We start from the raw sequence: 57,671 nt of genomic DNA on the forward strand, positions 1-57,671 counted from the left end.
ATGGCGAAAAAGAAGAAAGATAGTAGCCAACCCTCATTCATTAAGTCTCTTTTCGTAGGGACGGTTATGGCAGGAGCAATTGGCTACTTGGGAGTATCGGTATTCCATACGTTTACCAACGGTATTGAATTGCTCGACTCCTTGATTGATTATCAAGCAAAGTACGAATGGCTGCTATCGCAAGATTCGCCTATTCGATATGGGATTTACGCTTCCCCGTTACTCTTTGCAATGCTGTTTAAGGCTTTCAATCGAAAAACGAATGAAACTTACTCTGACGCTTCAAATCATGGCGTGTTCGGAGATGCGGTATTCTCCGATTTGGAAGAGTTGAAAGAAAATAAATTCGTTCCCGTAGATCAAAAGCCGAATCTCATTCAAAAAGAAAAATCTGTAACACGATGGTCTGAGAATTTTAGGGAGACATTAAAGATTCCTGAGGGAATCATACTTGGACGTGAAGAGAACGAACTGGTCGTGTTGCATCCACAATCGAAATTGGATAATCGAAACGTATTGGTTGTCGGTTCATCAGGTTCATCTAAAGGGCAAGCGTTCGTCATCCCGAACCTAATCAACAACTACACGAGTTCGATGATTGTTACTGACCCGAAAGGTGAGTTGTACAAGTTATTAGGAGAAATCAAAAGAGATCAGGGTTATGTCGTGCATCAGGTTGACTTTTTCAATCTAGTGGGGAGTAAATATAACCCTTTGGATTACGTGAAAACAGACATGGATGCTAAGAAAGTGGCAGACAGTATCTCTCGTAACTCTAGTAAAGATGGCAAAGAAGACTTCTTCTTCAACACAGCGCGAGACTTGCTAGTGGGTCTAATTTTGTATGCAAAGGCAATAAACGAGAAAGCGAGTATGCAGGACGTTAAAAGGATTTTCAATCATATTTCAGATGCCGAAGACGGACCGGATCGGTTGTTCGAAATCATTGAACGGATCGGTGAAAACCATGTCGCTTATCAGTTCCTTGCAGATGCGAGTTCACTTGGAGGAAATACGAGGGCTTCGGTCATGTCTTCGTTTGCTCAACAAACGGGTGTGTTCTCTATGCAAGCCGTTTCGGAATTCACGAAGACGAGTGATTTTCATTTTGAGGATATGCAAGAACAGAAAACGATTATATTTGTAAAAATTCCTGTCAAAGACAATCCAGTTGCTTCTTTAACGGCGACATTCTTTGACCAACTGTTCTCGGTTCTTTATAAGATAGGCGACGAAAATGATTCGATCTTGCCAATACCGACGATCTGTCTCCTTGATGAATTCGCCAACTTAGGAAAGCTAAACGATTACGACAACATTCTCTCAACTTGCCGTGGGTATCGCTTGAGTTTGATGACAATCGTTCAGGATTTCGCACAGTTGGAAGAGAAGTATTCAGAGAAGCTTGCACGTACCATCGTCAACAACCACGACACATCATTGTTCCTCCGAACAAAAGACCAAAAGACAGCCGAATACTATGAAGCGTCAGCAGGTGACACGACGGTAAAATACGAGACAAAATCCAAACAGGGTGGCTCGAATCTTCTTTACTACCTTGGTATGGATAGCCAACCGAAGCAGGGATCGGCTTCACGAAGTGAAAACTATCAGAAGAAGCCGTTAGTCTCGAAATCAACGTTATTAAACATGCAAGGTGATACTTGTTATGTCTTTATGGCAGGAAGGGTCTTGGAACTAAACAAAGCATTCCAAAGCACCATCTACAAAGATTTCATCACGTCAAGCGAACCAGTTGATGGTAAGTATCCGTATGTATATCCGAGCCACCGTGATGACTATATTGAGATGTTGGGATTAGAACCAAACACGACGCAGCCAATATCAGAAGCACCACGTATGATTGAGCCAGTCGAATATAAGGAGGATGGGGGAGTTAGCGAAGACGAGGAGGATGTTGACGCCATTTCGGTTGTCAAGACTACCGATGTAACCACCGTCAGTACAGCCACAAACTCAAGTGGTGGTATGTCTAATTATGCTAAAACACTCCTGAAACAGCGACAAACCGTTCAAACGACTTCCTCAACTCATGAAGAAACAGATGGTTCGAAAAGCACTTCAAACGAGCCTGAGGATGCCTTAAATGAATCGGACAGTGAAAAGACGATTAATGAGTCATCAACGCTCCCGTTGAGTGTAGAGAGCGTTCTAAAGGACGATAAGAGCGTCATCCTTCAACAAGCCCTTGCATTCAGTGTTTTGGAAACAGTAGATGAAATCGACGAAGAGGAATCGAGCAAAACAGCCTTCGAAATGATGCAGATTTTGAAACAAAGCGTTAAGACGGTTCGGCAATCTCACGAAGCCTTTGAAATGGCGAACGAATCTGATGAACTTGACGAAATGACAGGAATGTTAGATGGGTTCGGCAGCGTCATGCAGTCTGAGGAAGTTCATCCAAACGAACAACATGAACAACAATCAAGCCTAAGTATTGAGGAAGAAGAAGACTTACCAATGTGAGAAGGAGTGAAAACATGAAACCGTTAATCATTGCCGAAAAACCGAAGCAGGCACAGGCATACGCAGAAGCATTAGGAAGTTTCGAACGGAAGAAAGGATATATGGAGATCGGGAAGTCATCCATTTTTCCCAACGGGGCATTACTTTCGTGGGGGATCGGTCACCTCGTGACGCTTGCCGAGCCGAACGAATACAAAACCGAGTGGGGAGGATGGGGTGAGGAGACTTTAAAGAGTCTCCCAATCGCCCCATCCAATTACAAGTTCGTGGTGAGTGAGACGAAGCGAGAGCAATTCGAGGTCATTACATCCCTATTGGAGCAAGTGGAAGAAGTCATTGTGGCTACGGACGTTGACCGTGAGGGAGAAAACATTGCCTGGTCGATCCTCAAACAAGCCAACGCTGAAAACAAGCGAATCAAACGGTTGTGGTTCAACTCGCTTGAAAAAGACGTACTACTCCACAGTTTCAAGAATCTGAAAGATGGTAGGGAGTTTTACAACAGCTACAAGGAAGCACAGACACGTCAAATTTCCGATTGGTTGATTGGTATGAACCTTTCGAAACTTTATACGATCCGACTCCGAGAAAATGGATTTCAAGAAACTTTCTCCGTCGGCAGAGTCCAAACACCGACCCTGTTCATGATTTATGAACGAGAAAAGGCAATGAAAGAGTTTGTGCAGCAGCCCTTCTATGAAATCGCAGGGGAAGCCGAACACAACGGAACTTCATTCATCATGAAATCAGGACTTCGATATGATACGTCAAATGAAGCGTCTGAGACGCTACAACGAAACATGATGCTCAACCCTACCCTTGTCGTAATCGACGACATCACGACGAAAGAAGCGAAGGAAGAGTCACCCCGACTGTACACTATGTCGGGCATTCAAACGAAAGCCAATAAGAAGTGGAAGTACAGCCCTCAAAAGACACTCGATCTAGTCCAGTCACTCTATGAGAAGAAGTTACTGACCTATCCACGAACCGATACCCCGTTCATCACGGAAAACGAGTTCGCTTACCTGAAAGAACGACTCGACGACATGCAACGTGTTCTCGGGGTTGAAGCCCCTATACGGCACATCGAACCGAGGAAACGATACGTTGACTCAAGCAAAGTGCAAGAACACTATGCGATCATCCCGACAAAACAAATAGCATCCTCTCAAACGCTCGATTCGCTTTCAAAGGACGAGCGAAACATTTATATAGAGGTAGTCAAGACTACCTTAGCAATGTTTTGTGAGACTGCCGTCTATGCCAAAACGACGGTCAGTGTCCGACAGAAAGACATTCTGTTTACTGCAAATGGAAAAGTCGAACTTGAGGAAGGGTGGAAAGTCCTGTTCCGAGATGACGAGAAAAAATCGGAGAAGGAAGAACGGCTGCCACGATTGAAACGTGGGGACGAACTATCATTGAAAGGAGTGATTAAAGACGGAAAAACGACCCCTCCGAAGCGTTTGACCGAGGGTGACCTTATCCCTTTGATGAAAAACGCAGGAAACCAACTCGAAGAAGATGACCAAAACATCTTAAAAGAAACAGAAGGAATCGGTACGGAAGCGACTCGATCTAACATCATCGAGACGCTTAAAAACAAGGAGTATATCAACGTTGAGAAAAACCTTGTGTACTGCACCCCGAAAGGCGAGGTTCTTTGTAGGGTTGTCGAAGGGACTCTCTTATCAAGTCCATCCATGACCGCCAAGTGGGAAGAATTTCTCCGCAAGATCGGCAAGGGCGAAGGGACACAAGAGAACTTCATTCGAAACATTCACAAATTTGTGCTCAAGATGCTAGATGAAGCCCCTGAAATCATCGCCAAGAGTAACGTGAAAGCATTCGCTCAGAAACAGGCGGAAAGTGAGTCCGTCGGGAAATGTCCGTCGTGTGAAGACGGGTTGATCGTCGATAAAGGCTCTTTCTATGGATGTACCAATTACTCCAACCAGTGCAAGCAATCCATTAACAAAGAAATGAACGGCAAAAAAATCAGCAAGAAACAAATCGAAAAGCTTCTCGCAAAAGGGCAGACCGATCTGATTAAAGGATTCAGCAACAAAGATAAAACGAAAACGTTCGATGCTCGATTGAGCCTAGAACTACATGCGAATGGCAAGACCAAACGAATGGCATTCAAATTTGATAAGAAAAAGGAGAAAACAACATGAAACAGCCTGTACTAGAACCATTATTGGAATACTTCGGAGATGGTGAAGTCTTCACAGAAAAACCAACGGACACATTGACTTACGAAGAAATCGTCTATCACTACGCAAACCTTGATGACTATGAGTACGTCGGCTTTTATCTCAATAAAAACCAAAAAATCGAACGGCTCTATAAAGCCAAATAAGAGGGGGAGACAAGATGACTACCAATTTATCGACGAAAATCACGGTTGAAGATGCGTCCAAAATTTTAAACGAAAACATCGAAGAATTGATGGATTCAGAGAAGTACAAAGAAATCTTGAAGGTCATGAGCCGTGTCCGAAATTATTCAGCCAACAACATGGTGTTGATTGGGATGCAACGTCCCGACGCCACCATCGTCATGGGTTACAACGAATGGCAGAAGCTAGGACGGAACGTTCGAAAAGGGGAGACGGCAATCAAAATCCTCGCCCCGATCGTCAAGAAGTTCGAAGAAGAAAAGAAAGACGTCACAGGCAAGCCTGTCCTCAAGGACGGCCAGCCTGTTAAAGAAGAGAAAAAAGGCATTGCAGGATTCCGAACGGTCAATGTGTTCGACATTAGTCAAACCGATGGGAAAGAAATCGTATCACCACAGTTCATCGTCTCGAACGCCATGCAAGAGGATGAATACATGGCGAAGTTGTATGAGGACTATAAAGAGTTCTTGAACGAGAACAAGTTGCCCGTCACCGAGGAAAAGTCAGATCGAAACGCATACGGGTACTATGTTCCGTCTGAACATAAAATCGTCATCAACAGCTTGAGTGGAGAAGTAACGAACACTCATAAGTTCACGACGTTGATTCATGAATATGCCCATGCAAGACTCCATAACCTCGAATCTGAATTTAAAGATGTTGATAAGGGACATAAAGAGGTTCAGGCAGAATCGGTAGCTTTTGTGGTCAGTCACTACTATGGACTCGATACAGGGGATGCTTCGAACGGTTACATCGCTCAGTTCGGGGGGCAACCCGACAAAATTCGTGCTGCCATCAAAGAAATCCAAGACGTCTCGAATGAAATCATTGAAGAAATCAATGCCCTTCAACAAGACAAGATTCAGGAATTTACAGTCGATCAAGATAAAACGTATGAAAACACCAAGGCATACCTCGTTGAAGAAGTGGGGCTAAAAAAGGAAGTGTTCGAGCAAGAGAACGCAGGAAAAACGACCCTTCAACTCATTCATAAGGAACACGGCATCATCGCCAGTGGGACGTTGCAGTATAGCGAGAAGAATGACAGTTGGTATGTCCGAACGAATCGAAACATGAACGAACCATTGAACGAGATCGGAAAGGAAGGGAAGTTTGCTGTCCTCAATGTCGAGAAGGAGATTGATGAAGTAAAGAGTTACACGAACTATGCTCGAATCGACACTCACTACTCTGTACAGCAAGTCCGAGAAGGGGTCTATGTCGTCCAATTGAACGCAGGACAAGACCTCTATAAAGCCAGTACCGAAGTCGAGAAGAAGACGCTTCAACCGAAACGGAGTGATTCGCCGGTCATCTCCAAAGAATTTACGACTAAGAATGATGCGAAAGAGTTTCAGATGAAAGCAAGCATGGCACAAGCCCTGCAAGAAGAAATGGTCACTACAAAAGGAATGAAAGATAACTCTCGTCAACGTGAACTAGAGTTCACGTTAGTCGAGATTCGAAAGAACGTCGCGAGTCAGGTGTCAGCTTATGTCGGGCATCATTCGAATCGTGCCGTATCGTTCTCGACAGAAGGAAGTACGAAAGTCGGATGGGCAGTCCTCAGAAACCCGAACGTGAAGAGTATCGACGATCTTGAGAACTTCGCCAAAGAGAAATCGGGTCTCGTGTCTGGTCGCCAAATCCGAAAAGCCTTGCAAGAATCCAAGATGATGGAACAAGAAAAAATCGCTCAGAAATCGAAAGCCAAATCGAATACTGAAATCGAACGTGAAATTGTCCGTTAACTCTTAAATTGCTCGGTTATGAAGTCGAGTGGGGGAAGGGAAACCTTATTTAAATGAATTTATTACATTTTTTAATGTATTATTATCATTTATTTGTGTACATTTTATATCTTTTATGGTACAATTACATTGTAAGGTAGTTCGGGAAACGGTTTCGAACTTACTCGTTGTATCGGAAATGATTTGTACATACCCACTTCAAATTCAAAGGAGAGATTCACATGATTGAAATTTCAAACAATGGTTGGTCAGTAAAGCAACTCGGTAAGATGACAGAAAACGGAAAGCTTCGTTATGACTATCCGATTCAACGGGCAGGGGGTCAATGGAATCGAGAACAACAATCGTACTTGGTTCATTCCGTAGCTTCAAACTTCCCAATCCCCCCGATTTACACGGTCGTTTATAACGAACGTCACGAAGATACTGACGAGATTACTCCTGTACGTTATGTGCTCGATGGGAAACAACGTCTTACCACTTTACTTGACTATATCAATGGTGATTATGCGACTATCGAATCGCTCGACGAAGTTTACATCGAAGGTACTAAGTTTGAAATCGCAGGTAAATTCTTTGAAGACTTGGATGAAGAAGTCCAAGATGCAATCGTTTCGAAAACATTGACGCTCTACACAATCAAAGGTGAGTTTGTTACTGACGAAGAGATCGAGGACTTGTTCTTCCGAATGAACAACGGGACACAACTCACTAAGCAACAACAAGCAAAAGCTAAGATGGGCGTTGAATGGGCTAAACGATTGCAAGAAATGAGTGAACATCGTGTCATCACAGAGTTCGCCGCATTCTCCAAAGCACAAATCAACGGCGAAAAACATATCAGTGCCATTCTGCAAGCGATGATGATGCTTGACGATTATGACTATAAAAATGTCAGTGAACGAGTCATCGCTGATTACTCACTCATTTTCAAAGAAGATGAAGAGAACAAGATGGCACTCTTCCAAAAAATCGAAGAAGCAATCCAATACCTTGACCGAGTGTTCGACGAGAAGGAGAAAGTCTTGATGAAGAAAGTCCACTTCCCGATGATGCTCACAACGGCTTGTTTGGCAATCGAAAATCAAATCTCTGTCCCTGACTTCAAAAACTGGTTGCCGATTTTCAAAGAAGAGTTTAAGAAGAAAGAAGAAGAGACACCTACTGAAGTGTCGCTCTCGACAAACTACTTCGTCTACACAGGGAAAGGAAGCACAGACCGAGAAAAGGCGGACGGTCGTATGAACGAGATGGCTCGTCATCTCAAAGCATACTGCCGAAGCGTCACTTTCAATGAACAAGCCGATGCGTTGGCTCAAGAATCATATGAGAACACGTTCGGTAATGATAAAGACGTACCATTCTGACAGTAGGTTCTCCTACTGTCAGAATTTTAAAAAAAGAATGGATGTGAAACTGTATGAAAAGCCCGATTGAAGACAAAGCGATTCAAGAGATAACAGAACACCTACATCAAGTTTCGTTAAAAGCGTCTTATGCTAATCACCACCTTGATAAAGTTCATAAAACGTTAGAAACTGACCCAAGAATTGCCTATCAATATATGTCGATGCGAACGAACTTCTTAAATACGCTTGAGTTCGGTATTAAAGAAAAAACAAATACGCTTGCTTCTGAGATTGAACACGACTTGACGATATATAGTGCCGGAAATATGGATGTAGTAAATGAGTATATGAAAAACAAAGAGTTTCAATCTCAAGCTTTATCAGCATTTAAACTACGATCCGAAATCAACCAAGACCTTGTGAAGCTTGAAGAAACATTTGAAAAACATCGTTTCCCAGTTGAACAGCATGGGGTTCAAATAATGATTCATAGAGCCGAAAACGACACATACAATGTCTTTGAGGAATCTGATAAATTCTTTGCTCAAGTTCGAAATGAATTGACAGGATTGATTCGACACGAGCCGTTTCAAAAGAGTCAGGAAGAAATAGAGCAAGATCGTCAGGCACTTGAAGAACAAAAACGAAAACAAGTAGAGATACGAAAACGTAATGAAATTGAACGAAAACAACGAGAATACGACGAGAAAAATGGACGCAATAATGAAAATGTTGACCTATCAAAATTAGATAATCGAACGAAACTCCAAAAAGAGATGGAAGGTGTATCTACACCTGAGAATCCAGTGAGGAATTTGGAGTTCGCTCTAACTGATTACCATGAAGAGTTAAGAGATGGGAATTCAGAATATCGCAAGGCTCATGTGGACGAAATTGAATTCAATCTTAAAGCTCTCGGTCATGATTTGGAATCGAATTCTTATAAAGGAATGAAGTCCAAGTTACTTTCGGGAGACTATTCGAATGATGAACAAGTGTTTCGTTCACAATTTTATAATGATGCAAGCAGAACTGATTTGACTCAAAATCAAGACAAAAATGAAAAAACAAATCGGTCATTAATGAGCATGGAACGATAAAAAAGGTGGGGATGATGATGGATTTTAAGACGGCAATTCGATATATGAAATATGGCGAGCGAGTCCAATCGTGTGTGAGTGGGACGAACTTCGCCATCATAGATGGAGAATTACGAGCCGAGAACGTCGTCGTCCCTTCTTCTTTCATGGAAGCCGAAGAAATGAAGGGTGAATGGAAAGTGGTGAGAGTGGCAGCACTCTCTCACAAAAAGACAATTCACCTCACTATGAAGATCGGGGGCGATTATTGTAATGGAGCAAGGCTATAAGAGTGAAAGCATTCTGCATAAACTCGCAAAAAAAGACAATCGTTTTATTAATGATTCGAAACGGAAAGAAATCGTCAACATTCTTTATTCGCAGAACAGGAGACAAAAAGCAAATGCCGGAAAACAAGACACCGAACAAACTTGAAGGGTTGATCGAGACCACAATCAAAATGAACGCTGAGACGGCTCACATCGTCGCAGGTGATTTTGAGCAATATCCCAAGGTGACCACTGTCACATCTGTCTATAACGGTGTGAAGCCTTCTCATGTGGTGCTCGAAGAGTTATACGAATGGGCAAAAGAATTTGATCCGATCATCGTCAAAAAAATCGACGAGTTGATGGCAGCCACCTAGAAAGGGGGTGAAAAGGATGGCTAGAGATACAGACCATTTTGTACAGTGTGAGAACTGTACGAATAGCGTTTCAACGTACAATCACAATCCTCAAACGATAAATGGCAACTACTTATGTAAGTCATGTGTCAGAGATTACGAGGTATGTACACGTTGTGGGCATTATTACAAGTTCGGTGAAACGAATGGTGCATTCTGCATGGAATGTGACGATTAAACACAAATCAAAAGGTGATCCTTCATTGGATCACCTTTTTGTTTTGGACGGATCAATCAATTGATCCTCTCAAAACGTGAAAGACCGTCCCGATTTCCTCAACTGTAACTCGCTATTCCTTCCGACAAGAGCCAGTAAAAAAAGACGTTCCTCGGTTGGTGTGAGTTGGTTGGGTGGCACACGACGTTGTGCCATTCCCTCTCAACCCACACCTTCCTTCGTCACTCTATCGCTTTTTTTACGTTTTCACTTCGTTCACTCTTGTCGTCCGTCATCACGCTCGTTTTGGTTGAGTCAATCGGGACGGTCGATGAAGGGCTTTCCGAAAATCATCTACATAGGAGTGATTCAACATGAGTCAACCAATTTTATTCGAAGAAGAGTTCACATTCACCCTGCATTATCTTGATACCAACGAAACCGAGACGTTCGACAATGAGTACGATTTGAAAGAGATTATCGAACAAATCTCATGGAAGAAGCATGAATGGACTCCAATCATGCAAGAATATGTCGAAGACGAGGAGTTCACCATGTTCGTCCATTCATGCACATACGATGACGACGTTTACAGCGAGAAAGGCGAAAAGGCTTGGCAGGAACGGGGATATGACTTCAATGACGATGGTGACTTTTGGGAAAGGTTTCAGGAAGAGTTCAAAATCAAAGTCGTCACGACAACGAGAGGGGGCGCATCTGAATGAAGGTATCTGAACAGCATTATCAGGTTGTGTGGCAGGAATTTAGAGTGGATGTATATCGCTCGTTCAAAGAACAACTGACATGGGATGAAATCGTGACAGAAGCCTTTGAAGCATTGCAGGGATTGGCACAGGACTTCTCCACAGTAGAAGAGTTCAAAGACACCGTTTCTGTCTCCATCGTTGTACATTCACGTAAAGCCATTGATTGTGAGATTGATTTCTTCGACCTTCATAGAGACGAGTGAAAGAGTGGGCTTCCACTCTTTTTCTTGTTCACGCATGGTAGGCGAGTGATCGACACTCGCCCTGATTGACCCCCGATTCATCGAGAATCGGGTTAAAGAGGAATTTTTTCGTTGTCCTATGAGGAAACGAAAAAAGAGAACGGCATCGCTTTGCGATACCGATAGAACACGGTTCTTTGTCGCCGTAGTCGGTCCGGTTACTTTTTTACTTGCAAATGTATCATAAACGGCTTAATGACAACGTTTTGTTTAAAGTAGTCTCAATAATTCGAAACAAATTGGTGTCGAAAGCACAAGAATCGTCGAAAGTTGGTCCGTCTATTTTTGAATGATGTTCTATATTCCTGTCAGAGCATTTAAAGCGTGTTTATGGCTCATGGGGCGGGGGCTAAGGCGTTCGGAAGGGCATCGACCACCCAAGCCCCCACAACCCACCGCAACGCCCCTAAATCGAGCGATAACGACACCCCGTCGCCAATAGCGAGATCATCGGAGATGAACCGGCCATTGGCTGCACGTCCGAGGGACGTGTCGGGCTGTACGTTCCTGCACGATTTGACGGGACGCTCGGAGCGTCAGGTCAAGATCAAGGACGTGGGCTTGCCAAGGCAAGCAGGGAACGTTCCGAACGAGTCGGAACGGAAGACCACGAATGTTTACCGTTTTTCCCCTCGGACGATACATCCTATCGAACGTGACGGACTCTGACAGGGCAAGGAACGGCTTCGCTTCTTCCCCTGTCACTCGTACACGTCACGGCGGTCAACATCAAGGGGCAGTCGATTTTTTTCGTCCATAAAACCCTCCTGAACGAAAAAAAGTAGACTGGCTGAGACCCTTGACGTTTCCCTTGCGATGGCTGTTCGTCGAACGTGTCAAAACGGCAAAAATTCACCCTCAGGGGGCGATTTCGCCCGAGGGAAAAACAGGAGGAACTACATAATGAACAAGACCATTCAAACACCACTCAACATTCAACTCATTGCAGGGCAACAGGCGATGGTGAATGTAACCCTGATTGATGACGGGACAAAGCATTTCATCACGGCTGATGAAAACAGTTTCGTCGCATTCAAGAAACATGATAACGGGCTAGTGTCTTATGAAAGGTTCGAGACGTTCCCGTGTTGCGTCGCTTACCTACACGGGGGGTTGAGTCCGAAATACCTCAACGAGTTTGACCCACAAAACGAACAAGACACCGAGGACAAGTTGAAATCGTATCGTCAAGCGTCATATGCCGTCGTCATTTCCGAAGACGGCAAAGCCCAAGTTGTCTCTTACAAGTCGGACGAATCCTATGAATTAATCACGGGGAACATCAAAAACGCCTTTTCATGCTACTGCCCGAAAGACATGAAGCACATCGACATTTACCATGATGACGAGTTTCTATTCCGTCCCGACCTTGCTGAAATGCTTCCTACCTTAATTGATATGAGAGAGCGACGTTCACGCATTGATTATCGACAGGACGTGATTCTATACGGGGTTCTCGTCATCGTCTCACACGACAGGCAAGGGGAAACAGTAGGATTACATGACCATGCCATGCGTGAACTGATTGACCGTCTGAACAGCCCGATTCTTACCAACGAACATACGAGAGAATCGCGCAACGTGTTCATCATCACCCCGACTAACTGACCATAAAATCTTATCCGACCCGTCCCTCAACGGACGGGTACGGATAACTAAGGAGACGAGATAGCCATGAACCTAGACGAAAAAAGAAAGTTACGCCTGTTACGAAAAATCAAAGCGTACCGTGAAATCCTTTTTAAAGAGACTGTCCTCCAAATCGAGACCGAGGAAGAAGTCGAGAAAATGGAACGGAAACGTGTTCGGCTCGAACGAGAAATCACGAACACCGTCAATCGAATGTTCCCGACTATCTATCCAATCATCATTCAGGACGTCTTGAAACACCGTGTCGATTTTTATCTTTACGATGTTCCCAAGATGTTGATGAACGAACGATTCGACGGAATCCTCATGACGAGGAAATCGGGCGTCCAGTTCTATTGTTTAGGGACGGACGACGAGAAATCCCATTTCGAGTATTACATGAAGACGGCGAATTTCGTTCGACTCTATGAGGTGAGTGACGGTGAAATCGTCGGAAGCATCCGAGCGTCACGGGCTTTAGAAATCTATGAGGGTATCGAAGCAAGTCATAGAAAGAGCGAAGTGAATTGAAAGAAAGGCACACAACCGTGTGCCTTTTCTTGTATAGATCGTGACCCTGACCCTACGCATGGAGGAATGTGTTCATTGCATGACCACATTCTAATGATTCTATTTGACCGATTCATCGAGAATCGGTTGAAAGAAGGAAGTTTTTTTCTTGCTTTGACGCAATAAAAAAACAGACAGAACATTGTAGTAAACAAACGTCAATGCTATAATTGAATACAAGATTTCCTCTTGGAATTCCTCTGATTATTGCCGTTTTGACGAATAGCATAATCAGTAGGGTGAATTTACCACCAATCAATTCATCCGAACCGATTTTTTTCATGTAAGCCATCGACGTCCTCTTTCTAAGAGGGCGTCTTTTTTTGTTCCATTACGACTATTAGTTGCCACATCTTCCATAACCAATTAAATAAACCTATTTATGGCTCATGGGGCGGGGGCTAAGGCGTTCGGAAGGGCATCGACCACCCAAGCCCCCACAACCCACCGCAACGCCCCTAAATCGAGCGATAACGACACCCCGTCGCCACTAGCGAGATCATCGGAGATGACTGGCCAGTGGCTGCACGTCCGAGGGACGTGTCGGGCTGTACGTTCCTGCACGATTTGACGGGACGCTCGGAGCGTCAGGTCAAGATCAAGACCGTGGGCTTGCCAAGGCAAGCAGGGAACGTTCCGAACGAGTCGGAACGAAGTTCCTTTTTTCCGTTTTTCCCCTCGGACGATACACCCTATCGAACGTGACGGACTCTGACAGGGCAAGGAACGGCTTCGCTTCTTCCCCTGTCACTCGCACACGTCACGGCGGTCAACATCAAGGGGCAGTCGATTTTTTTCGTGGATAGAACGTTCCGAAAAAAAGTAGACTGGCTGAGACCCTTGACGTCTTCCTTGCGATGGCTGTTCGTCGAACGTGTCAAAACGGCAAAAATTCACCCTCAGGGGGCGATTTCGCCCGAGGGAAAAACAGGAGGAACTACATATGACAAAAGCAAAAACAACAAACAAAATCGAAAGACAAGAATATCGGGTCTGTACGGACTCGTGGTACTGTACGGTATATGATGAAAACCAACCACAACGAGGGAAAAAATCTATCTTACTTGAAGCATATGACGATTACGACTCGTATCTAGGCGGTATCACATTTGAAGAATTTGAAGGCATGGCATGGATTGAGGTCATCGAGCATACGGGCATCGGCTATAAAGAGAATAGCCCATTAGGATTTGATGAACTGAAAGAACAAAAGAAAACCCCGACACGAGGACGGAAGATGATTCGAGAGATTCAAACCATCAAACAAGTGATTGTGCAGACTGAAAACGAGAGTGAACTCGATTACATCCGTTCACCACATGACATCGCAAAATTCGCACAACCGATAATCGGTGACCTTGATAGAGAGGTGTTACTCGCTGTCTTATTAAACACCAAAAATCGAATCATAGGAATCCAAAGAGTCAGTGTCGGTGCGTTAAACTCAACCATCGTACACCCAAGAGAAGTTATGAAGGGGGCAATACTCAACAATTGTGCAACCTTTGCTTTGGTTCATCAACATCCGAGCAACGAATGCCAACCGTCAAACGATGATATTGAAGTCACTAAAAGAATGAAAGAAGTAGGAGAGATAATCGGCATCCCGTTGCTCGACCATGTGATTGTCGGATATGAGGAAGGGAATTACGTCAGCTTAAAACAGCATGGATATTGTTAAGCAAAAAAGAGAGTGGGCGACCACTCTTTTTCTTCTGCCCTCGATCCGTCCGAAAAAGTCGAATCGCTCACGAATGGAAGGCGAGTGATGAACACTCGCCCTGATTGACCCCCGATTCATCGAGAATCGGGTTAAAGAGGAACTTTTTCGTTGTCCTATGAGGAAACGAAAAAGAAGAGAACCGGTATCGCTTTGCGATTCCGAATGAAAGAAAAGAGAACAAACCGACCACTGTCCGTTCTCTCTGCTCATTTGATTAAACGAAAAGACCGATGATGTTCACCATCAAGTCTGCCAAGACGATACCAAGCATCCATTTTTCCAAAAGACAACAACTCCTTTCAAATCTGAATTCGAAACGTTTCTGTCTTTATTATAAAAACTGCATCTGAAAAAATTAATCAAATTTGGTTCGAGTTCGTTCGAGCCATTTCAAATTCGAAATACCAGGCTATCATTCTGAAAACCCGATACATTTTTCTGCCCACTTCACTTTCGAGAAAACGACATAATAAAAGCGTGTTTTGGCTCATAGGGACATTCGCTAAGGCAGCCGATGGACGGCTGCCAAGCGACTGGAGACCCTACCGCCTCGTCCTTAAAACGGTCGATAACGACACCCCGTCGCCACTGGCTCGATCATCGGAGATGAACAGGCCAATGGCTGCACGTCCGAAGGACGTGTCGGGCTGTACGTTCCTGTCCGTTTTGACAGTCCTCACGGAGCGTAAGAGCAAGACCGATGACCAAGACCGTGGGCTTGCATGAAGCAAGCAGGGAACGTTCCGAACGAGTCGGAACGGAAGACCACGAATGTTTACCGTTTTTCCCCTCGGACGATACATCCTATCGAACGTGACGGACTCTGACAGGGCAAGGAACGGCTTCGCTTCTTCCCCTGTCACTCGTACACGTCACGGCGGTCAACATCAAGGGGCAGTCGATTTTTTTCGTCCATAAAACCCTCCTGAACGAAAAAAAGTAGACTGACTGAGACCCTTGACGTTTCCCTTGCGATGGCTGTTCGTCGAACGTGTCAAAACGGCAAAAATTCACCCTCAGGGGGCGATTTCGCCCGAGGGAAAAACAGGAGGAACTACATATGTTGCTATTCACAGATTTACAAGTCATTTCAATGAAAGAAGTAAAAGAAATCGAAAAGACGGGATTGCCATTCGGCAAGTTCCTAAGTTATGACGAGACGAATGAGAAATTTGTGGCTGTCGAAAGTCAGTTCGGCAAAGGAGAAGTTCGAGCATTTGAGGAATGGACGGCTTGTGTCGCCTATTTAGAAGGGATTCCACATTATGTAGCCGAAGCTTATGCACTTGAAATCAAGAAGGATAACCCGAAAGCAGACGACCCGAACGACAAATTCATGTTCGATTGGTTCGTCGAAAGAATCGAACGTTACAAGAACTACAAACTGTCCCTCTTGTTCCATTCTTCGAAGGAGCATCCCGAGATCGTGACGCTTGAAAAAGCCGAACAGGGAATGCAGTTGATTTTCAAAGAAAATGAAAAAGCGTGTGAAGAAGTTCAGATAGAAGATTACGTCATCATTCCATACGGAAAAGGTCTCGAATCATCGGTTGATTATGTGCCGAACCAGATCCGTATCTTCAGCGAAAGAAGCGAAAGGGTTTCGCACAATGACTTCGAAGAATTACCGACCATGCTCTTCAAATCACAGGATGGCGATGTTCGTGTCGGGTATGGCGACCGTGTGCTGTACGGGAACGTATTGGTGGTCAGTGAACAAAAGGACTTCGGAGACAGCATCAAATTCTTGACACCGTTCCTTGAAAAAACACGAGTCACGACGTGTCGGGCAGAACGGCTCCACGAAATCCATTGCTTCACGTTCGGCAAACACGTTCGGGAAGAAATCGAACGAATCAAAGGGACGCCACCAGTGACCGAAATCACGGCAGAAGATATTTTTTAACAGAACCGAAGCAGGGACGACCGAACAAACGGTCATCCCTGCTTCCTCAATTCGAAAACGCATGGATGGTGAGGTTTCTAAACAGAACCCTCACCTCATGAATGAATGACCGATTCATCGAGAATCGGTTGGAAAAGGAAATCTTTCGTCCGACTTGAGCCGTCCGAAAGATAAAATCATTGAACAAACAGTCACTCATATTAAACACGGACAAGGATATTCAAATCGGAGCATCTTGACCGATAGAGTGGACGACAGAACCCGATACATTTTTCTACCTACTTCACTTTCAAGAATACGGCATAATAAAAGCGTATTTTGGCTCATAGGGACATTCGCTAAGGCAGCCGATGGATGGCTGCCAAGCGACTGGAGACCCTACCGCCTCGTCCTTAAAACGGTCGATAACGACACCCCGTCGCCACTGGCTCGATCATCGGAGATGAACAGGCCATTGGCTGCACGTCCGAGGGACGTGTCGGGCTGTACGTTCCTGTCCGTTTTGACAGTCCTCACGGAGCGTAAGATCAAGACCAATAGACAAGACCGTGGGCTTGCCAAGGCAAGCAGGGAACGTTCCGAACGAGTCGGAACGAAAGACCACGAATGTTTACCGTTTTTCCCCTCGGACGATACATCCTATCGAACGTGACGGACTCTGACAGGGCAAGGAACGGCTTCGCTTCTTCCCCTGTCACTCGCACACGTCACGGCGGTCAACATCAAGGGGCAGTCGATTTTTTTCGTGGATAGAACGTTCCGAAAAAAAGTAGACTGCTGAGACCCTTGACGTCTCCCTTGCGATGGCTGTTCGTCGAACGTGTCAAAACGGCAAAAATTCACCCTCAGGGGGCGTATTTCGCCCGAGGGAAAACAAAAGGAGACAAACCAAGATGAAACACACAAACGAACAAACCAAATTCTCACAAATCACTAAGCTGTTGGACGGCGATGTTTATGCGATGGTGAGCACACGTTCAGGAGTCGTGCATTTTGCGGTGAAGGACGACAAGTACCGAGCATTCGTCCCTGCAAACCGAACGGTCATCCTGATTCGCCCGTTTGACGGGAAGCAACCGAGCCATGAATGGCTCGTCGATAACGCAATCAAGGCACTCGAACAATTTCAATCAAACTAATCGGCGGTGAGGGTGGGAAACCACTCTCACACCATAAAAAATCAGGAGGTACATATTATGAAAACTTGCATGTATTGTGGAACAGAAGTAACGGTAAAGGAGACGGTCGCACATTGTGATTTTTGTCAGATGGAGTTGGCAGCGTCGGAAGTCATGGAGAACGGTGGACGTAAAAAGAACGTGGTCAAACCACTCGTTGATTTGAGTAACATGATGAAATCGACAAAGGAACTGATGATGATGAGCACCTACGAACTACTCGCCTTGTTACAACTGGTGAGAAAGGATCGATCATCGTCATACGATACCATGATCCAAGTGAAGACCCTTCTTCAAAAGGCGAAGGACGATAAGGACGAGGTTACGGCGAAATCATTAGAAGAAACGCTTGAAGGGGTCGTCGAGGACTATGCGTTCGTGACACGGAAGATGTGGGTCATCGAAAACATCTTGGCTGAACGCATGGACACGGTTCCTGCACGAATCACTGACCAATACCTCGAACGCTTCTTCGAAAAAATCCAATCACGGAAATCGACTCCGATGCTGTTTGCTTCGGCAAAGAAGACTGTAAATCATTGATGTGATTATTAACAATAAACTATTTTAATTTTAAAATATGTAGTATAATGAAAGTAAGGAAAAAACAGTATTCATTTTATGTAAGGAGTGAAGATATGGCAACGATCGACTATCAAGAATTGGTCGCAGGGAAGACCGAAAAGGTCTTTGAAAAATTGGTTTTCAATCGAATCCAAGATGAAATGAAAGTCGTGCAGCAGCATCTTTTGAGTGTCGCTGAATCGAATGCGGAATTGACAGGTGGTGATGTTGGAGAAATGCAAAAGATTCTAGTCGATTCATTTTTGAACACGAAAGAACAGGTCGTCGTAAAGGGCGACGGGGATGCACCGATCCACTTCTCAGATTTGGAAATGTTCATGAACTCAATCTCGAAGGAAAAGAAAGACGCACTGTTCATGGAAGTGTTCAACCTCTTCCTAGAAGATGAATCTGAGAAACGGAAGGGAGGAGTATAAAGGTGAAGATCACGGCAGTAGTCAAGAGTGATGCGTTGTTCAGTCTCTTGAATCGTAAAATGACCACCATCAAGAATCTTCCCGAATTCGAAATGACAATCTGTTCTTCGATGAAAGCTTTGGAAGACAGCCTTGAGTTCACGAATCCCGACCTCTACATCTTGCACGAGACGATGGAGGGAAGCGAAACCTACATTCAAATGTTACGTGAGAAAGGCGTCCGTTTCTTCTTGTTCGAACAAAACTTGCAGGCGTTAGAGTCCTATCTGATCGAGCACTTCGGGGTCGATGAAGAAATCATCGAAGACGAGTTGCAAGATGAACTGGACGAAAACATGAGGAAAGAACGTATCGTCTACCAAGAAAAAATCATTGAACGAGAAAAAATCGAACGGATTTATGAGAGCATCCCATTTAAAATCATCGTCGTCGGTTCGTTGAATCGTTCGGCAGGCTCGACAATCTTAGCGACAAATCTCGCTAGAATGGTCGGAGAACGAGGGTTATCCGTCTCATATGTAGAGCATCCATTGATTAAGCCATACATGTACGACTATCTCCAAATCCATGAGGAAACCGATTCGTACTTCGACTTGAGTCGATTCGTTCGGGAAGAACAAATGGGAAATCTCAAAGAACGTCCGTTCACTAAGTTCGGTGTAAATTGGCACGTCATTGATTCGCTCAAGCCGAGCCTGACTGAATTTGAATACCATCAACTTCTCATGTTGACTCATGCGACAGAGAGTAACATCGTCATCCTAGACATTTCCGACAGGTGGCGTGATCCCGAAGTCCAAAAACTTATGCGACTCGCAAGCCTTGTCTTGGTGGCGGTCGAACCTGATCCAATCAAGTTTGACTATGCCAATCTGAACTATGAAGAATACGGCATCGACGTACCGACACCTGAGTACACGGCGATGAAGCATCTGAGGGAGCAAGTCGGGAACAATTACGAACTTGTTCTGATGAAAGACTTTAAAGAGAAAGACGTTCGCACACTCAATCAGATTTATGAACAGTTGAAACGTCCCATTGCTACGCTGCCATACATCGAATATCCGATGGTGATCCAAGCGTTACAGGAGACAAAACTTCTATATGATATAAACAGTACGTTGAAAAATCAATTTGAGACTAATTTACTATCAATAATCAGTAGATTTTTACCAAAAGATTTAGTAGAATTACCGAGTAAGCGAAAAACATTTCTTGGTAGGATTATGAAATAGAGCGCTCAACTTACCAAATACGGTAAGTTAATTTTTAGCGAAAGGAGTAGTCATGACTACCGAACATATATTCTCAATTGTTTTTCTTCTATATATGATGGTGAACGTCGTGTACGACCTGAAATACCACATCACCAAGAATTTCCTGCATTACCCGATGGCGGTTCTTCTGTTGGCGATTGCATTCGGCACAGGGCAGTTCATCAGCACATTACTTATTGGTATCTGTACGCTCGCTTTCTTCATCCTGTTTAGTAAGTTGCCGATACTTTCCTTTGGGGCAGGGGATGTGAAGATGCTCGTGAACGTGTTCATGTTCTTGAACATCGTTTCATATTGGGACACCATGTTTTTGTTCCTCACGGCAGTCGTCGTCTACATCTTTGTCAGCTTGATCGGAGAGATCGGGATAAGAACGGTCAAAGGAAACTGGAAAGGTACGCAAGTTCATGCGGAAGCACCGTTCATCTTCACGGCACTTCTCATTCTCCAATCCTTAATCTAGTAAGAACAAAAAAACGAAAAAGGGGTTTTAGAACATGATTAAAAAAATTACAACGAGCCTTGGGGTCTTGGCTCTCTCAGTCGGGTTGCTTACATCACCACTAACTGCAAAGGCAGACGGCGACCGTACAACTTGTACGATGACGATTTACGCAAGCAAACACCAAGGCGGCACTCGTGCTCAAGCAACTGGTGAATGTAAAGGGCTTGTCACTGGTGGTTACAACAAGGCAGACAAGTATTTCGTGGCAGAAGGAATGTACACAGGAAAAGTCGTGAACGGACAAACTGTTGAATTGGTACTCGCAAGTGGAAAATATCTCTTTGCGGATCTCACATTCTACACTGTGAACGATTACCAAGAGCCTGCACCTGCACCGACGCCTGCACCAAAACCTGAGCCGAAGCCGACTCCACCGCCTGCACCGAAACCTGCACCAACGCCTGCACCGAAACCTGCACCTGCACCAACGCCTGCACCAAAACCTGCACCTGCACCAACGCAACCTGCACCAAAACCTGCACCAACTCAACCAAGCAAGCCTAGTGACTCTCCCAAAAGTGACGAAAAAGTTTCCTCACAAACAAAACCGAGTACACAAACCAATCAAACGGGGCAAAAAAGTGAAGAAAAGCAAACAAGTAGTGTCGCAACCAAAAACGACAGCCAAAAAGACGACGCAAAATCAGACGAAAAAGTAACTGCCGAGACGAAAGAAAAAGCATCGGATGACAAAAAAGAAGCAGACAAAAAAGAAGAGAATGAGACTGCTGAAAAGAAAGACGACAAGAAAAAGGACATTGAGAAATCGGAATCGGACAAGAATACAGAATCAGACGAGAAATCGGATGACGTCAAAGAAAACGTCGTGACTGAGATCAAGACACCGAATCTAACGGCAGGAGAAACGAAAAGCAATAACGGGTTCTTGTTCGGCGGACTGGCCGTCGGTAGTGCTGCCGTTGCAGGCGTCCTCTACTTTGTGTTCAGAAAGAAGTTTTAAGACATGAAAAAACTTGTCGCAACAACGATGTTGCTTCTCGTTTTGATAAGTAGTAACTCCGTCAATGCCAATCCATATGACGTTCCTTCATCAGTAAGAAGTGGATGGAACAAAAACTACGGTTCGAACGATCACGACATGGAAAAAGGGTTACGGCTCTCCTATGACGTCTACAACGAAAAGTATATCAACGACGGTTATCGCATCACTTCAAGGGACTTTGGAAAAGGGAACTTACAGTATTTCAACTTCACGGGATATGCGGTCTTATTCGGTCACAAACGCCATACCTCAACCAATAACAAGACGTATATTGTCGCCCGTAAAGTAGCAGGAAAAAACAACATCGGATCGACTAAAGTCTTTAGTGCAGATCAATTCGGAAATCTATCTGCAACGGAAGACCTTGAATATAACAACCAAGGGGCGGGCGTGTGGAACGAATGTGCTGCTACGGCGACCAACAGAAACAACCTGACCTGTAACATGCGATATGACAACGTTGGATTCTCCGCCTATCTACCGTTAAGAGAGCTATTCCCTGACGACTACGAGAACGCAGAGTGGGCATTGTTCATCGTCAAAAAGGTTGATAACTGGATCGTCTACACGCAATTGAAGACACCGTTTGAATTTGGTAACCGAGCATGGGGCAAAGGGAATCTGAGCATGAGGTCGGGCGGACAAGCCAACATGGTCAAAACGCTAGACTATCCTGTTACCCGAAGAACTTACCCACGGCAACTGCCGAGTCAAGTCGGTCAAAGGTATTTCGCAGTTGACCGTCTCTATCGGATGGTTGACCAAGAAGAAACTCAGACGACGATTTGGTTAGGAATGAGAACACCCGAGGACAACAATGCGACTCGATGGGCGAACAGTGTCTACTTTGGAACGGCAGGAACGCAAGCAAGGTTGAAGTACACGCCGACGCAAGCACCACCGCCACCACCGACGAAGCCATCCAAGCCCGACGGGATGTGTAAGCCACCTGTCACGCCACCACCTCGCTATAATTATGAGTTTGACTTTGAAGCACGAGAGATCGACGGGAAGACGGTTCAAGCAAACACGACGACCCGAACGACCGTCAAGTTCTATCGCAAATCCTTTGCGACGAAACGCAATGCTGTTAAAGAAGATATTCGAGACGACATTCTCTATCGTCAGTCCTTGAGATCGACCCAACAAGCACAATACATTTCAGAACGAAACACGTACAACGATTTAAATGCGAAATACGACGCTGCCGTTAAGGCAGGCGACAATACCAAGGCACAACAGTACGCCGACCAAATGAAGCCCGTCCTACAACGGATGGCAAACCTCGAATGTAGCATCAACTCGCTACACGTCGAGATCGCTCATTATCAACAAGAATACAATGACCTAGTTGAAAAAGAGACGAACCTCCAACGGGTTGTCACAAGCTACACGGTCAAATTCGATGGGCAAAACGTGGCGTTCAAAACCATCGGGCTTATCGAAGACGAATTCAGTGTCGCAGAGATTGACTGGATTCTACCGAGAGACGGCTTTGTGGAAGGGAACATCAACTCGAACCGTTACTCCTATCACGGTGTCACTGAAGAGACATATGAGAACAACATGATTGATACGTCGATCTATGTCGCTTCGAATGAATCTGTTCTGATGTGCTCTCCTCTAGGAGAAGCATCGGAAATGTCAGGTGTTGTCCGTACTGTCAACAACAGTGAAGAAGGAGAGACGATGTACGGTGAACGTGTCATCACGTCACTCTCGATCCCGAGCAATCATATGACCCGTAAGGCAGGGTACGGATTCGATTACACAGTTTCTTCTATCTATCAGAACGACGACCCTCTATCGAACGGAACAGGAACGAAGCAAGTGAAATCGTACTTCCCGACATTATCGAACCACCTTCCATATCCCTATCGGACTGGAATCGGCTTTGGTGATTTTACGGTCGGTGGGTATGAAGCAAATCTCAACCGAATGAACACAACGACATTCAAACTGCCGAACGTCTATCTTGAGAAATTCAGTGGGAATGTATTCGATTCGAACACATCGTCGCATCCAAGACGAAATCTATCTGACGTACTAATTAACGGAGGGACGAAGTTCTATATCCCGTTCGATTATCCGAACGGATCACTCGAATTCGATACAGTTGCGACGGGTGCAGGAATCAACAACATGACAACTTGTGTATCGGGTGGCGTCAACGTCGAAGGTTCGCCAATCAATGATTTGAACGGCAACGACGACTTCTACCAACGTCCTTTGTCTCCTGACGAACCGTTCCCAACGGGGATCGGTTGGAACATGAAAAACAACGTGACAACAATCAACTCATTGAAAACTTGGTACAACAACTGGTCGAACGACCCATTCAATCCAAGTTCAAGCTACAACTCAACTTATTACCTTACAAGAGATAAGATTGCTGAAATTCAAAAATATGCTGAAATGAACCCACTTCAAAAAGGCAAGTCCATGTTCAATCAAATCAGTATTCCGAGAAAGAAGTGATGCTACATGAGTAAAGTGATATGGGGTGGCTTCGTAACATTCTTCGCAATGTTCGTGATTGTATTTTATGTCGCCTACAATGAGACGGCTTTCGTTGCCACGGACAATCAAAACGCACTCGATAACGGCACACGAAACGCTCTGAATCAATCCGTGAATATGGGGCATCTCAGGGTCAGTGAGGAAGTGACCATTGACCCCGAGGTAGCCAAAGAAGCACTCGTCCGAAACTATGCTCAGTCGGTGAACTACCGAGACGGTGACCGTTTCCTGAACATTTACTACCTGACTGACCAACCGATCATCGCAACCGATGCGTACACAAGCCTTGAGGGAAGTACGAACTTCACGAAAAAAGAAGAGACCATTTCTCGTAGCCGTAACGTGTACATCATCGAAGCTAAAAAACTAAACCGATAAGGAGAAACACAATGAAGAAGAAGAAAAGGCTTCAAAAACAACTGGTGGCTGCCTTTCTCGTCATCTCGCTTGTATGTGGAATCGTCTTCTATACGAGATTTCAAATCAGTGCCGAGATTGACGCCGTGAATGTCGTCTATACAAAGGCGGAAATCCCACCAAGAACAGAAATCACGGAAGACATGATTACGATGAAGGAAGTCCCGAGCCGAGCCGTCCCACCAAACGCCATCACAGACCCGAACAAGGTCATCGGCAAATGGACGGTCAGTGGATTCGGAATTCCGAAGAACTCAATGCTTTACGATGAAAAAATTCTAGCCAAAGATCAACTTCCTGATAGTGCGATTCTGAATCTTAAAGATAACGAAGTGGCATTCCCGTTACTCGTTGACCTCGAAACCTCATTAGGGAACAGTATCATCCCGAATGCAAATGTAGACCTCTATTTCCGTTCTAAAAAGGACAACAGTGAGGGCAAGGTCATGTACGGTCGCTTAGGAGCGAATGTCCGTGTCGTAGCTGTAAAGGATGCTCAAGCATCGAACGTCTTCCAAAACGAAGGGAAGCAAGAACAGAACGAGGAGCAAAACACGGCAAGCACAGAACCGTCACTCGCATCCATCTATATCTTTGCCGTCCCAAGTGAACTGAACGGGGCATTAAACAAAGCAAAATTGGTCGGGGATGTAGTCCCTGTCGCCACAAGCCAGTCTTATAACCCGTCGGCTGAGGGCGAGGAATTGTCAGACGAAGAAATCATGCGTTACATCAACGGTGAGTATGAAGAAACAGAAGAGGGAGGAGAAGAGACCCAATGAAAAAGAAAAAAATCATTTCTTTCTATGCCAATGCTGAATCACAAGGCTTGAGAACGGTATCGTTGGCTTTCTCGAACTTGCTTGCACAACAAAATTACAGCGTCTTGTACGTCGAACTCGATACAAACAATCCACTCATTTCAAAAGCCCTTCAAATCCATACGGAGGGCAAGGACATTAACAGTTACTTTGAACGCACCACACAAGGCGAATTCGCGTCCGTCAAAAACTATATCCTCTCGCATGAAGACATTGTGGCGAATGGTGATCGCAAGCAAAAGGCAATCTATCAAGGCATCGAAAAAGAAGTCTCGTTCCTCGTCTTCCCGATGGATATTAAAGACGTCGATGTTCCCGACCTGATTGATTATTCGGAAGAGAACGTAGAAGAGTTTGTACTTGATTATGTGGAACGGTTCACCTCGACGCTGCTAGAACAAGAGTACGACTTCATCGTATGTAAACTCGCTACCGACGTCGATCATATGTTCACATTTGAAATGATGAAACATAGTGACCACATCATTTCTGTCACGACCCCTTCTATCACGAAACTGATGAAGCAAAAGGATGCGAAACGATTCCTGTTCGAGCAAAACAAAGAGTTACGGGATAAATGGCATGACGTTCTAAACATGGCGAGTGAGGAAGTGCCAGGTAGTGAGTATAAGAGTCTCCTCGACACAAACTGCATCATCCCGTTCGATCCAGAGCGTCAAAAAGAAGAATTGGCTTTACAGCCTGATTCAGAATTGATCCGTCAAAAACTAGAACGGCTCGTCTTAGATTTAGGTATTCAAATCCAAGTGACGGTAGAAAATCAGAATTCAACGCTCTTACAAAAAGTATTTAGTGGACGGGGGTAATGACTCGTGAAGAACACATTACCGAAATATCGGCAACCGAACCTGAGAAACAAAAACCGACTCAACCTCGACAATCTCGTGTACCTGAACGTTCAATCAGGGACGAGAACATCGAACCGACGAAGTGAAGGGTTAGACACCCGAGTAATCGAGGACGTCAAAACAACCCTCAAGACAGATGAATACAAGGAATTGATTCGAGATGCGTTCGGAAACGAATCAAAACGTGCTAAACTTCGACAACAAATCACCAAGATCATTTCCAAGACAGACTTCACACAGCGTCACAGAGAATATTTAGACGACCTGACTTTGGACGAAGTAACAAATATCATCGTCGAACGTATCGTTGGACTGGACGTGCTCGAAGAACTCCGAAACGACCCTGACATTACCGACATCTCATGTAACGGGTACGACAACATTTGGGTTGACCACGTTACAAAAGGAAAGTATCACGTCGATTTGAAATTCGACAACGAACAGTCGTATGTCGAATTATTGAGCCGTTTCGCATTCGCCAGTGACCAAAACTTCTCATATGGTAGCCCGTCATTTGATGCGATTTTCCCTCAAATCCGTATCAACGTCGTCGGTTTCGATTTAAGTCCGAGTCCGAATTTACAGATGCGGACAATCTCTAAGAACCTACGTTTGAGTAAAGACTACATGATTCAATCGGGATATATGGACGAGAACATTTATAACCTGTTGAGCCTGACATTCGCCACCCAATCACACTTGATTGGTGGAGAAACAGGTACAGGGAAAACAGAATTGCTCCGATACTTCACACGCTATACGAAACCGAACGCAACCATCATCATGATTGAAGATACGCCTGAATCTTACCTTGATGAAATTTATCCTAAAGATAAATTCTCCATCAAGATGTGGAAGAACCGTGGGGCGAAGGGAGACAGTGGGACGGAATACGGCTATCAATACCACTTGAAAAACGCCATGCGTCAAAACCCTGACTACATCATGATTCAAGAATCTCGTGGCGGAGAAGCGTTATTCATCCTGAAAGCCGTCGGGACAGGTCATATCGTCAATACGACGCTGCACTCAAAATCGGCATTCGGTTCGGTCTCACGATTCGTTGATTTGTGTCAAGAAGGTGAGATGCAAGAAGCCCATATCTATGGCAATCGAATCGTCTCAGAGGACGGTTTCAGAATCGGGATTCATCTAAAACGATTCGGGAACGTCCGACGTATTCATGAAGTCGTCGAGTATAGAGGATTCGAAAACGGTAAAGCGATCGGAAATACACTTGTCAGATTTAACGAGATGACAGAACGTCACGAAATCCAATCGGCTATGTCGCCCGAACTTTGGCAGGAACTAATGAGTTATCACAGGGACTTGGCAGCCATCGAAGCTTTCGCCCCTCTCAAGGCGGTGAACGTATGACCCTTCAAGATGTGTTGAACGTGCTCATGTTGTTCGTCATCGGCATCGTCGCCTACGTGTTGATTCTGAAAGTGATCGACTTCGAACCATCGTCGAAACGAAAACGTCTTTCTAAGGTCTTGAATGACTCCGAAGACGAACGAAAAACAATCCGAAGCCGATACCCGTTCCTGAACTATCTTGTTCCATCCTATGTTATGGAACAAGCCGAGCAATACCATAAACCATACACCAAACAAATGTATGTCACTTATTTCATCACTGGAACGGTGATCGGCATTATCGCATTCTTTGTCTACTTCAAAGCGTTTCTCACATTGATTCCGTTATCGTTGCTAGGTGGTGTCGTCGCAACTGTCATCAAACTTCACACCATCAAGCGTGATTATATCCAAGAGACTGACCATCATCTCAGTGTGTATATGTCGTCTCTCACGACGGCATACGGCACGTTCGGCAATTTAAAAGGAGCGATTTCCTCCATCTTGCCGAGCCTAGAAGAACCGTTGAAGTCAAGGTTAGAAAAGGCATACCTCATTTTGAGTGAGGGTAAGACGCCGAAACAAGCGTTTCACGACTTCAACAAAGCCTATCCCCAAAAGATCGTCCTACTGTTCCATGACCAAATCCAAGTCATTGAGGACAGTGGGAGTTCTGATACAAGCAGACTTCGAGAAGTCGCCAACCAAATGAAGAAAAAGGAGGTCTTCAAACAGCGTCTCGCAATGGTGTATCGTTCTCAGTTCAAAATATGGCGAACGTTATGTCTACTGATGTTCTCGATCCCGTTCATGTTCATCCTGATTTCGTATGACAATTTCTTAGCCATACAAAACAACGCCGTATCAAACATCATCATGTTCATCGCCTTGATCTATGTATTATTCATCTACACACGGTTGGCAAAGATTGAAATTTATGACCCGACCGACTCTTAAAAACTAAACACATTCAAAGGAGCAACTAACCATGTTAACAACCTACTCACAGAAACTTTACGCTAAAGCAGAAATCCTCAAAGGGAACGTCATCGAACGTGTCCGTAACTTCAACTCAGAAGAAACGTCGGCTAAAGGAACGTCGGAAGAAGGCGTGCTCGTCTATATCGGTGTCGCCCTTGGAATCCTTGTCGGAGCAATCGTCATCTTGTTCGGTAAGGACGTCTTCACGGTCGTCATGAACCAGTTCAAGACAGGAACTTCAAAAGTACCGACAGGATGGCAGTAAGACAGCATGGATATGATTGAGAACGTGACACTAACTCAAGTCATATCGGTCGTCCTTCTAGTCCTTATCGGTGTCCTCGCTTACAAGACAATTCTTACGCTCTCTGATATTCAGGTGCGTAAGAAATATGTCTTGAAGTCGGTATTGAAACAAGAACAGGAGGAACGAGAGAATGCCAGGGACTTACCGTTCTTAGAACGGTTCACATCTTGGAATCGGTATCGAGCCTATATCGAATACCAACTAGAAGATGCCAAGTCACCGCAATCATTCAATCGCTTCATGCTCATTCGATTCGGATTGGCATTCATGGCTGTCATTTACGCTTACGGTATCGGGAGTGCGTTTGATGTACCGGTCATCACATACATCTCATTGCCCGTCGCCGTACTGATCTTCAATATCCCGATGAAACGATTGCAGAAACGAAAAGAAAATTATCTCAATCAACTACGGATGGAACTGCCTGACTATTTCTCTTCGCTCTCCATCCTGTTAGAAAGTCGCTCGCCGTTGACGGCAATCAAAGAGAGTATCACTTATGCAGGTGAACACTTACATCCGTATGTCGAGAACCTTATCACGGAGATCGAGCTATATCCTGCCGATTCACGTCCGTTCGTCAACTTTGCGAATCGGGTTCAAATCCGAGAAGCGAAGGAATTCATGATCGCCCTCGAACAGATGATGAAAGTCGATACCAAAAACTCAGCAAGCATCTTGAACTATCAGTTAGAAATCATGAGTGAGTTGAAGGAAGGGACGTATAACGAAGAGATCGAGAATCGTGAAAACGTGCTTGATAACTACATCATCTCGATTATCCTTCCATACATCGTCGTCATTCTCACGTTTGTCGGTGTGCTCATGTATACGCAGTTCTCAAACTTCACAACATTCTAATACACATTCAAAGGAGCAATTAACCATGTTAACAACCTACTCACAGAAACTTTACGCTAAAGCAGAAATCTTCAAAGGGAACGTCATCGAACGTGTCCGTAACTTCAACTCAGAAGAAACGTCGGCTAAAGGGACGTCGGAAGAAGGTGTGCTCGTCTATATCGGTGTCGCCCTTGGAATCCTCGTCGGAGCAATCGTCATCTTGTTCGGTAAGGACGTCTTCACGGTCGTCATGAACCAATTCAAGTCAGGAACTTCAAAAGTACCAACAGGATGGCAATAAGATTTAAAAGGGCAGTCATTCAACTGACTGCCCTTTTATCAAATCAAAGGAGGATTTAAGATGAAGGGAATTGTAGGAACGGCTTTTGCTCTACTCATGCTCATACCATTTATAATTTTCATTCCCGATCTAGCGATTTATGGAGTCCAATCGCACCAAGCGTCAGTAGTGGCAGCCGATATTACTCGGGAAGCCGAGATGCGAGGGGGCGTCACCCCTTCACTCAAACAATATGCAGAAACACGGTTAGACGAGACGGGATTAAAACAGAATGGATATAGTGTCACTTATAACGTCCAAGGAAGACCCGACGGACTTGCCGACCATTTAGGTCAGATTCAAGTGACGGTCAACGGCGAATATCGCTTCAAGGCATTCAATTTTCTCAATACAGGAGCCATGACTTTATCCGTTCAAAAGAGAGAGACAGGAACTTCACAGGTATGGAAACGATAAAAAACGTCACTACTTCAATATATGGATATGATACACTCAATCTGATTAAAGGGCGTACGGCAATATGGTGAACGTACCCCAAAGATTGGAGTTTCCATGTATGTCTTATCCTACAAAAACCTATAAGGTACACCCATTTTACAAAGTGTTGTTCGATAGTGTCTTCGACGTTCTGAGCAACCAAAAGTCACCCTTTCTCGAATGGATCATGGATAGGCATTTAGGTACAGACGCTAAAGAATCATTGTCACAGTACAGTTACAACGAGTTATTCATCGACATGATTCGCAGATTGGAGACACGACTAAGGGAAGTCACGTTAGAAGATTTATCGTTCGAATTAAAGACCAAAGGAAGATTCATCGAATTGATGGGAGCATATCGGGACAACCCGTATCTTCCTACGACGTTGACAATCTTCACCGTCCGAATTTCCAATGAAGAAGTACAACGGGTCAGTCAAATCAAAAATGGTTACTTGCTCAAAGAAGTCGTCCAGATCGCATTTATCAACTATTTAAGTGAGTTGGATGACGATGTGTACACACTAGTGAAGCAAACGTTTTTAAAGGCGATTGAACCAAAGAATTGAAAAGGGATGCTGCTGTCTCGTTTCGGGGGAATGAATTTGAAGTGGTTTAAAGGTAATATTGTCAATTTGTACGTGGCAGGAAGTATTACCGTGTTTATTATCATGTATCATTTACAGAACAATTATATGGTCGGCACGAATGCTCACAACCGAGTCACGATATTTTTCTTCACGTTCTGTATCGGGATCGTGATATTAAGTGGGGTAGGACTCCGCCGATGTATCGACCGATTTGAAAAGTGGTATGACAAAACGAATAGCATCGAACAAGAGTAGGGGCATCCCTGCTCTTTTTTTATGTTAAAAGCGTTTTATGGCTCATGGGGCGGGGGCTAAGGTGTTCGGAAGGGCATCGACCACCCAAGCCCCCACAACCCACCGCAACGCCCCTAAATCGAGCGATAACGACACCCCGTCGCCACTAGCAAGGTCATCGGAGATGAACTGGCCAGTGGCTGCACGTCCGAGGGACGTGTCGGGCTGTACGTTCCTGCACGATTTGACGGGACGCTCGGAGCGTCAGGTCAAGACCTTGAAAGGCAACGAATGTTTACCGTTTTTCCCCTCGGACGATACACCCTATCGAACGTGACGGACTCTGACAGGGCAAGGAACGGCTTCGCTTCTTCCCCTGTCACTCGCACACGTCACGGCGGTCAACATCAAGGGGCAGTCGATTTTTTTCGTCCATAAAACGCTCCTGAACGAAAAAAAGTAGACTGGCTGAGACCCTTGACGTCTCCCTTGCGATGGCTGTTCGTCTAACGTGTCAAAACGGCAAAAATTCACCCTCAGGGGGCGATTTCGCCCGAGGGAAAACAAAGGGAGACAGACCAACATGAAAATCACAGAACTTCAAAAAATCACAGGAAAACGCTATTCTTCTCGCAAAAAACAGATGGAGTTGATTCAGGGGATGGCAGACCAAGCGACCGTTCGGACGGGCGTATACGGGAAAGTTGTCGTGGAAGAACGGGATGAACATATGGTCTTTCATTTCGAGAATGAACACTACGGAAAGATTGAAGCCACCTTCAAAACGGTAGAGCAATTGGAAGAAATCAAGTCGGGTGTCTACATGGCGTATCATGAAGCAGAAAACATTCACTACCGTCTTTCATTCACACCGACGAACGTGACAGAGATGAAGATCAAGGACGCCAGTAGCTTGTTCGAGACGTTGACCGAAGGAAACAAGCCGACGTACACGACCATCCTGAATCGCATTGAGAACGTGCGTGGAGAGCAACGGTGGTACATCGAAAACTTGCTCGAAGTCCATGCTTATATCAACAAGAAAGCTTTCGAATATGCGTATGCACAACACGTCGTCAACATGAAAAATCTTGACCAAAGAAATGCAGAGAGAGCCTAACAATAAAGAACATTCGGGATGACTCAAGTCATCCTGATTGTTCATTGGGTTCAAGAAGCGATTCTAGGTACGAATAAAAATAGATTCTTTACATTATTTAATGTATTTATTATTGTTTTTGAATCAAGAGCGTGCTATAATAAAAGAGTAAGTTAGGAAAGGAGTTCAAGTGCAATACATAAAATCGGATGGAGGTGAAGGGATGGATTTATCAACGATTATCCTCGGTATGTGGAGTTCGAGTGTCTCGCTTGTGATTCTCTTGGTTCTCGTCGGTCTCGTCTTTAAAATGGTTCTCAGGCTCGTCATGAGTGTGGTCAAGATCCTCGTACCAACCTTGTTTGTCGCCACCATGTACTACTTCTTATTTGTTTAAACAAAATTCGGATGACGGAATGCCACACGCTTTTGTAACTCGACATTACAGAATCACGGCTTTCCTGTCAGGGGAAGGAAAATGAGTCATGACTACTGCATTGAACAATCAAGTAACGGAGAATGCGACGGAGGAATTGGTAAGACGGTATGCGACTGTAATCGTGAAGAAGATCATGTCGCAAATCGAATCGAACGAGAAAAAACGAGAAAAGGCGACACAGACGAAGATGGATGCTGCACTCACTGGTAACGGTGTCCGTAGCATGAGACACTGGAAAGCGACGGCGAGCATCGAGACCTATTATGAAGAGAATGAGAGGTTGTTCGGGGAGTTGGTACACATCAACTCAATCACAAATTTCACGACGAACTTGCATCAAGATCGCTATAAATTTGTTGAAAAATACCCGTTCGCCTTAAACGAATTGATGAATCGGGCGTAAGCCCGAGGAAGGGGCATGGAATGGCTAGTAGTTATATGGGTTTGATATTCGTTGCAAACATCTTGCTAATCGAATATATGATACGAAGGTTTAACAAGGAGAAGCAGGCTCAGGGCGATAAGGTGAGCCTGTACAAAGGACTCCTGATTTCAACGGTTCTCTTTTCAATCGCTTGGGGGGCAGGCGACACGATACTGCTTCCCTCGCTTCTGCTTTATATCGTCATTGGGCAAGTGCTCGTGATAGGGTATAAACGGTCGATAGAGTAAATCAAGACAACAAAAAAAAACGCATGGCGGATTGCCACACGCTCTTATAACTCGACACTATAAGTATAGCGTATCAATGGCTATCCTGTCAGCAAAGGCGGGAGAATTTAAAATGGTCAAAAATTCAGCCACTATGATGTTGGTTCAGGTATTATTGCTTGTCATCTCATTCATGAGTTCGATCCTTGCTAAAAACGTGGAATACATGTCAGGAATGTGGGTCTTTTCAGTCTTTATGGTCATCGGAAGTGTCATGGGATTCATGGCGTTGCTATGGTTGCACGAGTCAGTTGAAGGGGAGATGAATTGATGGAATTTATTTTGTATCGTCAGAGCGACTTAAAGGCACATGAGCCGATCCGTTCGCTTCAAAACAGTCAGTTGGTCGTCGATACCGTCCGAGCCGTTTTTGAGGGCTTGGACGATTCGGACGACGTGCTTAGATTGAATATTCAAGATGGTGAACGAGTCCTCTTGTACACACCTTATGCTGTCTGTATTATTGACCGAGAGAACGTGACGCTTTTGGAAAAAGATGATGTTCGAAAGATTTATCTCGCACTTTTTAAATGAAATTATAATGTTATGAAATGAGGAATAAATATGGAAAGAGAAAGTAACGACAACAATAACGTGGATTCCGAAGAATACAAGTCTTTTAATATCTTTTTCATTTCGACGCTTGTGTTAGTCATGTGTTTCTGCATTTTCGTTTTATTTATGGAGAGTAGTAGCCTAGTAAAAAAAGATACGGAATGGCAGCTAGTTGCCAATGAAGAAACACAAGTTAAAGACGTACGTTTTAAACAAACATGGAATACGGGAAGTCGAATCACGATGGATACAGAACAAGGGTCAGTAGTTCTCGATATAACCAAAATTGATTATTTTGTATCCACTGACAAACCATCTTACTTTGAAGTACGAGTGTTTAAGGAAAACCATCATTACGCTAACTGGGTTCCTGAACTAATTAAAAAATCTGAAAGAAAACGTGCGATGCTTACATTATATATCAATGAGAATGACACGAACGAGGTAAGCAAGCGTTTCGCTGACAACTTGGGTAGAACATTGATCTTTATTAAAGGGGAGGATTTCACAGGTGAATTGAAAGATTCCTATACGTCTTTGCCTGACGATTTCGATGCGAATGCAGATGTGGTTTATTGATACTTGTCGTTCGGCTCGTTCGCTAAAGATGAACAGGCCGAACGGCTGCGTGTCTAAAAGGTATTGAACTTAAAGGTTAGGGGTGGATGAAATGCAACTGCAAAACATTCTTGAAACATTTAAAGAACCATTTCTCATTGTCACGGCTATTGGTGGATGGCTTATGTTTGTGGACTTCACAAAAAAACTTTATTGGGACTACTGGACGAGATCATGGAGGGTTAAGCAAATCACCTTCATCTACGGGGTTACGACTCTTGTAATGGCATACGGGTATTTTCAAGCGTGGAATCTGTTCTTAGAAGAGTGGAAACCTGTGCACTCCGAGACGAGACTTATACTCACGATGTTGCTTATTGTAGGGACTCCAATCCTCTCTGATTGGGTTATTTTTCAATATGATAAACACTTGCGTAAACAGGTACGGAAACTTGCGGAAGAGTTGAAAAAACAAGAACACAAATATGAAGAATGAAAAACTTCGTATTAAGAAAAACGGAGGACGTAAATCATGAGCGTTTTTGCTTTAACAATTATTGTTCTATTGGCTGTTCATTCAACGTGGATTGTCTATCACTCATTCGTCGGAAAAGTTAATCTTATTCACGATCTAGGAGGAAATAGAATTAAGGAACGTGGATTCGAAGTTGTCAAAATAAGTACAATCGGTCTTGTGATGGCGAGTATTTCTTTATGGTTTGGAAATGAACGTGGCTTTTCTTTTGAGACTTACTTCACATTGTGGTTCGGGATAATCATAGCATTAGTCATAAATTGGACTACACACACCTTCATGAAAGACATGCTTTCTGTCGATGACCATGTACAAATGCAGATTAAGGTTTGGGAAGCGATGATAGAAGATCCGAACACGAGCGATTCAAAAAAAGAATTCGCTAAAAATTTAATCGAAATGTACTCGGGCAAAAATGCAAAATAATGATTTGATTCTTTAAGTTCATTTATGAATTATGAAAGAATCAACGTGGGAAAAGGAGAGGCAATCAATGGGAAAAACAGAATCATATCTTTCACAGTCCGAAACAACAGATAAAAAGAATTTAAAAGGAATGATGTTTTTTTTCAAATTAAGCATTCTTATGGGATTCATACTTATATTGAACGAGGTATTGAACGAGGGAGACAAATTCATTCTAAATCAAGTTGATTTTAAAATTGCAAATACGTTCCTTATTATTGGTGGAATCGGTGTTATGATTTATAGTTTTAGATTTGCATTCGGAACTAGAACTTGAATAATTCCGAAACGTATTTCACAGAATGTGGATGGAATAGATTATAAGCGGGAACGAGTAAAGGGGGCGAACGTGATAATGAGTATACCAACAATAGCTTTTATGATTACCGTGGCTTTATATTTCATGTATGAATCTATACGCAATTTATATGCGTATTACACAGAAAAATTAGACATCAATACCTTCAGTTATATCGCACTCGAAACATATATACGAGATATGAAGATATGTTCCTTTGGTGGGTTTGGATTGGTCATTGTAGGGATTTTTCAAGACAGTCACCTGGTTGTGCTCTCAGCCACAATATCTATGATCCTTGGTAACGTAATGTACAAACGAAAATTAAAAAAAGAAGCGATGCGTGACCAACATCACTGTTCTAGTCATGATCGCCCTTCCTTTGTCGTTTGTAGGTTGGGTGCTCTTCCCTCATATATATGGTGAACAGAACGTGGCAATGGCGCAGTCTAACGTCAATTACGTTGCTGAGGTGAACGCCATCAATGAGTATCAGGATATGTGCATGTCGATGGACTATTCCTGCAATGAGGACTTGATTCATAACGTCCGAGACAACGCTTCAAAGCGTGTGGTGGATGCTCAAGCATCCACGTCGTTCTTTAAGCAAATCACGAACTGGTTGAAATTATAGTGGAGATTGGAATGAGATGATGATTAAGCGATATAAATACATGAAGATTATGCGTTTCCCCGAGGAATTGTTCTATATGGAACGGATGGTAGGCTACGACAAAGAACCGAAGATTTTGATCGAGATCGAGAAGGACGGGGTTTCGAACAACTCGATCCGAGCGACGTTCCGTACCGTCGTCCAACGGGTGTCCCGATGCGACAGCAGCCAAACGGTCAATAGCAAGGTGACGATCAGTCTTGTGGCGATTCTTGGAGAGGATTCGAAGGAGAGTGGTGAACGCTGCTACATCAACCCTTCCTCTTCATATCGTAAATTAGGCTTTAAGTTGCGGAAAGAGATCGAGGAACACTTGAATGCACATGTGGATGGGGTCATTAAAGTTCTGAATCAAGACCATCTCTCAGAATGGCTGTCCCATCACGAAAAGGTGGGTTGAACACAATCCTGTCATCCAGTTCTGACAATGTTTTTAAGTAGGGAAACCTACTTTTTATTTTCATTTTTATTTCATTTTTTAATGTATTTATTTCATTTTTTGATTCATAATATAGTATAATCAAAGTAGGCTTTAAATTGTAATCACTAAATAAAAGGAGTGGAATTTATGTCAAATTTTATTGAGGGTGGAGATGATGAAGAGACGTAAGCACACTGAGAAAAGTGTTAGATTATTCGATCTGATGGACGAACTCGAAAAATGTAAGAACGATATGGAACATCAAGTTATTCATGTTCGCTCCAATAGATTAGACCATGTTGAAAGAAATGCAATCGAGATCGAACGAATTGCCGTCGAACTCCAAAAGTTAGTGAAAGAAATGCGGAGGAGATAAGGAGGTGGTCTGACTTGCATGAATTGATTGATAAGATCGAATCAATACTCAGGGGTATGGGTGAAACGTCTCGACGTCTATCACAGTATGACGAGGTTAAAGTCCTTACCATGACGAATGAGGAGAGGGAAAGAATTTTTAAGTACCTTCGAGAGATCGAACGGAATTCTTAACGTGAATATGCTTGATAGTATCTATTCAAAAGGAGCGAAAACAAATGAATCCAAAAGTAGATGAAGAGTTGAATGAGCGTATTGAGACGATCGAAATCATGATTAGTCAAAACAATCAAATTCTAGATCACATTGAAGAATTTCTACATGATTTCACTATGGATACAGAGGTAAAGAAGACGGTTACGCTAGCACTGATGACACAAATGCGACAGATAGAGGAACAGAATAATGAATATGATTCTGAACTACAAAACATTTTAAAGACAATAAACTAATTGCGGAGAACGAATTAGAAATTTTGTACGAAATCAAAGGATCGTCTAACGAGGATTGGCACGAATCAAACATCCTTATGGTGCGAATTAGAGATACTGAAAACTTTCTTAGAAAAAACGGTCGTATCAAATAAAATTATGAATTACTCGGACGAATCAACTAAATGATAAATTTTATAGGAGAGTGGATGGAATGCCAAAAATCGAAATGGAAGTAAAACGTTTGAGAGATAACAGCACTTTCAAAGAGGTTTACACAATTGGAGAACATGAAAACCCGACGGAATGGGCAACGGAAACGATTAAAGAATTTAACAGAACTTTAAGACCTTATGAATCGGGACGTGAACTAGTTTCCGTGAAGGTTATTGCGTTGAATGAAAGTCATTATGAACACGATTGGGAAAAGACGAACTTTGTAACCGTGTTAAAAAGAGGTGGTGGTCACCACGACACATACAAGTGCAGTAAATGTGGTATCACGGGCAAACGTCATGGATTGTCTGATGTTATCGAGCGAGATTATCGGTATCGACACGTTAGATTTACTAAATGCAACCAATAAAATTATGGTTTACTCGGACTTCTGTACTAAAAGATAAATTTTATAGGGAGTGGATGGCATGAACGAATGTCCGAAATGTGGTTCGAGTCATGGTGTTTATATAAAAGAACGTTATTTCGGAACTTGTGATATGCACTATGATTTCAATGGTGAAGTTAAAGACACCGAAGGTTTATATAATGGGGCAAGTCACAGAGAATTGAAATACGTTTATTGCGCCGATTGTCATAAACGATTGATGACCGTTGATGAGTTTCGCCAATAAAATTATGAATTACTCGGACGACTGTACTGAAAAAATATAGAAGTGAGGTGAACCACAATCAAAAAGATGACCTTATTACAATGGGGAATGCTTGCTAAGATTAATGAAATAGGTGAATCTGTTCCTCTGTCTTTACTAAAAGACAAACGAATGGCTGAAAGCTGTATAAAAAAAGGATACTTAGAAATTGTAAAGGATGGTTTCGTTGTCATCACGGATCATGGAAGAGAAGTAGCTACTAGAGATATAGCACCTTTATAGGAGGGTTTTTAAATGGATTACTCGATAGAGAATGTTGAAATTTTGAAATATGCGTTGGTGGGGATGGAACGCCATAAAATCGGGATAGAGGTTTATATTGAACGAGCTTCGAATGATTCAAAAACCGAACAAGTGATAGTCTGTGAACTGAAATTTCGATTACATCAGATAGAAGGATATATTCAAGAAATAAATAAATTCATCAGTGGAGGTGAAAAACTAACATCTCAATCGGAAAGCTTATCTTCATTACTTGATGAGACGAAATTTAAACTTATGGACGATGAACTGCCATTATAATTTTAGAAAGACGGTGGTATAAATGAGTCATGTTTTAATAGATAGGGTTTTTCTAGATTTAGAAACCGGTGGATTAGACATGGAAAACGATAGAATCCTTCAAATCGGTGTTATCAAATTTAGATACATCGATCATATTGGTTCATTAAATTTATTTGTAAATCAAGAATTAGATGAAAAAACAATCAAAAAATTCTCACACATAGAGCATAGAATTAAACATGGTTTTGAAGAGAAATCAGCGTTAGAAGCTTTGGTGAAATTCATTGGAAACAGTCTGATTATTTCTCATAATATTCCTCATGATCTAGGTTTTTTGAATAAAGCCCTATTAAGAAATGGAATGAAGCCATTAGAGAATAATTTTTTGGATACTTTATCGCTTTCGAAACACAGAACGGTCTACCCACATACACTTGAGGGTATGTGTAGGAAATATAATGTGACATACGAAACAAACGAAAACGGAACTCACAACGCATTACTTGATGCATGGAACTTATACGCTTTGTATGAAGAACTTGAACAAGAGTCTCTAAAATATGAAGACGAAATGGAATGGGAAGGAGATGAGGAACAAATGGAGTATTTCATTAATCGTATTTGTTATTTTAAAAACTATCCACCTCCCGAAGATATTCCGACCAATGCGGTAGTGGAACCAATTAGGAGATTAACAAGTTCCAACAAACTTAAAAAGCGTTTTGTTGATTTTAATATATTAAGAAGTCTATAAAACGATTGTTTTTTATAAAAAATATAGCGAAGTACCGAAAAAGTCATAAACGGCTCAAAACGGTACTTTTTTATTTTTGAACGATTTCTATTTTGCCATCTATAAAACAACGTCTATTTTGTTATAATCATATTGAGTTTATGGACTTTTCATTTTACTGAAAGGAGAACGTGATGGCGAAAATTGGTTATGCCAGAGTGTCAACAAAAAATCAGAACCTTGACTTACAAATTGATACTCTTGAAAAAGAAGGTTGCGAGAAAATTTTTTATGAGAAACGAGGGTCTACTCAGACTCGACCTGAGTTCGAACGTTGTTTGGAGTATTTAAGAAAAGGCGACACACTAGTTGTTTGGAAGTTAGATCGACTCGGTAGAACCATGAAGCAATTAATTAATCTTGTGGACGACTTGAAAGAACGAGACATTGATTTACGAGTTATAACGGGCGATCTCGACACCTCAACCCCTCAAGGTAAAATGATGTTCACTCTCGTCTCCATGTTTGCTGAGATGGAACGTGACTTAACTATTGAGCGAACGAAAGTTGGATTGGCAGCCGCACGCAAAAGGGGACGGGTCGGAGGACGAAAGAAGATCGATCAAGATACTTTAGATAAAGCATTTATGATGTATGATTCAGGAGTTACAGTTGTAGACATTTGTCGAACGTTACCGATCAAAAAGGCGACCTTTTATAATTATTTGAAAGAGAGAAACACGCAAAGAGAACTGGAGGGCGAAATAAATGAAGGATGAACAGAATAATTCCGACCAACCTGAGTTCATTAAAGAGATAAATGCTAGAAATAGAGAACTGCAATCATATGCTCTTAAAATTAATGATGCGATGAGGAGTTTGAGTCATACTATCAACTCTATCTTTACCGAAGAGAGGTTAAGAACATTTCAACTCGTATCGAAGAGTGCAGAACAGCACGTTGCGAACGCCTATAAGATTCTTAATACAATTGATTGGAAAAAAATTAGCGAGAATTTATCTGAACTATCGAGTGATGTGATCGCATTTTCTAAAGAAATGGCTGAAGAGAATATCTTCCTCCATATAGATTACTTTGATGAATTCAGTATTAACGATTATCATCCCTACCTTAAACGTGAGGTCTTGCTTGATTGGATGGATCGAAACCTTGAAAAAAACGTTGACGCACTTAAAGAGAAAGACTTTTTGAAACGGCATCATAGAATTTTAGAACAGACATTGATTGCTTATCGTAACCAAAATTACGAACTTGCAATGATAGGGCTTTACCCCGTCATTGAATTCTTCGTAGCCAATTGGATTTTAAGTCAGGATAATCAGGGTGTCTTTAATTACGAAGAACCAACCAAAGAAGCATTCAGTAAAAAAACCATCAAGGACATTGCGACGGAACAATTGAGTAACATGAAAGATGACGAATTCGTAAAAACATTCTTTGAAATGAAAGCACTTGAAGGAATGCACCGTATATATCAATACGAAAGTGTCGATCCGTTATCTCGTAATTCGGTTCTGCATGGCAGCCATGATTACAGTGAACTTAGTGAAGAAGACTATTTGAAACTTTTCTATCTGTTGTACGCTTTAGTGCCATTACACGGAGTGGTATTCAAAAAGGATTTAGATTGAAAGAACATGGATTGGCTCGATCATCGAAGATGACAGGCCAATCCGTATAATGCCTTAACCAACCGTTTTTCAAGGTTTGAACTTGCTTATCGGTTATACCAGGCAAGTAACATAAGAAGTGTTTGAACGGCTTGTAAGGCTACCGTAATCGTCTCCATGTTCGTCCCTCCTTCATATGAATAGACACGTAGGAAGTCATATCAGAGTGTTCAGAGACAAAATAAAAGACCACTTGACCTCGAAGGTCAGGCGGTCTTTTTTATTGATCGGCGTATTGAAGTCTTGCTCTTGGGTTGTTCTTTCTAAGTACCTGATAGGCAGACACGAAAATATTGATGACGAAAACGAGTGGGGAGAGGGGCAGAACGACCATGGTTACTACAATCTTACTGACCCAAATCATTAGAGAAAGGACAATCCCTCTTTTGAATTTTCGGACGCCATAAAAGCTACTGATTAGACCGTACACATATCCAAACAAATAGAAGGTGATGGCATAATAGAACTGATCCGACAATCCGTCTAACGGGATCATGGCGGTGAATGGCTTCACGAGGAAGAAGTCAGTTCCATATTCATAGTTGAAAGTGTTTCGGAAGTAACTATAAGCCAAATAACCGACCACCGCAGGATAGAGGGCGTACCGTTTGATAATTGGAAAGAGTGAATGGATCAATTCTAACACCTCACTTTTGAGTAATTTATTGTTAATTTAATTATACCACATACAAACAAATTAATGTTATTTTTAAAAGAATTAGGTGTGAATGTTCTTTAATAAATGCTATAATCTAAGTATATAATAAAAAGTGAAGGAGTGGTCATGTGAATCATGCCTTAGATATGATTTACAAAAACTTCCCAAACGTAAAAAAACGGATGGAAGACCCTTCTTCGGTAGTGTTATCGAACGAAGGGGAGATGATTTTTTATCAACTTGCCCAGTTTGTTAGTGAACCAAAGAAAAATAAAAAAACGGTATTAAATCTTGCTGATGCTTACAATATTTTAAACAAAAAAGAGTTGCGTTTTTATCTCGACGTTCTCGAATACGATTTTAACCCGTCGGGTCGAATCGGTGAGACAGGCACTTTTAAAGCCTCAGAATATATCAAGCAAAGTTCCTTCTTCGAAGAGGTAGTAAGGGAGATCCCGAACACGAGGATGCGTTCTAAGCAATATTTTTGGCGTTATGTAGAGTTGGGTACGGTAGTTCCATCACCCGACGTCGAAATTGACGGGCAACGATTTTGGCACAAACAGACGGTTGCAGATTTCATAAAAGAAGAAAAAAAGACTCCGTTAAGAAAATTGTGACTATTTTCAAAAGATGGGAATGTAATATCATTCAATTCATTAACCAGATTTTTAAAGCATTTTCCCTGAAATTAGTGTAATATAATCACTATGAAAATGACTTTAGAATTAGTGCGATAATTTAGAAGTTAGTACCTTTTTATCAAAAACAATAAAAATGCAAAAAAAAAGAAAAGTGGCAGCCATACACTAGATGAATTCCTCATTCTTGGCGGGACGGGGAAAATTCAAAAAGTGTTCCAAAAGCACCACTAATCTTCAAACCATATAGAGTGTATATTACACTTATTTGTCAGGAACAAACGCCTTTTTTTCTTTGGCGTAGTTCTTTGATATATATAAGTTACCACATTTCATATGGTTTGCAAACATTCAACGTAGGAAAATGGATTAAAAATTCGATAAAAATCGACATTTTTTTAATAAATTTTCATGGGTTGAATGGAAGATTAGTCTGACTTTGAGGTTTGCCACGCTCGATTTTTCGAGCGAAGGCAAACCTTTTTTTGTTCAAAAACTATCTGAGAGGTGGCGGAAACCATGTTGAATATTCAATCAAAAAACCATCGAGTACATACAGAACTAGAGAAAGAAATCGTGCAGTTTATCATCGGGGACGGCTTCGGATTATACGAATCTTATGCAAATGACATTCCGATTTCTATCAAACAAAAATGTGATTTTGAACTTAAAACGCAAGGGGCAGTCCGTGTCGCATATGACAAGAAATACATCGGGGAAGAACAAGAAATCGGGCAGGACATTGCTCGCTCGATCGGTGGCGTATTGCACTATCACGAATCATCTTTTGGTGGTGTGTCTCACTGGACTCCTAACATATATGCACGAGCCGACCACCATTCATACATATCGACAAACAACCTAAGACGAGTACAGACAATTTGCTTCGACATTGACCAAAAAATGAGCGTACAGCAGATTCTTTTTGCATTCGAATATATGGGCTTCGACTTCCTTCCTTTCTTGATTTTATCGACTCCGAAGGGCGTGCAGTTCTTTGTACGCTTCGAAGAAGCGTGGTACGGAGAAAAGGGCATCAACTATGCAAAAGACATTGCGAACCGTCTTAAAAAGGAAATGAACGTCCTTCCAATCGACACAGGGAAAGAAGTGTTTGGGTGGGCTAGATTTCCGAGAGAAGAAACCATTATGTACTTTGAACCATCGAATGTGTGGAATTGCGAAGAAGCAAAAGAATGGCACAGCCAGTTCCGTGTAGATCGCTTCCGTACAGGCAAATCAATGTACACAAAACAAGCGTGGTACAACGAATTGAAGAAGTATGGGGAAGTCGGGAATCGTAACTCAATCATCCTACAATTGGCAAGTGCCAACTGTAAGGATGAAATTCCGTTCGAAGATGCTTTGGAAGAGATTTTGGTATGGAACAACGCTCTTTCTGTTTCACAGAAACCGAGTGAAGTGATTCGGACTGTCCGTTCGTCATATGACGTTGGGGGCTACTGGTTCGATAAGAAGATGATTGAGGACTACACAGGGTTCTCTGTCGTCACAAAAGGGTGGTACAAGCACAAGAAGACCCGTGAACAACGTAAATACGACCACAAGCATGAACTCGCAGACGACTTGACGAGTTCATTCCAATCACACTTCGAAAAAGTGTCGCCCGAGGGGGAGGGAGAAGTTATGCCCCTCGAAGTCACGTCACGTCAATTGGCACAGAACTTGTTCGGAGAAGTGAAGAAGCATAAGAGCATCACACGGGCTTTAGAAGCCATTCATAACGCTCCGAGTGGTTTTGTGGTACGCAAGAAGAAAGATGCGAACGGGAACGCTCTAAAAGGACGTGGGGCAGGGTATCTCGTCTATCGCACACAGGATTTAATCAACACTATCAGACGTGCGAAACAGGTGAAGACGATGCTTCTCACGAGCCTTGTTTATCGTGCAGCGACCTTCGCTGAAAAGCACCAAGAGCAATACGTTTCGAAGTCGAAATATACTCCAGAATTAATGTGTCAATTGCCTATAAAGGTTAGTACCCGTACCCTGCCACTCAGTACGCAATACCTAGAGACAATACTGCTAATGGAATAGGTGTGGTACTTGAAATAAATTGTTAGATGGTTTGTCTTTATTGTTCTCATAACGAAGTTATGGAATGAATTTATTCGAAAAGGAGAAGTGATTGCATGAAGAAGAAGCGTCGTTATTCGAAGCGTAATGTACGTTATAACAAAGAGTTAAGCCGTGTACAGGTAGCCATTGGATTAGGTTTGGCTTTGGTTGTTTATCGTGATTTAGAACGGTTACTCGATGGGAATTACCCTCAATTGAGTTCCTTGGTTATGGGGCTATTCATCGGAGGGATGATCCTCTTACTCCCAAAATTGATACAGCAATTGAAGAGACAAAAGCATCGTAAAGATTATGAGAATTCCACCTTGTATCAGATCGACAAAATGGATGGCATCGGTTTTGAAAGGTATCTTAAATGGTTGTTTGAGAAACGTGGTTACACCGCAAAAACGACGTCTACCACTGGAGACTTCGGAGCAGATTTACTCTTAGAAAAGAACGGACATAATATCGTAGTTCAAGCGAAAAGATACGGCTCGAATGTTGGGATTCAAGCGATACAAGAAGTCTTCACAGCACAGCATTATTTTGACTGTGATGAAGCTTGGGTCGTGACCAACAGCCGATTCACTAAGAGCGCTCAAATGGTCGCAGGAAAAGTGAACGTTCGATTGATTGGCAGAGATGAACTTGAGTCGTTTCTGAATCGGAAGATTGAGGAGGAAACCGTCGAGACGTACAGAAAAGAAACGACAAACATCAAACGAGATTGTCCTAATTGCAAGGAGAAACTGATTCTTCGTGATTCGAAGCATGGAACGTTTTATGGCTGCTCTCGCTTCCCTGAATGCAAATATACAGAGAAGGTCTGAAATGCGTTTTATGGCTCATGGGGCGGGGGCTAAGGTGTTCGGAAGGGCATCGACCACCCAAGCCCCCACAACCCACCGCAACGCCCCTAAATCGAGCGATAACGACACCCCGTCGCCACTAGCGAGATCATCGGAGATGAACTGGCCAGTGGCTGCACGTCCGAGGGACGTGTCGGGCTGTACGTTCCTGCACGATTTGATGGGACGCTCGGAGCGTCAGGTCAAGCCCTTGAAAGACCACGAATGTTTACCGTTTTCCCCCTCGGACGATACACCCTATCGAACGTGACGGACTCTGACAGGGCAAGGAACGGCTTCGCTTCTTCCCCTGTCACTCGCACACGTCACGGCGGTCAACATCAAGGGGCAGTCGATTTTTTTCGTCCATAAAACGCTCCTGAACGAAAAAAAGTAGACTGGCTGAGACCCTTGACGTCTCCCTTGCGATGGCTGTTCGTCTAACGTGTCAAAACGGCAAAAATTCACCCTCAGGGGGCGATTTCGCCCGAGGGAAAAACAGGAGGAACAAACATGAAAGATTTAACAAAGGTAGTTCAACAGGCGGTTGCAAGTATTGGAGTGACGAAAGTAAATGCCATCACGTATAACCACGACTTATTGCTCCGAGTGAGAGATGAACAGCATCCTCATAGCCAAGCTTCTATCAAGGCTCTCACCGACCTCAAATTTGGTTTCATGGAAGAGATCGAGGAGATGCTAATGTCTTGGGTCTACGCTGACAGTAATGCGGAAGAAACAAACCTTTATACCGAAGCGAGTCAATGGAGAGACTACATGAACCAACATAATGGCGGTCATATGTATGACCTGTTTAAGGACATGAACACTGACGAACAGTTGCAGAAAGATTATTTCGGGACAGTGGCAGACATTGTGTATCAACACATTATCACAAACGATTTTGAGATTCCTGACTACTGGAAGCAAGCATATGAAAGCAAATAAAAAGTAATTTAACCAACCGAAAGGATGAAAACCCCATGAAGCTACCTATCGACGACCACCGTCGTTTTATCCAACAGAAACGTGCTCGATCCCTTGTGAAGTCTTTATATCACAAGGGGTACAACGCTAAGTGCATAATGCACGAAGAAAAAGAAAAAAAGCGAGTCTATTTCGCTGATTGTGTGAAGATAATCTTGAACGGACAAGAAGAAGGATTTGTCGTTCGAGTGAAAGAGGACAGTTACCAAGTGATCCCCAATCATTCCTTCTTCGAACCCGTGGACGAAACAGAAAAACTGAATCCGATTCAAACAAATTTCGACGGTCTCCTGAGTATCATCCGAGAGACAATCAACGGCAAAAAGTATAGCATCACATAAATAAAAGAGTGGTTAGTCATGGAGACTAATCACTCTTTTTCTTGTTCTGAGCAGTTATGATTTCTAGTCCTTCTTTTGAGATGTAACTATTCCCGTACATGCTCCCGTTCTTTGAAAATTTACCTGTCACCGCACATATAAATTCTTCACGATACTTTCGGATGTTGATACTAGAAGAATTACAAGAAACTTCGACGGTATCTCCCTTTTGAAGATTGTGAAGCCTTAGATACTCAGGTGGGATTTTGACTCTCCCTTCTTCGGAAAGGATTCGCAATTCACTTCTTTTCGTCATCCATCTAAAACTCCTTAAAACATACTATGACCATCAATTTGTTTGAATAGATCGGGGTTTCCGACAGATTGAGCGAACTCTGTTGCTTCTTGAACTTTCCCAAGTTGAAGGTATGCGTCAACAATCTGTCCTTCCTTACGACCATTTAACTCTACCATCTCTTTTAATTCAATGACTTTATTATAATCGTTGTTCAAATATGCCGTTTCAAATTCAATATATGGGTTTGCTGTCTTCATTTGAGATGAAATATCGACCAATTTATTCAACTGATCTTTTTTAATTAGATAGGTCACGACCTCGTTCGCCATCTCAGGAATCGGATTGTCGTCGATAAGGGAAGCCAACTGATTTTCAGCATCGTAAACAGAGATGACCATAGACAAGTCTGACACATCTAAATCACGCTTGTTGATCGTTTCTAAGATGGTGTAAGCATCCTTCTGACGTCCTGAATAAGAAGCACGATAGGCGCGAATCAGAGAATTGGTGATGGCTGCATTGTTACTGGATTTAAAGTAAGTCGAGGAAGCTTGATTCGACACGGCAACTTCTTTGGATTCATTCGTTGGTTCTTTACTCGAACCCGTCATCAATTCTGTACCTAAGAATAAGAGCAAGGTGATGACACCGCCGACCATTAGATACATTGTTTTCTTATCAAACCGACTTACCTTCTTCTTGTTCCGATTCGGATTCGCATATACAGGAGTTTGCTTTTTTGGAGATTTCTTTTTCTTCTTCTCAACCTTTTTCTTACGAACAAACAGACCACGTTTCGGTGAACTCTCAACTTCACTTTCGTCATCTTCGTCCTCTCGTTCTGCTTCGAGGTATTTAAGTTCCGTCTCTTCAATCAAGTATAAAATATCGTCCAAATTATCGTATTGATAAAGGGACTGACAAAATTCTCGATTGATTTGATCCTGCTCAAGTAAATCGACAAATTTCGGAAGTGAGACGATTTTTTGAAGGCGAGTCAGTGAAATGAGCATCAGTTCTTTTACTCGTTGCACGATACTAATATCGTTGTCTCGGAAGATCGGAATCGTATCTGTCTGATAGAGCAACACCTTAATATTCTTTTCATGTGTATCGACAATGAAATTCGAACTCTCCCAAGAAACTTGAAGCGTTTTTCGTTTCTCTTCGATTGCGAACGCAACGAGCGAACGGTAGTAATCCAACTTTTCTCTCAGTGGGATTTCGAATAAACGATCGAATGCGTGTAGTTGATTCAAATCATATTTTAGTAGCGTGTACCGTCCTTCACTGGTCACTTCATCAGGTGTCATTAGTTGATGTTCTAACGGATGACCGACCGCAAAACGTTTGATACTTCGTTCAATCTCAAGGTCGTTATCTGACTTTAAATGTTCTGTGGGGATGCGATAAATCGCATCATTCCCACTGAACATCATGTTTCCATGCTTGTTAAACTGAACCGTTTGAGCCAATGTATTACACCTCTCTTATCGTTTGATTAATACTCGTGCCACTCGACCAATGGATCGTCCAGTCCCTGAACTGCTTCCTAAGTTCCCTAAAATAAATGGAATCGTTAAGGAGAAGAAACTAATAACTAATACCATTGATATGGCGACGACACCTTGACTTAAATAAGGGAAAGATTTGACGTATGCATTTTGGTTGGTTAGCACCTGAATGCAGAAAGCATAAGCGATTGCTTGTAAGGCGAAAGTAACGATGTTGTTCCAAATATACTTCCACCATACGTTGAAGTAGTTGAATTCGTCATTTAGGATTGTTGCAATTGCCAACGGTCCGACCATAAACATGAACGATAGTGCCACGAAACGATACATGACTGCCAAACCGAAAATAATGACAGCGAGTAATACGAAAAATGAAAGCACTATCGAATAGGTAGGCGACCATGTGAATACCATGACCATCAAAGCATCTGTATCGACAGTCCCTTTCACAATCCCTCTAAGCAAATCGTTTTGCATATCAAGAATGATGTTGAAAATCGGATTATAGAGTCCGAGCATAATAGCACCTGTGATAAACCCTAGCATTTTTTGGTTCATGGCTTGTTGATAATCGTCTGGATCACCGAGCCTACGGAGTGCCATGACCATCATATGCCAAATTACAAACAACGGTAGCAAGGAGTTTGCCAAGGTCGTCAAATATCCTTTGAACTTATTAATTCCGGGATCTTTTACGATAAGTTGAGGGTCTCGAACTACAATTTTCATTTGTTCAACAGAAGTTTTGGCTAACCCTAAAGCCCCACTAAATATTTGGGCGTTAGCATGACAAGAAAAATCGAAAGTGTCGCATTTGAATGTGTTTGTGGAAGAGTCATATTTTTTTACAAAGTTGTCAATATAGTCTTTACCAAGAATATTTTCGTATTGATCGAACTGTGCCTTGTTTCGTTTATAGAAGTCCCCTTCTTTTGCCGAGACGGGAACTGAAAATAAGAAGAGTAAACAAAGAACAAAACTCGCTACTTTTTTAAACTGATTCATACAACCCCTCCTTTCTAATTTGTAAAAATAAAGAACAAGATGGTGAAGAACATGAAAATCAAGAGACTTTGACGCAAGACATAATCTCTACGGAATTTTCGGATGCGAACAACTGACGGGGATTCGTCAAACTGTTCTTCGTATTGTTGTTCGAATTGTTTTGTTTTTTTTGAAAGAAAAGTGTTCAAGGTGTCATGCAACACCTTGTGAACTTTTCCGAATGCCAATATGACCCTATTCATCGACGCTCTCCTTTGGTGTTTCTAATCCTAACGTGTCATTGAAAAATGTGATCTCATACCGACTCACTTTTTCGTCTTCCCAATCCATTTCCATAATTAATGTCACGATTCGTTTATCGACAACCCCTGTTTCAGGGTTGTCTGCAACGGTACTCATATCCAACTCATACATAACTTTGGAACGATACTTGCCCTGAGCGTCTATCTCGCTATTCGTCATTAAGATATTCGTATTCACCAGTGAAGTGTCGATATAAGCGTCCTGAACACCTTCCCCACTGTTCGCAAGGGCTTCTTCATATTCCGCCAATGCAACACCAGTCAATCGTGATTCGAGGTCACCTTCTCCGCCGTTCATGGCAGCCACGAAATCTTCGGCTCTTTGATCGTAAAGGGGAAGTTGTTGGAGTTGTTCTGCTTTACTTTTCCATTCGTCACTCAAGATTCTCTCCGTCTTGACTTTATCCCTCTCGTTTAAGAAAGCCATCACAAGACCGAGAACGAGAAGAAATGTCAGAATGTATCGAAGGAATTGTTTCATGTTTTCACCTCTTACTTTTGATTCTTGAAATATGGTTCAGGGTCGATGCGTGTTGTGCCACCGTTAATGAAAATTTCGAAGTGCAAGTGTGAACCGAAGCTATTCCCCGTATTCCCACACAGACCGATTTGCTCGCCTTTTTTGACGGTTGCACCAACAGGTAACCCCTTAGCGTTCATATGAGCGTATTGGGTCGTTTTATCGCCGTGTGCGACCTTGATATACCATCCATACAAGTTGTGCCATTGTGATAAGACGACTTTCCCATCAAGTACAGACAGCAATGGATCGTTCGTGTTGCAGTTGAAATCAATTCCTGTATGGAAGTCGCTATATAAACCGTTCGGTGTCATGAAACTCCTCGGCCCCCATCTTGAGGTGATGATGATTTTCCCACGAACAGGAGAACCGAGTCCCGAGTCGAATCCTGCTACTTCACAATTCATGGAAAGCCCTCCGAACTCCGACACCCTTTTCGTGATATTAGGAATCCAATGGGCGTTCAAATTGTTTGGGTCGTTTGCGACTCCGAGAGGGGCGTATTTATTCCCGATCTGTTCAATCGTCACAAGACCGAGGGCATAATAGTTCTTGTAAAGGTTTCGAGCCATCACATCAAGCCCTTCTTCTAAAGACGAGAAAACGAAGAATGAACCTGCTGACGAATTGTAGAGACCCCCTGGGTTGTTTCGTTCACGAACCATGTTCGAAGTCCCGTTACCTGTCTCGTGAAAGGCGATGGCACTTAACACCACAGGATCAATATTGTTCCGAGTGGCAGCGTCGATGAAAAGTTGAGCCTTTCCATCGAACACTCCTGCCCCCTTGAATCGAGCATCGAACACCGAACGGTTGATTTCCCCGTTTGGTTGGCACATAGCGAATCCACCGCCGACCCCATCTTCTTCTTTTTTCTTTTGCTCCAACATCCCACCGAAAATAGACATAATTGAGATGAAAACAAGAAGCACAATGAGAACAATGGCTGTGGTCGAACCACCGATGAAAAGAGGGATGGTAGGAAAGGAACGTTGCTTCTCACTCAAACGAATCCCTCCTCTTAGACGACGATTTCATGAAGCTTCTTATTTTTGAACCAAAGATCGGCTTCCATAGGCGTCAGTTTCACCGCCGTATAAATCTTCTTACTACCGATGAATAGAATGCCTTTCCCTGCCTGCTTCGCTTTATCTCCATCCCGTACAATCAAGATGCTCCGTTCTTTTTCACTGAACTTGTGAGACATTTCAGATTCTAGGAAGTCGATTTCGTTCTCCAACATCGGGAGATACATTTTTTGGACTGATTGGTTGATGACAGCTTCACCATAGTTTTTTCCAGATGTACGATCTTTCGCACTCAAGAAGTCTTTGATTGATTGCGTCGCCGTTGAAACCCCGACGTTAAACGAACGTAAGACTTTCAACATGTAGAACAACTGTTTCATCGCTAACGGGATGTTCGGATCGGCAATGACGTGGGCTTCGTCGAAAACAAATCGCATCGGTGAGCCGTCGCCGTTGATTGCTTCATAAGTCATGTGACTCATAATGTTGTAATAGAGAATCCGTTGAACTTTCTCGTTGTCCGCAAAGGAAAGAGAGTCATAAGCCACCAAGTCACTATTGACGTCAACGTTGGTATGACCATTAAATACGTGTTTATAGATGCCGTTGATATAGACTTTAATCCCTGTATGGAAGTTGCGAAGGTCTGAATACATGTCGGGATCATCCGACTGCAACGAAGTTAAAGCTTCGTCAAAGTCGGTTAAAGTCGGGAAGTCAGAAGGTCGTAGCTTTGAAAAGTCAGTGGCTTCTTTCCCCTCGCTATCAGATTCAGAATAGATTCCTGCTTTTTTGTACACTTCGAGAATGATGTTCGAGACGATGTTTTCTTGCATGACCGTCATATCAGGGAACATCAATTTGAACATGACAATGAGTTGAGGAATCTTGTTGTAAATCGGATTGGTTGCCCTTACTGTCTCGCCGTCCTCGTCTGCTTCGAATGACTGTTTCGGAAGATCAAAGGGATTGATACGGCTTGTATATGACTCAAGACTGAACTTGATCCATTCCCCACCGAGGTTCTTGAACTTCGACCCGAATTCACCTTTTGGGTCATTGACCTGTATCTTAGTACCGACCATGTATTCTTTCATAATGTCCGCAAACAAGGCGGTCGATTTACCAACCCCTGAGACCCCGATATAGACTTTGTGCTTGTTCAAAAGCTTGTTTTGGTCAACCAAGATAACGTTCTTTGTTTTCTCGTTGATTCCAAAAAACATCCCACTCTCTTGGAACATCTCGTTTTCGTGGAATGGGAAGAAGAATGACAATGCTTCCGAGTTCACCAATCGTCTTGTCATCTCAGCGACCTTCAATTCACCAAGGGGCAAGAAGGAATGGTAAGCATCCATCGCACGTAAATTTGGTGAGTACGCAGTTGCCGTTGCACCGACAAGCGACTTCACACGTTGAGTTAAACGGTCTAACTCGACCATGTTCGGGGCGTTTAAATGGAACAAGACATTCAGTTCGAACATCATTTCCGAACCAGTTGCCAATTCACGAATGACTCGTGTTGCGTCCTTTTCCTGTACCTCAGCTTCAACTTTCGTAGCATCGTCCAATCGTTCGTCGGCTTGTTTAAGACGAGCCTGCTTAATGGCTTTAGACATATTTGCGCGAATTTCCGCCGACGATACTTTGTTGACGTGATAAGAAATTGAGACGTTATCCGAAATCTCTGACCATTCTTGAATATCTTCTTGAGAGATCATAGTGTTGTAATCCACTAACATGAGTGTACGAGTGAAGTTAGAACCTAGTTGAACATAATTTTCATGTTCTTGGATGTAGTCAGGAGAGAGAACAGACAAAAGCGTGTTGTCATATTCATGAAGCGAAGAAGCAAATTCTTCTTCGGCTTCCTTTGCTACCGACTTCCCTTTGAAAATATCGAAAAATCCCATGAATGAACCTTCTTTCTATTATTGAATGTTGTATTCGAGGTCACGTTGTAATGACTCAATCAATTTCTTGGCAGAATCTTCACCCATCGAAACATCCGAGTAGCTACTTGCACGTCGGATGATGTGACGACCGACCGAAACGGCACTGTCGTAATCCAATGTGGTATGGAGCAACAAAGTCAGTTCTTCACTGTTTAGCTGCTTCACTGTAAGGCTCTGTTGATCGAGGACGAGGTTACTTAATTTTTGCGATAAAATCGCACTCTTGTTGTCGATTTCAAGCAATGCCTTATCCAAATCCTTATTCTTAATCGGTTGGGTCAGGATGATGTAGTTCTTACGAGCCACTAAATTTCGGTTACGACCGACGTCCATCATATATTTCTCATAGCTTCGGTTTAGCATCGCCTTGACGTCATTACCTTCTCCGTGTCGTTCAATCTTCCGAAAATTCTCAAGGTGACGGTCGAGGTTGATCGGTTGAGCGATTTTACAAAATTGAAGATGTTTATAGAAGTCACTAGACGTTAGGAAGACCTTGAAAGCATCGAGTGTCGCTTTTTTCTCTGAACGGTTAGCGAGGGACAAGTTGACGCTCGATACTTCGAAGACCCGAACAAGATTCTTGGACGTCTGATAGCAGTCAAGATAAACCGATTTCAGCCCCAATACTTTTCGAGAGTCATAAATGTCGGACATATCAATTTCTCCTTTTCTTTTAAAGAATTCCTTTTGACGTTTTTTGTAGAAGAACCGCCAAAGGACACCGTGTTCGATATATGAAATTTCTCTTCTGACTGGATGTTTGGTTAACTGAGCCAAAATGACGGCAATCGTAGGCAAGCAAAGGAACACGGATACATATGTGTTCCACAACCCGAGACGAAACAGAATGTACAAGAAAAGGGCGGTAACTAGCACGAATGGCGATGCGATCAATACATCGACAAATGCTATCCGCCCAATTAGATACTTTCTTGAGTCGATCGGTACGGGAAGCGTCACCATGAGATTGTCACGTCTTGACTCATTCGAATCGTTCGAATTCTGTCTCAATGTGATTTACTCCTTTGACGTTGGTTTAAGCTACTCCGTTTCGTACCCAAGTAACGATTGTACGTGCAAGAACCGTTACCATAAGACCTACAATCGACCACATTAGAGCCTTTTTGAAGCGTGGTACGTTTTCTTCGCTTCCCCACGCTACCATTGCACCAGTTACGATAATTGCCAAAATAAAGATTGAAATTACTAATGTTGTAACTGAAGCAGTCGTGTTGACGACGAATGTATTTATTTTTGTAAATGGATTCATATTTTCATGACCTCCCTTCAAACACTGATTTATAACACTTTTTATTATACAACATATGTACTTTGAAGTAACTATTTTATAAGCATAAAAGGTCGCTTCCAAGGAAAATATTGACTTGATTTCGAAAAACGAAGCACATACACAAGGCATAAAAAAAGAATCCCGTTAGGAAACGAGATTCTTAAAAAGCATTTGCGTCAAAAGGAAGATCGGGCTTAGATTCCGAGGTTTTTTCGTCGGTAGTTTTTCGTTTCTCGACATTTGGCGATTCTTGTCGTTCGGTTTTTTCCTTCGGTGCGACTTGCTCAACTTCCTTTGAAGGATGGATGGCAGCCGTTTCATTTTTGTTTACACGATTTAGTTCACGAACGTCCATTGGAGATGACGTATTTTGACTAACTGGTGCATGTTTCAATGATGTGCTTTGTAGCGTACTTGTGGCCAAAGGCATGATGACTTCTAACGGGAGATCGCTGTCTCGGTACATTGCTGTAAGAGCATAGAAGACGGTTAGCGCTTGTTTTAAGGGGAACGAAGTTACTTTTGAATATCCCGAGACTTCAATAGATTCTAAAATCAGGGAACGGACGCTTGCGGACAAATTCGATTGGGCGTCGATCCAGTCGTAATATTGAACCTTTTCTAAATCTGTAAGGTTCTGATTTAAGAGAGAACAACGTTTAATTGGTTTTTCAGGAAGAGAAACCTCTGAGCCGTCTAAGACGATCAGTTCAGAAAACGTATCTTGAAAAACGGATTTAAAAGGAGAAATCGCTTTGAACATTTCAGTCTGAACGTCAATATTCATAACGTCCTTATGCCCGAACCTCATAATAGCCAACTCGATTAAGGTGACAACGCTAGTGCTCACTTTGGCTTGGACGGTCGCCCATTTCTGAATCGACTCATGTGACTCGACCCGTTCTTTTGAAGAGGTTTTTGGTAGTTCCAAATATAATGATGCTGTAACGAGTGAACGATTACTCATAGAACCGTCATCCTTTCCTATCAAAAGTCATTAAGTAACCAGCCCTTGAGGACTGGTTACTTAATTTGAGATTTATTTTTTATTTGCATAAAGTGCTTTGGCAAGTACATACGTGCCACGGCTATTCATGCTAGTTGCGTACTCTTTATCAATCCAAACAACTTGTGAGTAGTTTTGTTCTGCAAAACGATACAACTTTTCGAGCATATTTTCTTTGAACGTGATACTTCCTCCACCATGAACGAAGATCAATTCGGCTTGTGAAGAAGACAATTCCGCAAAGCTTACAAACGTTTCATTAAGAATTTCGTCTGCTTGAAGGTGCTTGGCTTTTTCAAAGCATTCACGAGCAAACTCACCTCTAGGTGTTTCTTTTTTCATCCACTCTTGAAGTTCTTGTCGAGTGAATCGTGAATTAAGACTTAATTGACTTTGGCTCTGAATCAATCGAATAGCATCATCAGACACATAGCCTACTCCTAATCGTTTACCACGGCTCAAGTTCGGGATTGGTTGCAATCCTTCAATAGTAGTAAACTCAGTAGTTCCATCACCAATATCCACATGAAGAGAAGTGGCACTTAATAATTCTCGAACTGACTTGTTACTGTTATACATACGGTTGTATTCAGACAAGATATTGTCGTCACTCGTACTGAAAGCGAGCATCGCTGTCTTACCCTCTTCTGTTACTTTGCAATTGGTAAATTTGATTGTAACTTGAACAATTTCGTCAGCGACATGAACCACGACGATGTGACGATTATCAACGAAACGTTTCTCAAGTCCTTCTGCAATTGGTTTCGTGTACTCAGATGAAGGGATTGCTGTTGCCATATCAACTGATAAAGAAATTGATTCAGGCAATTCATTCTCTTCCTCATACTTTTCCTTGACCGCAGATGCAGCGATCATTCCAAGCGTCATAACGACTGGGATATCGTTTTCAGATTTCTTACCGAGTGACAAGTTCATGTTTGATTTGTTTGGTGCATTTAACGCTTTAGAACCGATGTGATATAAAGCAGAACGACTTAAAGCTTTAGAAGAGATATGTACAGTGATGTTGTTGTACAAATCGCTCATTACTTGTTCGATCGTTTGATCGGTAGAAATTTGAGAGCCGATTACTTCTGAAATAACAGAAGGTTGACGGAACGAAATTTCTGAATTTTGAGAGCCGATAACGATTTCAGTTTTAGAGTTTCCAATGTCAGTACCAATAATTTTTTTCATGTTTTGCACCTCGTTTTGAATTTTGTTTACCACCTAAAACAAGTATAACGTACACGACATATAATAGCAACATATTTTGCATCATTTGATGTAAAGAAAGTTTCTTTAAATTGCTTATGTTCTATTGTAAGTTACGAAAACAACATTATCTGATGTAAATTATATTATTTTAAGTATACAAAACATCTTTGGATGTAAAAA

Annotated in this window: 64 protein-coding genes; 54 read left to right on the forward strand and 10 right to left on the reverse strand. The window is 42.8% G+C overall.

Annotated features, from left to right (window positions below; genetic code table 11):
• The 13 genes from ACZ2GZ_RS15890 to ACZ2GZ_RS15950 all read left to right on the forward strand — a co-directional run bounded on the left by ACZ2GZ_RS15890 (window position 1) and on the right by ACZ2GZ_RS15950 (window position 13,084).
• Window positions 1-2,487 (forward strand): VirD4-like conjugal transfer protein, CD1115 family, encoded by a 2,487-nt coding sequence (locus ACZ2GZ_RS15890; protein ID WP_470295684.1) that lies wholly within the window; start codon window positions 1-3, stop codon window positions 2,485-2,487.
• Window positions 2,488-2,501: 14 nt separating this feature from the next.
• The gene (locus ACZ2GZ_RS15895; protein ID WP_470295685.1) at window positions 2,502-4,667 is read left to right on the forward strand and encodes a type IA DNA topoisomerase; all 2,166 of its coding nucleotides are present in this window, start codon (window positions 2,502-2,504) and stop codon (window positions 4,665-4,667) included.
• Window positions 4,664-4,852, forward strand: a complete 189-nt coding sequence (locus ACZ2GZ_RS15900; protein WP_470295686.1) for a hypothetical protein — start codon at window positions 4,664-4,666, stop codon at window positions 4,850-4,852. The genes ACZ2GZ_RS15895 and ACZ2GZ_RS15900 overlap by 4 nt, the downstream gene beginning before the upstream one ends.
• Window positions 4,853-4,866: 14 nt before the next feature.
• Window positions 4,867-6,645: an ArdC-like ssDNA-binding domain-containing protein gene (locus tag ACZ2GZ_RS15905; RefSeq protein WP_470295687.1), complete on the forward strand. Its 1,779-nt coding sequence runs from the start codon at window positions 4,867-4,869 to the stop codon at window positions 6,643-6,645.
• A gap of 221 nt (window positions 6,646-6,866) precedes the next feature.
• Window positions 6,867-8,012: a DUF262 domain-containing protein gene (locus tag ACZ2GZ_RS15910; RefSeq protein WP_470295688.1), complete on the forward strand. Its 1,146-nt coding sequence runs from the start codon at window positions 6,867-6,869 to the stop codon at window positions 8,010-8,012.
• A 53-nt stretch (window positions 8,013-8,065) separates the two neighbouring features.
• Window positions 8,066-9,094 carry a hypothetical protein gene (locus tag ACZ2GZ_RS15915; protein ID WP_470295689.1) on the forward strand — a complete coding sequence of 343 codons (1,029 nt, stop codon included), beginning with the start codon at window positions 8,066-8,068 and terminating at the stop codon, window positions 9,092-9,094.
• Between the two features lie 17 nt (window positions 9,095-9,111).
• Window positions 9,112-9,363 (forward strand): hypothetical protein, encoded by a 252-nt coding sequence (locus ACZ2GZ_RS15920; protein WP_470295690.1) that lies wholly within the window; start codon window positions 9,112-9,114, stop codon window positions 9,361-9,363.
• Between the two features lie 113 nt (window positions 9,364-9,476).
• Window positions 9,477-9,719, forward strand: a complete 243-nt coding sequence (locus ACZ2GZ_RS15925; RefSeq protein ID WP_470295691.1) for a hypothetical protein — start codon at window positions 9,477-9,479, stop codon at window positions 9,717-9,719.
• Window positions 9,720-10,289: 570 nt separating this feature from the next.
• Window positions 10,290-10,640, forward strand: coding sequence for a hypothetical protein (locus ACZ2GZ_RS15930; protein WP_470295692.1), 351 nt, complete (start codon window positions 10,290-10,292; stop codon window positions 10,638-10,640).
• Window positions 10,637-10,885 (forward strand): hypothetical protein, encoded by a 249-nt coding sequence (locus ACZ2GZ_RS15935; protein WP_470295693.1) that lies wholly within the window; start codon window positions 10,637-10,639, stop codon window positions 10,883-10,885. Before ACZ2GZ_RS15930 ends, ACZ2GZ_RS15935 begins: the two co-directional genes overlap by 4 nt.
• Before the next feature lie 495 nt (window positions 10,886-11,380).
• Window positions 11,381-11,593 (forward strand): hypothetical protein, encoded by a 213-nt coding sequence (locus ACZ2GZ_RS15940; protein ID WP_470295694.1) that lies wholly within the window; start codon window positions 11,381-11,383, stop codon window positions 11,591-11,593.
• A gap of 234 nt (window positions 11,594-11,827) precedes the next feature.
• Window positions 11,828-12,532, forward strand: coding sequence for a hypothetical protein (locus ACZ2GZ_RS15945; protein WP_470295695.1), 705 nt, complete (start codon window positions 11,828-11,830; stop codon window positions 12,530-12,532).
• Between the two features lie 66 nt (window positions 12,533-12,598).
• On the forward strand, window positions 12,599-13,084 hold the full coding sequence (locus ACZ2GZ_RS15950) for a hypothetical protein (RefSeq protein WP_470295696.1): 486 nt from the start codon (window positions 12,599-12,601) through the stop codon (window positions 13,082-13,084).
• Window positions 13,085-13,196: 112 nt separating this feature from the next.
• Here the strand turns inward: ACZ2GZ_RS15950 and ACZ2GZ_RS15955 are convergent, their stop codons facing one another.
• Window positions 13,197-13,415 (reverse strand): hypothetical protein, encoded by a 219-nt coding sequence (locus ACZ2GZ_RS15955; protein WP_470295697.1) that lies wholly within the window; start codon window positions 13,413-13,415, stop codon window positions 13,197-13,199.
• A gap of 651 nt (window positions 13,416-14,066) precedes the next feature.
• On the opposite strand from ACZ2GZ_RS15955, the gene ACZ2GZ_RS15960 reads away from it, so the two are divergent.
• The 41 genes from ACZ2GZ_RS15960 to ACZ2GZ_RS16160 all read left to right on the forward strand — a co-directional run bounded on the left by ACZ2GZ_RS15960 (window position 14,067) and on the right by ACZ2GZ_RS16160 (window position 47,372).
• Window positions 14,067-14,804 carry a JAB domain-containing protein gene (locus tag ACZ2GZ_RS15960; protein WP_470295698.1) on the forward strand — a complete coding sequence of 246 codons (738 nt, stop codon included), beginning with the start codon at window positions 14,067-14,069 and terminating at the stop codon, window positions 14,802-14,804.
• A 1,102-nt stretch (window positions 14,805-15,906) separates the two neighbouring features.
• Window positions 15,907-16,752, forward strand: a complete 846-nt coding sequence (locus tag ACZ2GZ_RS15965) for a hypothetical protein (protein WP_470295699.1) — start codon at window positions 15,907-15,909, stop codon at window positions 16,750-16,752.
• A gap of 893 nt (window positions 16,753-17,645) precedes the next feature.
• Window positions 17,646-17,891, forward strand: coding sequence for a hypothetical protein (locus ACZ2GZ_RS15970; RefSeq protein WP_470295700.1), 246 nt, complete (start codon window positions 17,646-17,648; stop codon window positions 17,889-17,891).
• A gap of 57 nt (window positions 17,892-17,948) precedes the next feature.
• The gene (locus ACZ2GZ_RS15975; protein ID WP_470295701.1) at window positions 17,949-18,473 is read left to right on the forward strand and encodes a hypothetical protein; all 525 of its coding nucleotides are present in this window, start codon (window positions 17,949-17,951) and stop codon (window positions 18,471-18,473) included.
• A 95-nt stretch (window positions 18,474-18,568) separates the two neighbouring features.
• Entirely contained in the window at window positions 18,569-18,931 is a 363-nt protein-coding gene (locus ACZ2GZ_RS15980; protein WP_470295702.1) for a hypothetical protein, read from the forward strand.
• 2 nt (window positions 18,932-18,933) lie between these two features.
• Window positions 18,934-20,166: a hypothetical protein gene (locus ACZ2GZ_RS15985; protein ID WP_470295703.1), complete on the forward strand. Its 1,233-nt coding sequence runs from the start codon at window positions 18,934-18,936 to the stop codon at window positions 20,164-20,166.
• A gap of 172 nt (window positions 20,167-20,338) precedes the next feature.
• Window positions 20,339-20,671, forward strand: a complete 333-nt coding sequence (locus ACZ2GZ_RS15990) for a hypothetical protein (protein ID WP_470295704.1) — start codon at window positions 20,339-20,341, stop codon at window positions 20,669-20,671.
• A gap of 34 nt (window positions 20,672-20,705) precedes the next feature.
• A complete protein-coding gene (locus ACZ2GZ_RS15995) occupies window positions 20,706-21,674 on the forward strand; it encodes a hypothetical protein (protein WP_470295705.1) in 969 nt (322 codons plus the stop codon).
• Between the two features lie 3 nt (window positions 21,675-21,677).
• Window positions 21,678-24,194 carry a hypothetical protein gene (locus ACZ2GZ_RS16000; protein ID WP_470295706.1) on the forward strand — a complete coding sequence of 839 codons (2,517 nt, stop codon included), beginning with the start codon at window positions 21,678-21,680 and terminating at the stop codon, window positions 24,192-24,194.
• Between the two features lie 6 nt (window positions 24,195-24,200).
• Entirely contained in the window at window positions 24,201-24,614 is a 414-nt protein-coding gene (locus ACZ2GZ_RS16005; RefSeq protein WP_470295707.1) for a DUF5411 family protein, read from the forward strand.
• Between the two features lie 11 nt (window positions 24,615-24,625).
• Window positions 24,626-25,435, forward strand: coding sequence for a Flp pilus assembly protein CpaB (gene cpaB, locus ACZ2GZ_RS16010; RefSeq protein ID WP_470295708.1), 810 nt, complete (start codon window positions 24,626-24,628; stop codon window positions 25,433-25,435).
• Complete coding sequence (locus ACZ2GZ_RS16015; RefSeq protein WP_470295709.1) at window positions 25,432-26,301, forward strand: MinD/ParA family ATP-binding protein; 870 nt, start codon at window positions 25,432-25,434, stop codon at window positions 26,299-26,301. Before cpaB ends, ACZ2GZ_RS16015 begins: the two co-directional genes overlap by 4 nt.
• Before the next feature lie 6 nt (window positions 26,302-26,307).
• Window positions 26,308-27,720 carry an ATPase, T2SS/T4P/T4SS family gene (locus ACZ2GZ_RS16020; protein WP_470295710.1) on the forward strand — a complete coding sequence of 471 codons (1,413 nt, stop codon included), beginning with the start codon at window positions 26,308-26,310 and terminating at the stop codon, window positions 27,718-27,720.
• A complete protein-coding gene (locus tag ACZ2GZ_RS16025; RefSeq protein ID WP_470295711.1) occupies window positions 27,717-28,658 on the forward strand; it encodes a hypothetical protein in 942 nt (313 codons plus the stop codon). The genes ACZ2GZ_RS16020 and ACZ2GZ_RS16025 overlap by 4 nt, the downstream gene beginning before the upstream one ends.
• A gap of 31 nt (window positions 28,659-28,689) precedes the next feature.
• Window positions 28,690-28,947, forward strand: a complete 258-nt coding sequence (locus ACZ2GZ_RS16030) for a hypothetical protein (RefSeq protein WP_470295712.1) — start codon at window positions 28,690-28,692, stop codon at window positions 28,945-28,947.
• Between the two features lie 6 nt (window positions 28,948-28,953).
• Window positions 28,954-29,850 carry a hypothetical protein gene (locus ACZ2GZ_RS16035; protein ID WP_470295713.1) on the forward strand — a complete coding sequence of 299 codons (897 nt, stop codon included), beginning with the start codon at window positions 28,954-28,956 and terminating at the stop codon, window positions 29,848-29,850.
• Window positions 29,851-29,875: 25 nt separating this feature from the next.
• Window positions 29,876-30,133 carry a hypothetical protein gene (locus tag ACZ2GZ_RS16040; protein WP_470295714.1) on the forward strand — a complete coding sequence of 86 codons (258 nt, stop codon included), beginning with the start codon at window positions 29,876-29,878 and terminating at the stop codon, window positions 30,131-30,133.
• Between the two features lie 60 nt (window positions 30,134-30,193).
• Complete coding sequence (locus ACZ2GZ_RS16045) at window positions 30,194-30,589, forward strand: DUF4320 family protein (protein ID WP_470295715.1); 396 nt, start codon at window positions 30,194-30,196, stop codon at window positions 30,587-30,589.
• Window positions 30,590-30,869: 280 nt separating this feature from the next.
• A complete protein-coding gene (locus ACZ2GZ_RS16050; protein WP_131458365.1) occupies window positions 30,870-31,181 on the forward strand; it encodes a hypothetical protein in 312 nt (103 codons plus the stop codon).
• An 838-nt stretch (window positions 31,182-32,019) separates the two neighbouring features.
• Entirely contained in the window at window positions 32,020-32,556 is a 537-nt protein-coding gene (locus tag ACZ2GZ_RS16055) for a hypothetical protein (protein ID WP_470295649.1), read from the forward strand.
• Between the two features lie 202 nt (window positions 32,557-32,758).
• Window positions 32,759-32,932: a hypothetical protein gene (locus ACZ2GZ_RS16060; RefSeq protein ID WP_470295650.1), complete on the forward strand. Its 174-nt coding sequence runs from the start codon at window positions 32,759-32,761 to the stop codon at window positions 32,930-32,932.
• A gap of 88 nt (window positions 32,933-33,020) precedes the next feature.
• On the forward strand, window positions 33,021-33,377 hold the full coding sequence (locus ACZ2GZ_RS16065) for a DUF1140 family protein (protein WP_470295651.1): 357 nt from the start codon (window positions 33,021-33,023) through the stop codon (window positions 33,375-33,377).
• Between the two features lie 578 nt (window positions 33,378-33,955).
• Window positions 33,956-34,219, forward strand: coding sequence for a hypothetical protein (locus ACZ2GZ_RS16070; protein WP_470295652.1), 264 nt, complete (start codon window positions 33,956-33,958; stop codon window positions 34,217-34,219).
• Between the two features lie 30 nt (window positions 34,220-34,249).
• A complete protein-coding gene (locus ACZ2GZ_RS16075; RefSeq protein ID WP_470295653.1) occupies window positions 34,250-34,819 on the forward strand; it encodes a hypothetical protein in 570 nt (189 codons plus the stop codon).
• A 91-nt stretch (window positions 34,820-34,910) separates the two neighbouring features.
• Window positions 34,911-35,294, forward strand: a complete 384-nt coding sequence (locus tag ACZ2GZ_RS16080; RefSeq protein ID WP_470295654.1) for a hypothetical protein — start codon at window positions 34,911-34,913, stop codon at window positions 35,292-35,294.
• A 36-nt stretch (window positions 35,295-35,330) separates the two neighbouring features.
• Window positions 35,331-35,759, forward strand: a complete 429-nt coding sequence (locus ACZ2GZ_RS16085; RefSeq protein WP_470295655.1) for a hypothetical protein — start codon at window positions 35,331-35,333, stop codon at window positions 35,757-35,759.
• Between the two features lie 67 nt (window positions 35,760-35,826).
• Window positions 35,827-36,075: a hypothetical protein gene (locus ACZ2GZ_RS16090; RefSeq protein WP_470295656.1), complete on the forward strand. Its 249-nt coding sequence runs from the start codon at window positions 35,827-35,829 to the stop codon at window positions 36,073-36,075.
• A 364-nt stretch (window positions 36,076-36,439) separates the two neighbouring features.
• Window positions 36,440-36,730 (forward strand): hypothetical protein, encoded by a 291-nt coding sequence (locus tag ACZ2GZ_RS16095; RefSeq protein ID WP_470295657.1) that lies wholly within the window; start codon window positions 36,440-36,442, stop codon window positions 36,728-36,730.
• 76 nt (window positions 36,731-36,806) lie between these two features.
• Entirely contained in the window at window positions 36,807-37,169 is a 363-nt protein-coding gene (locus ACZ2GZ_RS16100) for a hypothetical protein (RefSeq protein ID WP_470295658.1), read from the forward strand.
• A gap of 614 nt (window positions 37,170-37,783) precedes the next feature.
• Entirely contained in the window at window positions 37,784-38,017 is a 234-nt protein-coding gene (locus ACZ2GZ_RS16105; RefSeq protein WP_470295659.1) for a hypothetical protein, read from the forward strand.
• Between the two features lie 193 nt (window positions 38,018-38,210).
• Complete coding sequence (locus ACZ2GZ_RS16110) at window positions 38,211-38,582, forward strand: hypothetical protein (protein ID WP_470295660.1); 372 nt, start codon at window positions 38,211-38,213, stop codon at window positions 38,580-38,582.
• Between the two features lie 58 nt (window positions 38,583-38,640).
• Window positions 38,641-38,847: a hypothetical protein gene (locus tag ACZ2GZ_RS16115; protein ID WP_470295661.1), complete on the forward strand. Its 207-nt coding sequence runs from the start codon at window positions 38,641-38,643 to the stop codon at window positions 38,845-38,847.
• 273 nt (window positions 38,848-39,120) lie between these two features.
• The gene (locus ACZ2GZ_RS16120; protein ID WP_470295662.1) at window positions 39,121-39,408 is read left to right on the forward strand and encodes a hypothetical protein; all 288 of its coding nucleotides are present in this window, start codon (window positions 39,121-39,123) and stop codon (window positions 39,406-39,408) included.
• 22 nt (window positions 39,409-39,430) lie between these two features.
• Window positions 39,431-40,144: a 3'-5' exonuclease gene (locus ACZ2GZ_RS16125; RefSeq protein WP_470295663.1), complete on the forward strand. Its 714-nt coding sequence runs from the start codon at window positions 39,431-39,433 to the stop codon at window positions 40,142-40,144.
• A 173-nt stretch (window positions 40,145-40,317) separates the two neighbouring features.
• Window positions 40,318-40,902, forward strand: coding sequence for a recombinase family protein (locus ACZ2GZ_RS16130; protein ID WP_470295664.1), 585 nt, complete (start codon window positions 40,318-40,320; stop codon window positions 40,900-40,902).
• Complete coding sequence (locus ACZ2GZ_RS16135) at window positions 40,892-41,776, forward strand: hypothetical protein (protein ID WP_470295665.1); 885 nt, start codon at window positions 40,892-40,894, stop codon at window positions 41,774-41,776. The genes ACZ2GZ_RS16130 and ACZ2GZ_RS16135 overlap by 11 nt, the downstream gene beginning before the upstream one ends.
• 825 nt (window positions 41,777-42,601) lie before the next feature.
• The gene (locus tag ACZ2GZ_RS16140) at window positions 42,602-43,093 is read left to right on the forward strand and encodes a hypothetical protein (RefSeq protein WP_470295666.1); all 492 of its coding nucleotides are present in this window, start codon (window positions 42,602-42,604) and stop codon (window positions 43,091-43,093) included.
• 540 nt (window positions 43,094-43,633) lie between these two features.
• A complete protein-coding gene (locus tag ACZ2GZ_RS16145) occupies window positions 43,634-45,172 on the forward strand; it encodes a primase C-terminal domain-containing protein (protein ID WP_470295667.1) in 1,539 nt (512 codons plus the stop codon).
• Window positions 45,173-45,267: 95 nt separating this feature from the next.
• Entirely contained in the window at window positions 45,268-46,026 is a 759-nt protein-coding gene (locus ACZ2GZ_RS16150; RefSeq protein ID WP_470295668.1) for a restriction endonuclease, read from the forward strand.
• A gap of 531 nt (window positions 46,027-46,557) precedes the next feature.
• Window positions 46,558-46,992, forward strand: a complete 435-nt coding sequence (locus tag ACZ2GZ_RS16155) for a hypothetical protein (RefSeq protein ID WP_470295669.1) — start codon at window positions 46,558-46,560, stop codon at window positions 46,990-46,992.
• A 35-nt stretch (window positions 46,993-47,027) separates the two neighbouring features.
• Window positions 47,028-47,372, forward strand: coding sequence for a hypothetical protein (locus tag ACZ2GZ_RS16160; RefSeq protein WP_470295670.1), 345 nt, complete (start codon window positions 47,028-47,030; stop codon window positions 47,370-47,372).
• A gap of 309 nt (window positions 47,373-47,681) precedes the next feature.
• Here the strand turns inward: ACZ2GZ_RS16160 and ACZ2GZ_RS16165 are convergent, their stop codons facing one another.
• The 9 genes from ACZ2GZ_RS16165 to ACZ2GZ_RS16205 form a co-directional block, all read right to left on the reverse strand.
• On the reverse strand, window positions 47,682-49,124 hold the full coding sequence (locus ACZ2GZ_RS16165; RefSeq protein WP_470295671.1) for a hypothetical protein: 1,443 nt from the start codon (window positions 49,122-49,124) through the stop codon (window positions 47,682-47,684).
• A gap of 15 nt (window positions 49,125-49,139) precedes the next feature.
• Complete coding sequence (locus tag ACZ2GZ_RS16170) at window positions 49,140-50,168, reverse strand: conjugal transfer protein TrbL family protein (RefSeq protein WP_470295672.1); 1,029 nt, start codon at window positions 50,166-50,168, stop codon at window positions 49,140-49,142.
• Window positions 50,169-50,402: 234 nt separating this feature from the next.
• The gene (locus tag ACZ2GZ_RS16175) at window positions 50,403-50,951 is read right to left on the reverse strand and encodes a hypothetical protein (RefSeq protein ID WP_470295673.1); all 549 of its coding nucleotides are present in this window, start codon (window positions 50,949-50,951) and stop codon (window positions 50,403-50,405) included.
• Window positions 50,952-50,962: 11 nt separating this feature from the next.
• Window positions 50,963-51,997, reverse strand: a complete 1,035-nt coding sequence (locus ACZ2GZ_RS16180; RefSeq protein WP_470295674.1) for a peptidoglycan DD-metalloendopeptidase family protein — start codon at window positions 51,995-51,997, stop codon at window positions 50,963-50,965.
• Between the two features lie 14 nt (window positions 51,998-52,011).
• A complete protein-coding gene (locus tag ACZ2GZ_RS16185) occupies window positions 52,012-53,931 on the reverse strand; it encodes a VirB4 family type IV secretion system protein (RefSeq protein WP_470295675.1) in 1,920 nt (639 codons plus the stop codon).
• 18 nt (window positions 53,932-53,949) lie between these two features.
• A complete protein-coding gene (locus ACZ2GZ_RS16190; RefSeq protein WP_470295676.1) occupies window positions 53,950-54,630 on the reverse strand; it encodes a hypothetical protein in 681 nt (226 codons plus the stop codon).
• Between the two features lie 382 nt (window positions 54,631-55,012).
• Entirely contained in the window at window positions 55,013-55,246 is a 234-nt protein-coding gene (locus ACZ2GZ_RS16195; protein WP_470295677.1) for a TrbC/VirB2 family protein, read from the reverse strand.
• 181 nt (window positions 55,247-55,427) lie between these two features.
• Window positions 55,428-56,234, reverse strand: a complete 807-nt coding sequence (locus ACZ2GZ_RS16200; RefSeq protein WP_470295678.1) for a hypothetical protein — start codon at window positions 56,232-56,234, stop codon at window positions 55,428-55,430.
• 72 nt (window positions 56,235-56,306) lie between these two features.
• Window positions 56,307-57,470, reverse strand: coding sequence for a ParM/StbA family protein (locus tag ACZ2GZ_RS16205; RefSeq protein ID WP_470295679.1), 1,164 nt, complete (start codon window positions 57,468-57,470; stop codon window positions 56,307-56,309).
• Between the last annotated feature and the right edge of the window lie 201 nt (window positions 57,471-57,671).

It is taken from the genome of Exiguobacterium sp. KKT215, assembly GCF_055635335.1.

Coding starts and splice junctions, on each gene's coding strand:
- ACZ2GZ_RS15890 (WP_470295684.1), top strand. CDS start 1: ATGGCGAAAAAGAAGAAAGATAGTAGCCAACCCTCATTCATTAAGTCT.
- ACZ2GZ_RS15895 (WP_470295685.1), top strand. CDS start 2,502: ATGAAACCGTTAATCATTGCCGAAAAACCGAAGCAGGCACAGGCATAC.
- ACZ2GZ_RS15900 (WP_470295686.1), top strand. CDS start 4,664: ATGAAACAGCCTGTACTAGAACCATTATTGGAATACTTCGGAGATGGT.
- ACZ2GZ_RS15905 (WP_470295687.1), top strand. CDS start 4,867: ATGACTACCAATTTATCGACGAAAATCACGGTTGAAGATGCGTCCAAA.
- ACZ2GZ_RS15910 (WP_470295688.1), top strand. CDS start 6,867: ATGATTGAAATTTCAAACAATGGTTGGTCAGTAAAGCAACTCGGTAAG.
- ACZ2GZ_RS15915 (WP_470295689.1), top strand. CDS start 8,066: ATGAAAAGCCCGATTGAAGACAAAGCGATTCAAGAGATAACAGAACAC.
- ACZ2GZ_RS15920 (WP_470295690.1), top strand. CDS start 9,112: ATGGATTTTAAGACGGCAATTCGATATATGAAATATGGCGAGCGAGTC.
- ACZ2GZ_RS15925 (WP_470295691.1), top strand. CDS start 9,477: ATGCCGGAAAACAAGACACCGAACAAACTTGAAGGGTTGATCGAGACC.
- ACZ2GZ_RS15930 (WP_470295692.1), top strand. CDS start 10,290: ATGAGTCAACCAATTTTATTCGAAGAAGAGTTCACATTCACCCTGCAT.
- ACZ2GZ_RS15935 (WP_470295693.1), top strand. CDS start 10,637: ATGAAGGTATCTGAACAGCATTATCAGGTTGTGTGGCAGGAATTTAGA.
- ACZ2GZ_RS15940 (WP_470295694.1), top strand. CDS start 11,381: ATGAACCGGCCATTGGCTGCACGTCCGAGGGACGTGTCGGGCTGTACG.
- ACZ2GZ_RS15945 (WP_470295695.1), top strand. CDS start 11,828: ATGAACAAGACCATTCAAACACCACTCAACATTCAACTCATTGCAGGG.
- ACZ2GZ_RS15950 (WP_470295696.1), top strand. CDS start 12,599: ATGAACCTAGACGAAAAAAGAAAGTTACGCCTGTTACGAAAAATCAAA.
- ACZ2GZ_RS15955 (WP_470295697.1), bottom strand. CDS start 13,415: ATGGCTTACATGAAAAAAATCGGTTCGGATGAATTGATTGGTGGTAAA.
- ACZ2GZ_RS15960 (WP_470295698.1), top strand. CDS start 14,067: ATGACAAAAGCAAAAACAACAAACAAAATCGAAAGACAAGAATATCGG.
- ACZ2GZ_RS15965 (WP_470295699.1), top strand. CDS start 15,907: ATGTTGCTATTCACAGATTTACAAGTCATTTCAATGAAAGAAGTAAAA.
- ACZ2GZ_RS15970 (WP_470295700.1), top strand. CDS start 17,646: ATGAAACACACAAACGAACAAACCAAATTCTCACAAATCACTAAGCTG.
- ACZ2GZ_RS15975 (WP_470295701.1), top strand. CDS start 17,949: ATGAAAACTTGCATGTATTGTGGAACAGAAGTAACGGTAAAGGAGACG.
- ACZ2GZ_RS15980 (WP_470295702.1), top strand. CDS start 18,569: ATGGCAACGATCGACTATCAAGAATTGGTCGCAGGGAAGACCGAAAAG.
- ACZ2GZ_RS15995 (WP_470295705.1), top strand. CDS start 20,706: ATGATTAAAAAAATTACAACGAGCCTTGGGGTCTTGGCTCTCTCAGTC.
- ACZ2GZ_RS16000 (WP_470295706.1), top strand. CDS start 21,678: ATGAAAAAACTTGTCGCAACAACGATGTTGCTTCTCGTTTTGATAAGT.
- ACZ2GZ_RS16005 (WP_470295707.1), top strand. CDS start 24,201: ATGAGTAAAGTGATATGGGGTGGCTTCGTAACATTCTTCGCAATGTTC.
- cpaB (WP_470295708.1), top strand. CDS start 24,626: ATGAAGAAGAAGAAAAGGCTTCAAAAACAACTGGTGGCTGCCTTTCTC.
- ACZ2GZ_RS16015 (WP_470295709.1), top strand. CDS start 25,432: ATGAAAAAGAAAAAAATCATTTCTTTCTATGCCAATGCTGAATCACAA.
- ACZ2GZ_RS16025 (WP_470295711.1), top strand. CDS start 27,717: ATGACCCTTCAAGATGTGTTGAACGTGCTCATGTTGTTCGTCATCGGC.
- ACZ2GZ_RS16030 (WP_470295712.1), top strand. CDS start 28,690: ATGTTAACAACCTACTCACAGAAACTTTACGCTAAAGCAGAAATCCTC.
- ACZ2GZ_RS16035 (WP_470295713.1), top strand. CDS start 28,954: ATGGATATGATTGAGAACGTGACACTAACTCAAGTCATATCGGTCGTC.
- ACZ2GZ_RS16040 (WP_470295714.1), top strand. CDS start 29,876: ATGTTAACAACCTACTCACAGAAACTTTACGCTAAAGCAGAAATCTTC.
- ACZ2GZ_RS16045 (WP_470295715.1), top strand. CDS start 30,194: ATGAAGGGAATTGTAGGAACGGCTTTTGCTCTACTCATGCTCATACCA.
- ACZ2GZ_RS16050 (WP_131458365.1), top strand. CDS start 30,870: ATGATTCGCAGATTGGAGACACGACTAAGGGAAGTCACGTTAGAAGAT.
- ACZ2GZ_RS16055 (WP_470295649.1), top strand. CDS start 32,020: ATGAAAATCACAGAACTTCAAAAAATCACAGGAAAACGCTATTCTTCT.
- ACZ2GZ_RS16060 (WP_470295650.1), top strand. CDS start 32,759: ATGGATTTATCAACGATTATCCTCGGTATGTGGAGTTCGAGTGTCTCG.
- ACZ2GZ_RS16065 (WP_470295651.1), top strand. CDS start 33,021: ATGACTACTGCATTGAACAATCAAGTAACGGAGAATGCGACGGAGGAA.
- ACZ2GZ_RS16070 (WP_470295652.1), top strand. CDS start 33,956: ATGGAATTTATTTTGTATCGTCAGAGCGACTTAAAGGCACATGAGCCG.
- ACZ2GZ_RS16075 (WP_470295653.1), top strand. CDS start 34,250: ATGGAAAGAGAAAGTAACGACAACAATAACGTGGATTCCGAAGAATAC.
- ACZ2GZ_RS16080 (WP_470295654.1), top strand. CDS start 34,911: ATGCAACTGCAAAACATTCTTGAAACATTTAAAGAACCATTTCTCATT.
- ACZ2GZ_RS16085 (WP_470295655.1), top strand. CDS start 35,331: ATGAGCGTTTTTGCTTTAACAATTATTGTTCTATTGGCTGTTCATTCA.
- ACZ2GZ_RS16090 (WP_470295656.1), top strand. CDS start 35,827: ATGGGAAAAACAGAATCATATCTTTCACAGTCCGAAACAACAGATAAA.
- ACZ2GZ_RS16100 (WP_470295658.1), top strand. CDS start 36,807: ATGGAACGGATGGTAGGCTACGACAAAGAACCGAAGATTTTGATCGAG.
- ACZ2GZ_RS16105 (WP_470295659.1), top strand. CDS start 37,784: ATGAATCCAAAAGTAGATGAAGAGTTGAATGAGCGTATTGAGACGATC.
- ACZ2GZ_RS16110 (WP_470295660.1), top strand. CDS start 38,211: ATGCCAAAAATCGAAATGGAAGTAAAACGTTTGAGAGATAACAGCACT.
- ACZ2GZ_RS16115 (WP_470295661.1), top strand. CDS start 38,641: ATGAACGAATGTCCGAAATGTGGTTCGAGTCATGGTGTTTATATAAAA.
- ACZ2GZ_RS16120 (WP_470295662.1), top strand. CDS start 39,121: ATGGATTACTCGATAGAGAATGTTGAAATTTTGAAATATGCGTTGGTG.
- ACZ2GZ_RS16125 (WP_470295663.1), top strand. CDS start 39,431: ATGAGTCATGTTTTAATAGATAGGGTTTTTCTAGATTTAGAAACCGGT.
- ACZ2GZ_RS16130 (WP_470295664.1), top strand. CDS start 40,318: ATGGCGAAAATTGGTTATGCCAGAGTGTCAACAAAAAATCAGAACCTT.
- ACZ2GZ_RS16135 (WP_470295665.1), top strand. CDS start 40,892: ATGAAGGATGAACAGAATAATTCCGACCAACCTGAGTTCATTAAAGAG.
- ACZ2GZ_RS16145 (WP_470295667.1), top strand. CDS start 43,634: ATGTTGAATATTCAATCAAAAAACCATCGAGTACATACAGAACTAGAG.
- ACZ2GZ_RS16150 (WP_470295668.1), top strand. CDS start 45,268: ATGAAGAAGAAGCGTCGTTATTCGAAGCGTAATGTACGTTATAACAAA.
- ACZ2GZ_RS16155 (WP_470295669.1), top strand. CDS start 46,558: ATGAAAGATTTAACAAAGGTAGTTCAACAGGCGGTTGCAAGTATTGGA.
- ACZ2GZ_RS16160 (WP_470295670.1), top strand. CDS start 47,028: ATGAAGCTACCTATCGACGACCACCGTCGTTTTATCCAACAGAAACGT.
- ACZ2GZ_RS16170 (WP_470295672.1), bottom strand. CDS start 50,168: ATGAATCAGTTTAAAAAAGTAGCGAGTTTTGTTCTTTGTTTACTCTTC.
- ACZ2GZ_RS16175 (WP_470295673.1), bottom strand. CDS start 50,951: ATGAAACAATTCCTTCGATACATTCTGACATTTCTTCTCGTTCTCGGT.
- ACZ2GZ_RS16185 (WP_470295675.1), bottom strand. CDS start 53,931: ATGGGATTTTTCGATATTTTCAAAGGGAAGTCGGTAGCAAAGGAAGCC.
- ACZ2GZ_RS16190 (WP_470295676.1), bottom strand. CDS start 54,630: ATGTCCGACATTTATGACTCTCGAAAAGTATTGGGGCTGAAATCGGTT.
- ACZ2GZ_RS16195 (WP_470295677.1), bottom strand. CDS start 55,246: ATGAATCCATTTACAAAAATAAATACATTCGTCGTCAACACGACTGCT.
- ACZ2GZ_RS16200 (WP_470295678.1), bottom strand. CDS start 56,234: ATGAGTAATCGTTCACTCGTTACAGCATCATTATATTTGGAACTACCA.
- ACZ2GZ_RS16205 (WP_470295679.1), bottom strand. CDS start 57,470: ATGAAAAAAATTATTGGTACTGACATTGGAAACTCTAAAACTGAAATC.